At 68.0% G+C, this 57,671-nt stretch carries 47 protein-coding genes (2 of these 47 cut by a window edge); 14 read left to right on the top strand and 33 right to left on the bottom strand.

Annotated elements, in window-relative coordinates; translation table 11 throughout:
• A protein-coding gene (locus FFS49_RS11255; protein ID WP_105815617.1) for an MFS transporter crosses the window boundary here: on the bottom strand, positions 1-351 show its 5' portion. It extends 996 nt beyond the left edge of the window; 351 of the gene's 1,347 nt are visible here — the first part of the coding sequence; the start codon lies at positions 349-351; the stop codon falls past the left edge of the window.
• A gap of 298 nt (positions 352-649) precedes the next feature.
• Here FFS49_RS11255 and FFS49_RS11250 point away from each other — a divergent pair, with 298 nt between their 5' ends.
• The 5 genes from FFS49_RS11250 (at position 650) to dctA (ending at position 7,353) form a co-directional block, all read left to right on the top strand.
• Positions 650-1,687, top strand: coding sequence for a LacI family DNA-binding transcriptional regulator (locus tag FFS49_RS11250; protein WP_171026753.1), 1,038 nt, complete (start codon positions 650-652; stop codon positions 1,685-1,687).
• A gap of 197 nt (positions 1,688-1,884) precedes the next feature.
• Positions 1,885-3,666, top strand: a complete 1,782-nt coding sequence (locus FFS49_RS11245) for an IlvD/Edd family dehydratase (protein WP_105815615.1) — start codon at positions 1,885-1,887, stop codon at positions 3,664-3,666.
• A 33-nt stretch (positions 3,667-3,699) separates the two neighbouring features.
• The gene (locus FFS49_RS11240; protein ID WP_039356105.1) at positions 3,700-4,881 is read left to right on the top strand and encodes a fumarylacetoacetate hydrolase family protein; all 1,182 of its coding nucleotides are present in this window, start codon (positions 3,700-3,702) and stop codon (positions 4,879-4,881) included.
• A 173-nt stretch (positions 4,882-5,054) separates the two neighbouring features.
• Positions 5,055-5,978 carry a LysR family transcriptional regulator gene (locus tag FFS49_RS11235; RefSeq protein WP_039356228.1) on the top strand — a complete coding sequence of 308 codons (924 nt, stop codon included), beginning with the start codon at positions 5,055-5,057 and terminating at the stop codon, positions 5,976-5,978.
• 34 nt (positions 5,979-6,012) lie between these two features.
• Positions 6,013-7,353 carry a C4-dicarboxylate transporter DctA gene (gene dctA / locus FFS49_RS11230; protein ID WP_105815614.1) on the top strand — a complete coding sequence of 447 codons (1,341 nt, stop codon included), beginning with the start codon at positions 6,013-6,015 and terminating at the stop codon, positions 7,351-7,353.
• Positions 7,354-7,377: 24 nt separating this feature from the next.
• Here dctA and FFS49_RS11225 read toward each other — a convergent pair whose 3' ends face one another.
• A complete protein-coding gene (locus tag FFS49_RS11225; RefSeq protein ID WP_039356100.1) occupies positions 7,378-8,160 on the bottom strand; it encodes a substrate-binding domain-containing protein in 783 nt (260 codons plus the stop codon).
• Between the two features lie 61 nt (positions 8,161-8,221).
• Positions 8,222-9,517 (bottom strand): MFS transporter, encoded by a 1,296-nt coding sequence (locus FFS49_RS11220; protein WP_039356098.1) that lies wholly within the window; start codon positions 9,515-9,517, stop codon positions 8,222-8,224.
• 360 nt (positions 9,518-9,877) lie between these two features.
• Between FFS49_RS11220 and FFS49_RS11215 the strand changes: the two genes are divergently transcribed.
• The 3 genes from FFS49_RS11215 (at position 9,878) to FFS49_RS11205 (ending at position 15,268) form a co-directional block, all read left to right on the top strand.
• Entirely contained in the window at positions 9,878-11,398 is a 1,521-nt protein-coding gene (locus FFS49_RS11215) for a sensor domain-containing diguanylate cyclase (RefSeq protein ID WP_105815613.1), read from the top strand.
• Positions 11,399-11,538: 140 nt separating this feature from the next.
• Positions 11,539-13,125: a methyl-accepting chemotaxis protein gene (locus FFS49_RS11210; RefSeq protein WP_105815612.1), complete on the top strand. Its 1,587-nt coding sequence runs from the start codon at positions 11,539-11,541 to the stop codon at positions 13,123-13,125.
• A 181-nt stretch (positions 13,126-13,306) separates the two neighbouring features.
• Positions 13,307-15,268: a phosphatase PAP2 family protein gene (locus FFS49_RS11205; RefSeq protein WP_105815611.1), complete on the top strand. Its 1,962-nt coding sequence runs from the start codon at positions 13,307-13,309 to the stop codon at positions 15,266-15,268.
• Between the two features lie 62 nt (positions 15,269-15,330).
• Here FFS49_RS11205 and FFS49_RS11200 read toward each other — a convergent pair whose 3' ends face one another.
• The 9 genes from FFS49_RS11200 to FFS49_RS11160 all read right to left on the bottom strand — a co-directional run bounded on the left by FFS49_RS11200 (position 15,331) and on the right by FFS49_RS11160 (position 24,907).
• On the bottom strand, positions 15,331-15,597 hold the full coding sequence (locus FFS49_RS11200) for a hypothetical protein (RefSeq protein ID WP_224755701.1): 267 nt from the start codon (positions 15,595-15,597) through the stop codon (positions 15,331-15,333).
• A 67-nt stretch (positions 15,598-15,664) separates the two neighbouring features.
• Positions 15,665-17,188 (bottom strand): altronate dehydratase family protein, encoded by a 1,524-nt coding sequence (locus FFS49_RS11195; RefSeq protein WP_105815609.1) that lies wholly within the window; start codon positions 17,186-17,188, stop codon positions 15,665-15,667.
• Positions 17,185-18,366: a D-mannonate oxidoreductase gene (locus FFS49_RS11190; RefSeq protein ID WP_105815608.1), complete on the bottom strand. Its 1,182-nt coding sequence runs from the start codon at positions 18,364-18,366 to the stop codon at positions 17,185-17,187. The genes FFS49_RS11195 and FFS49_RS11190 overlap by 4 nt, the downstream gene beginning before the upstream one ends.
• Positions 18,367-18,397: 31 nt before the next feature.
• Entirely contained in the window at positions 18,398-19,408 is a 1,011-nt protein-coding gene (locus FFS49_RS11185; protein WP_105815607.1) for a zinc-binding alcohol dehydrogenase family protein, read from the bottom strand.
• 22 nt (positions 19,409-19,430) lie between these two features.
• Positions 19,431-20,306: an amidohydrolase family protein gene (locus FFS49_RS11180; protein WP_105815606.1), complete on the bottom strand. Its 876-nt coding sequence runs from the start codon at positions 20,304-20,306 to the stop codon at positions 19,431-19,433.
• A complete protein-coding gene (locus tag FFS49_RS11175) occupies positions 20,303-21,319 on the bottom strand; it encodes an aldo/keto reductase (RefSeq protein WP_105815605.1) in 1,017 nt (338 codons plus the stop codon). The genes FFS49_RS11180 and FFS49_RS11175 overlap by 4 nt, the downstream gene beginning before the upstream one ends.
• A gap of 29 nt (positions 21,320-21,348) precedes the next feature.
• Positions 21,349-22,296, bottom strand: a complete 948-nt coding sequence (locus tag FFS49_RS11170; protein WP_137909920.1) for an ABC transporter substrate-binding protein — start codon at positions 22,294-22,296, stop codon at positions 21,349-21,351.
• A gap of 42 nt (positions 22,297-22,338) precedes the next feature.
• Positions 22,339-23,370, bottom strand: a complete 1,032-nt coding sequence (locus FFS49_RS11165) for an ABC transporter permease (protein WP_105815603.1) — start codon at positions 23,368-23,370, stop codon at positions 22,339-22,341.
• Positions 23,363-24,907: a sugar ABC transporter ATP-binding protein gene (locus tag FFS49_RS11160; protein WP_105815602.1), complete on the bottom strand. Its 1,545-nt coding sequence runs from the start codon at positions 24,905-24,907 to the stop codon at positions 23,363-23,365. Before FFS49_RS11160 ends, FFS49_RS11165 begins: the two co-directional genes overlap by 8 nt.
• 233 nt (positions 24,908-25,140) lie before the next feature.
• On the opposite strand from FFS49_RS11160, the gene FFS49_RS11155 reads away from it, so the two are divergent.
• Positions 25,141-25,842, top strand: a complete 702-nt coding sequence (locus FFS49_RS11155; RefSeq protein WP_034209092.1) for a FadR/GntR family transcriptional regulator — start codon at positions 25,141-25,143, stop codon at positions 25,840-25,842.
• Between the two features lie 526 nt (positions 25,843-26,368).
• The gene (locus tag FFS49_RS11150; RefSeq protein ID WP_105815601.1) at positions 26,369-28,474 is read left to right on the top strand and encodes a TonB-dependent receptor; all 2,106 of its coding nucleotides are present in this window, start codon (positions 26,369-26,371) and stop codon (positions 28,472-28,474) included.
• A gap of 36 nt (positions 28,475-28,510) precedes the next feature.
• Here the strand turns inward: FFS49_RS11150 and FFS49_RS11145 are convergent, their stop codons facing one another.
• The 6 genes from FFS49_RS11145 to FFS49_RS11120 form a co-directional block, all read right to left on the bottom strand.
• Positions 28,511-29,764 (bottom strand): arsenic transporter, encoded by a 1,254-nt coding sequence (locus tag FFS49_RS11145; protein ID WP_105815600.1) that lies wholly within the window; start codon positions 29,762-29,764, stop codon positions 28,511-28,513.
• Positions 29,765-29,801: 37 nt separating this feature from the next.
• Entirely contained in the window at positions 29,802-31,073 is a 1,272-nt protein-coding gene (locus tag FFS49_RS11140; RefSeq protein WP_105815599.1) for an MFS transporter, read from the bottom strand.
• Between the two features lie 21 nt (positions 31,074-31,094).
• A complete protein-coding gene (locus FFS49_RS11135; protein WP_105815598.1) occupies positions 31,095-31,643 on the bottom strand; it encodes a hypothetical protein in 549 nt (182 codons plus the stop codon).
• 42 nt (positions 31,644-31,685) lie between these two features.
• Positions 31,686-32,462, bottom strand: a complete 777-nt coding sequence (locus FFS49_RS11130) for a hypothetical protein (RefSeq protein ID WP_105815597.1) — start codon at positions 32,460-32,462, stop codon at positions 31,686-31,688.
• 168 nt (positions 32,463-32,630) lie between these two features.
• Positions 32,631-34,013 (bottom strand): sigma-54 dependent transcriptional regulator, encoded by a 1,383-nt coding sequence (locus FFS49_RS11125; protein WP_105815596.1) that lies wholly within the window; start codon positions 34,011-34,013, stop codon positions 32,631-32,633.
• Positions 33,995-35,485 carry a HAMP domain-containing sensor histidine kinase gene (locus FFS49_RS11120; protein ID WP_105815595.1) on the bottom strand — a complete coding sequence of 497 codons (1,491 nt, stop codon included), beginning with the start codon at positions 35,483-35,485 and terminating at the stop codon, positions 33,995-33,997. Before FFS49_RS11120 ends, FFS49_RS11125 begins: the two co-directional genes overlap by 19 nt.
• A gap of 195 nt (positions 35,486-35,680) precedes the next feature.
• On the opposite strand from FFS49_RS11120, the gene FFS49_RS11115 reads away from it, so the two are divergent.
• On the top strand, positions 35,681-36,637 hold the full coding sequence (locus tag FFS49_RS11115; protein WP_105815594.1) for a mannuronate-specific alginate lyase: 957 nt from the start codon (positions 35,681-35,683) through the stop codon (positions 36,635-36,637).
• Positions 36,638-36,653: 16 nt separating this feature from the next.
• Here FFS49_RS11115 and FFS49_RS11110 read toward each other — a convergent pair whose 3' ends face one another.
• The 15 genes from FFS49_RS11110 to xylA form a co-directional block, all read right to left on the bottom strand.
• The gene (locus tag FFS49_RS11110) at positions 36,654-37,775 is read right to left on the bottom strand and encodes a porin (protein WP_105815593.1); all 1,122 of its coding nucleotides are present in this window, start codon (positions 37,773-37,775) and stop codon (positions 36,654-36,656) included.
• Between the two features lie 160 nt (positions 37,776-37,935).
• Positions 37,936-38,910 carry an agmatinase gene (gene speB / locus FFS49_RS11105; RefSeq protein WP_105815592.1) on the bottom strand — a complete coding sequence of 325 codons (975 nt, stop codon included), beginning with the start codon at positions 38,908-38,910 and terminating at the stop codon, positions 37,936-37,938.
• Between the two features lie 45 nt (positions 38,911-38,955).
• Positions 38,956-40,545, bottom strand: a complete 1,590-nt coding sequence (locus FFS49_RS11100; protein ID WP_105815591.1) for a gamma-glutamyltransferase family protein — start codon at positions 40,543-40,545, stop codon at positions 38,956-38,958.
• 14 nt (positions 40,546-40,559) lie between these two features.
• Complete coding sequence (locus FFS49_RS11095) at positions 40,560-41,930, bottom strand: aspartate aminotransferase family protein (protein ID WP_105815590.1); 1,371 nt, start codon at positions 41,928-41,930, stop codon at positions 40,560-40,562.
• Positions 41,931-42,009: 79 nt separating this feature from the next.
• The gene (locus FFS49_RS11090) at positions 42,010-42,774 is read right to left on the bottom strand and encodes an ATP-binding cassette domain-containing protein (protein ID WP_105815589.1); all 765 of its coding nucleotides are present in this window, start codon (positions 42,772-42,774) and stop codon (positions 42,010-42,012) included.
• A complete protein-coding gene (locus FFS49_RS11085) occupies positions 42,771-43,511 on the bottom strand; it encodes an ABC transporter permease subunit (protein WP_105815588.1) in 741 nt (246 codons plus the stop codon). The genes FFS49_RS11090 and FFS49_RS11085 overlap by 4 nt, the downstream gene beginning before the upstream one ends.
• Positions 43,508-44,206, bottom strand: coding sequence for an ABC transporter permease subunit (locus FFS49_RS11080; protein ID WP_105815587.1), 699 nt, complete (start codon positions 44,204-44,206; stop codon positions 43,508-43,510). The genes FFS49_RS11085 and FFS49_RS11080 overlap by 4 nt, the downstream gene beginning before the upstream one ends.
• Before the next feature lie 85 nt (positions 44,207-44,291).
• On the bottom strand, positions 44,292-45,077 hold the full coding sequence (locus FFS49_RS11075) for an ABC transporter substrate-binding protein (protein ID WP_039371210.1): 786 nt from the start codon (positions 45,075-45,077) through the stop codon (positions 44,292-44,294).
• A 141-nt stretch (positions 45,078-45,218) separates the two neighbouring features.
• Positions 45,219-45,896 carry a GntR family transcriptional regulator gene (locus FFS49_RS11070; protein ID WP_105815586.1) on the bottom strand — a complete coding sequence of 226 codons (678 nt, stop codon included), beginning with the start codon at positions 45,894-45,896 and terminating at the stop codon, positions 45,219-45,221.
• Between the two features lie 352 nt (positions 45,897-46,248).
• Positions 46,249-46,566: a hypothetical protein gene (locus tag FFS49_RS11065; protein WP_105815585.1), complete on the bottom strand. Its 318-nt coding sequence runs from the start codon at positions 46,564-46,566 to the stop codon at positions 46,249-46,251.
• 47 nt (positions 46,567-46,613) lie between these two features.
• Complete coding sequence (locus tag FFS49_RS11060; protein WP_105815673.1) at positions 46,614-47,825, bottom strand: sugar ABC transporter permease; 1,212 nt, start codon at positions 47,823-47,825, stop codon at positions 46,614-46,616.
• A complete protein-coding gene (gene xylG, locus FFS49_RS11055; RefSeq protein WP_105815584.1) occupies positions 47,825-49,381 on the bottom strand; it encodes a D-xylose ABC transporter ATP-binding protein in 1,557 nt (518 codons plus the stop codon). The genes FFS49_RS11060 and xylG overlap by 1 nt, the downstream gene beginning before the upstream one ends.
• Before the next feature lie 66 nt (positions 49,382-49,447).
• Positions 49,448-50,476, bottom strand: a complete 1,029-nt coding sequence (xylF, locus tag FFS49_RS11050) for a D-xylose ABC transporter substrate-binding protein (protein ID WP_105815583.1) — start codon at positions 50,474-50,476, stop codon at positions 49,448-49,450.
• A 124-nt stretch (positions 50,477-50,600) separates the two neighbouring features.
• On the bottom strand, positions 50,601-52,079 hold the full coding sequence (gene xylB, locus FFS49_RS11045; RefSeq protein ID WP_105815582.1) for a xylulokinase: 1,479 nt from the start codon (positions 52,077-52,079) through the stop codon (positions 50,601-50,603).
• Between the two features lie 4 nt (positions 52,080-52,083).
• The gene (gene xylA / locus FFS49_RS11040; RefSeq protein WP_039371233.1) at positions 52,084-53,406 is read right to left on the bottom strand and encodes a xylose isomerase; all 1,323 of its coding nucleotides are present in this window, start codon (positions 53,404-53,406) and stop codon (positions 52,084-52,086) included.
• Positions 53,407-53,671: 265 nt separating this feature from the next.
• Between xylA and FFS49_RS11035 the strand changes: the two genes are divergently transcribed.
• The 3 genes from FFS49_RS11035 to FFS49_RS11025 all read left to right on the top strand — a co-directional run.
• On the top strand, positions 53,672-54,865 hold the full coding sequence (locus FFS49_RS11035) for a DNA-binding transcriptional regulator (RefSeq protein WP_039371235.1): 1,194 nt from the start codon (positions 53,672-53,674) through the stop codon (positions 54,863-54,865).
• 27 nt (positions 54,866-54,892) lie between these two features.
• On the top strand, positions 54,893-55,981 hold the full coding sequence (locus FFS49_RS11030) for an aldose epimerase family protein (protein ID WP_105815581.1): 1,089 nt from the start codon (positions 54,893-54,895) through the stop codon (positions 55,979-55,981).
• A gap of 211 nt (positions 55,982-56,192) precedes the next feature.
• Positions 56,193-57,671, top strand: partial view of a glycoside hydrolase family 3 N-terminal domain-containing protein gene (locus FFS49_RS11025; protein ID WP_105815580.1) — the 5' portion only. The gene runs 537 nt beyond the window's last position; the window shows 1,479 of its 2,016 coding nt (coding positions 1-1,479); the start codon lies at positions 56,193-56,195; its stop codon lies off the right edge, out of view.

Raw genomic sequence — 57,671 nt, 5'->3', positions numbered from 1 at the left:
CGCGAGCGGCACGATGAACGCCATCGACGACGACACGATGCCCCACGTGATCATGATCCGCGCGATCCAGAAGCGCGCGCCGTAGCGGTGCAGCAACAGGTTGCTGGGCATCTCGAACAGGAAATAGCCCCAGAAGAAAATGCTGGCGCCGAGCGCATAGACGCCGTCGCTCAAGCTCAGGTCGTCGAGCATCTGCAGCTTCGCAAAGCCCACGTTCACGCGATCCAGGTAGGCCACGACATAACAGAGCAGCAGCAACGGCAGGATGCGCCGCATCACCTTGCGATACAGGGCGTCGTCGGATGAATCGGCCGCGGCCGGGGCGGCAGCGGCCTGCGTAATGGATGGCATCGGTCTGTCTCCTGATTGTGTAGGTCTTCTTCGTACCGGCGGGTTCTTCGACACATTGATGTTACCGATAACATTCCGTGGCAAAAAAAACGCCGACGAGGCAGCGGGGAGCAATCGGCACACTGATACCGGTAACGAATCGGAAGGTAGCACGCAGCAACATGCGCGTACAAGCGCCGGCGAACGCGTGGTTTCCCTAGTACGCGCATCGCCGCGAAGAGGCGGCGCGGCACGCATGAACGCGGATGCGGCACCGGTATGATGTAGCCTTTCCAGCTTTCGTCCGATCGCGATTCCGATGCCCAGTCCCACCGCCGTCCGGCCTGCCGGGCCGCCCCGCATGTCCGACGTAGCACGCCTCGCCGGCGTATCGAAGATGACGGTGTCGCGCGTGCTCGCCGGCCACAGCGTGGCCGCCGAGACGCGCGCGCGGGTCTGCGCGGCGATCGACCAGCTCGGCTACGTGGCGGACGCGGCCGCGGGCGCGCTGTCGTCGGGGCGTTCGGAATTCGTCGCGGTGCTGGTGCCGTCGCTGTCGAGCTCCAACTTCTCCGACACCGTGCGCGGCCTGACCGACGCGCTCGAACCCGAAGGTCTCCAGCTGCTGCTCGGCGACACCGACTACGATCTCGAACGCGAGGAACGGCTCGTGCGCTCGATGTTGCGGCACCAGCCGCGCTGCATCGCGCTGACGGGGGCGCAGCACACCGATGCGACACGCAAGGTGCTCGAACGCTCGGCGATTCCGGTGGTCGAGATGTGGGACCTGCCCACGCATCCGATCGACACCGCCGTCGGCTTCTCGAACGTGCGCGCCGCCCGGGCGATGGTGCGCCACCTGGCCGAGCGCGGCTACCGGCGCATCGGTTTTCTGGGCGGCGCGAGCGAGCTGGATCGGCGCGGCCTCGACCGGCTCAAGGGATACCAGGCGGAGATCAAGGCGCTGAAACTCGGTGAGCCGCGCATCGTGCGGCTGGGCGAATCGCCGATCACGATGGGCCATGGCGGGCCCGCGATGGCCGCGCTGCTCGAACAATGGCCGGATACCGATGCGGTGATGTGCGTGAGCGACATGTCCGCGTTCGGCGCGATCATGGAATGCCACCGGCGCGGGCTGTCCGTGCCCGCGGACATGGCCGTGGCCGGATTCGGGAATTTCGAAGTGGCCGCATGCTGCCACCCGGCCATCACGACCGTGTCGGTCGATGCGTACGGCATCGGGCGACGCACGGGCGAAGCGTTGCTGGCCGCGCTGCAGGCGCGCGACGGCGGCGAGCGCACCGAGCCGCAAAGCATCCGCATCGACTATACGATCGTCGCGCGCGAAAGCGCGTGATGCGCTGACGGTCGCGGCGGGGCGGCGCATCGGCGGGCCGCGATGCACGCAACCACGCCCCGCCCCCTGCCCTCGCGCCGCCCGTCTCGCACGACACACCCTTCCTCCGCACAAAAAACCCGTGCTAACATCCAGACGATGTTACCGGTAACTATCCGGTGCGCCAGAACGAAAAGCCCCTTCGGAGACAGCCCGCCATGTCACACACGCCTCGCCGCCTGCGCAGCCAGGAATGGTTCGACGATCCCGCGCATGCCGACATGACCGCGCTCTATGTCGAGCGCTTCATGAACTACGGATTGACGCGCGAGGAGTTGCAGTCGGGCCGCCCCGTGATCGGCATTGCGCAGACGGGCAGCGACCTCGCGCCGTGCAACCGCCACCACATCGAACTGGCCGAGCGCACGAAGGCGGGCATCCGCGATGCGGGCGGCATTCCGATGGAATTCCCCGTGCATCCGCTGGCCGAGCAAAGCCGCCGGCCGACCGCCGCGCTCGACCGCAACCTCGCGTACCTCGGGCTGGTGGAAGTGCTGCACGGCTTTCCGCTGGACGGCGTGGTGCTCACCACCGGCTGCGACAAGACCACGCCCGCCTGCCTGATGGCAGCCGCGACCGTCGACATGCCGGCGATCGTGCTGTCGGGCGGGCCGATGCTCGACGGCTGGCACGACGGCAAGCGCGTCGGCTCGGGCACGGTGATCTGGCATGCGCGCAACCTGCTCGCCGCCGGCGAGATCGACTACGAAGGCTTCATGCAGCTGACCACGGCTTCGTCGCCGTCGATCGGCCATTGCAACACGATGGGCACCGCGCTGTCGATGAACAGCCTGGCCGAGGCGCTCGGCATGTCGTTGCCGGGCTGCGCGAGCATCCCCGCCGCGTACCGCGAGCGCGGCCAGATGGCGTACGCCACCGGCAAGCGCGCGGTCGAGCTGGTGCGCGAAGACGTGCGCCCGTCGGCGATCATGACGCGCGCGGCGTTCGAGAATGCGATCGTCGTCGCGTCCGCGCTCGGCGCATCGACCAACTGCCCGCCGCACCTGATCGCGATCGCGCGCCACATGGGCGTCGAACTGGGCCTGGACGATTGGCAGCGCCTCGGCGAGGCCGTGCCGCTGCTCGTCAACTGCATGCCGGCCGGCGAGTACCTCGGCGAGAGCTTCCACCGCGCCGGCGGCGTGCCCGCGGTACTGCGCCAGCTCGATGCGGCCGGCCTGCTGCGGCGCGACTGCGCGACCGTGTCCGGCCGCGCGATCGGCGAGATCGCCGACACCGCGCCCGACGCCGACCGCGACGTGATCCGCACGCCCGACGCACCGCTCAAGCATGGCGCGGGCTTCATGGTGCTGTCGGGCAACTTCTTCGACAGCGCGATCATGAAGATGTCGGTGGTCGGTGAAGCGTTCCGCCGGACCTATCTGGCCGAGCCGGGCGCGGAGAACACGTTCGAGGCGCGCGCGATCGTGTTCGAAGGCCCCGAGGACTACCACGCGCGCATCAACGATCCCGCGCTGAACATCGACGAGCGCTGCATCCTCGTGATTCGCGGCTGCGGCACGGTCGGCTACCCGGGCAGCGCGGAAGTCGTCAACATGGCGCCGCCGGCCGAACTCGTGAAGCGCGGCGTAACCTCGCTGCCCTGCATGGGCGACGGGCGCCAGAGCGGTACGTCGGCCAGCCCGTCGATCCTGAACATGTCGCCCGAGGCGGCGGTCGGCGGCGGCCTGGCGCTGCTGCGCACGAACGACCGCATTCGCGTGGACCTGAATCGCCGCAGCGTCGACGTGCTCGTGGACGAGGATGAACTCGCGCGCCGTCGCGAGACGGCGAGCTTCACGGTGCCGCAGGCGCAGACGCCGTGGCAGGCACTCTATCGCCAGTTCGTCGGCCAGCTGTCCACCGGCGGCTGCCTCGAGCCCGCCACGCTGTACCTGAAGGTGATCGAACAACGCGGCAACCCGCGCCATTCGCACTGACCCTCCCTGCCCACGACCCTTGCCGAGCTGACCATGCGTACTCTTTCCGTTTCCGACTGCCTGCCGCACGACCTGGCGCAAGCGCTGCTGATCGGCCGTGTGTGGCGGCACGACGGCGCCCATGCGGGCCCGAGCGTCGTTGCCGTGCGCGACGGCGAAGTGATCGACATCACGCGCACCGTACCGACCACCGCGGACCTGTTCGACCGCCCCGACGCGGCCGCCATCGCCCGCACGGCGCCCGGCGAATCGCTCGGCCGCGTCGAGCCGCTGCTGCAGGCGGCGCTCGACGGCACGCGCGGCGCGACCCACCTGCTCGCGCCGTGCGACGTGCAGGCCGTCAAGGCATGCGGCGTCACCTTCGCCGTCAGCCTGATCGAGCGCGTGATCGAGGAACAGGCCGGCGGCGACCCCGTGAAAGCAGCGGACGTGCGCGCGACCATCGCGGCCACCATCGGCACCGATCTGTCGAAGATCGTGCCGGGCTCGGACGCCGCGATGCGGCTGAAGGCGGAACTCGAGCGCCGCGGCGCGTGGTCGCAATACATGGAAGTCGGCATCGGCCCCGATGCCGAGGTGTTCTCGAAGGCGCAGCCGATGTCGGCGGTGGGCTTCGGCGCGGACGTGGGGCTGCTGCCGGTATCGGTATGGAACAACCCCGAGCCGGAGATCGTCCTCGCGGTTTCCAGCGACGGCAGGCCGGTGGGCGCGACGCTCGGCAACGACGTGAACCTGCGCGACATCGAAGGCCGTTCGGCGCTGCTGCTCGGCAAATGCAAGGACAACAACGGCTCGTGCGCGATCGGCCCGTTCGTGCGGCTGTTCGATGGGGGCTTCACGCTGGACAGCGTGCGCGAGGCCAGCGTGTCGCTGCACGTCGAAGGCGCGGACGACGGCTTCGTCCTCGACGGCATCAGCCACATGCGCGAGATCAGCCGCGACCCGGCCGACCTCGTCGCGCAGACCTGCGGCGCGCATCACCAGTATCCGGACGGCTTCATGCTGTTCCTCGGCACGATGTTTTCGCCGATCCAGGACCGCGACGCGCCTGGCGGCGGATTCACGCATCACCTCGGCGACCGCGTCACGATCTCCACGCCCGCGCTCGGCGCACTCGTCAACACCGTGCGGCTGTGCACCGAGATCGCGCCTTGGACCTTCGGCGTGCGCGCGCTGTATGCCAATCTGGCCGCACGCGGCCTGCTTGCGCCGTAAGGCCCGCAGGCTCGACGCCCCCCATCGACATCGACGCGCGGCGGATCGACGGCCAGGCCGCACGCTCACGCACGCGGTTGCGATCGAGGGTGGCGCGAATGCGTGCCGCGCCGATGCGGCCGCCCGGCGAAATCATGCAAAATACGCCCCATCTGAGATGGGGAGACGCGCCCGTGGGGATCAACTTCGACTTGAACGACTTGCAGGCGTTTCGCGCGGTCGTGGAAACGGGCAGTTTCCGCAAGGCCGCGGAATCGGTCAGCATTTCCCAGCCCGCGTTGAGTCGCCGGATCGACAAGCTCGAGGAAGCGCTCGGCGTGCGCCTGTTCGAGCGCACCACGCGTCGCGTCGCGCTCACCACGGTCGGCCGCGTGTTCGCCCAGAGCGCCGAACAGCTGCTCGACGATCTCGATGCCGCCCTGCTCGGCATTCGCGACGTGTCGTCGAGCCGCCTGGGCCATGTGACCATCGCGTGCGTGCCCTCGGTCGCCTACTACTTTCTGCCGGCCATCATCGCGCGCTATCATCAGCGCTTTCCGCGCATCCGGGTCAAGCTGCTGGACGCGAGCGCGAACGAGGTGCTGGGCGCCGTCATCAGCGGCGAAGCCGATTTCGGCGTGAGCTTCATGGGCAGCCAGGAATCCGACATCGAGTTCAAGATGTTGCTCCAGGAGCGGTTCGTCGCTGCCTGCCGCCGCGACCATCCACTCGCGCGCAAGAAGCGCGTTACCTGGAACGAACTGTACGAGCACGATTACGTGTCGGTGGACAAGACTTCCGGGAACCGCCTGTTGCTCGACCAGGCGCTGGCCGCCGTGGCGCCGCGGGGGCCGAGCGTGTGCGAAGCGCGCCACGTGACGACCCTGCTCGGCTTGATCGAGGCGGGGCTCGGCGTCGCCGCGGTGCCCTCGATGGCGATGCCCGGGCACGACCACCCGATTCTCACGAGCGTGCCGCTCGTCGAGCCGGTCGTCAAACGCCGCGTGGGCATCGTCAAGCGGCGCGGACGGCCGCTCACGCCGGCCGCCGAAGCATTTCACCGGATGATCGTCGACGCGAAGCGCGACGGCATCGCGAACAGCGATGCATCGGTGTGACAACGACACAAGAGACACGAAGGAAGACCGTTCCGTGAGGTTGGCCAGGCTGCTCAAATCGCTCTACGTGCAGGTCCTGCTCGCGATGCTGCTCGGCGTGACCGTCGGTCACGTATGGCCGGACGCAGGCGCGATGTTCAAACCGCTCAGCGACGCGTTCGTCGGCCTCGTGAGGATGACCATCGCGCCGATCGTGTTCTGCACGATCGTCTCGGGCATCACGTCGCTGGCGAACGGGCAGGCAATCGGCCGCACGATCGTGCGGGCGCTCGCGCTCTTCTATCTGCTCACCGCCGTCGCGCTCGCCATCGGGCTCATCACCGCGTTCGTGTTGCAACCGGGCGCCGGCATGCACATCGACGTCCACCATCTCGATTCGCGCATCCTCGCGCCGTACGTGAGGGACGCGCAACCGAACGGGCTCGTCGCGTTCGGGCTGAGCGTGATCCCCGATACGATGCTCGGCGCGTTCGAGAAAGGCGAAGTGTTGCCGGTGCTGCTGCTGTCGCTGCTGTTCGGCTTCTCGCTGAACGCACACCCGCGGGCCGGGCGACCCGTTCTTGCACTGATCGACGGTGTCGGCCAGGTCGTCTTTCGCGTGCTCGCGATGATCATGCGGCTCGCGCCGCTCGGCGCATTCGGCGCGATGGCCTTCACGGTGGGCCGCTTCGGAATCGGCTCGATCGGCTCGCTCGCGAAGCTGATGCTGTCGTTCTACGTGGCCTGCGGGCTGTTCGTCGCACTGGTGCTCGCCCCGCTCGCGCGGCTGCACGGCTTCGCGCTGTGGCGGCTCTTGCGCTACCTGCGCGAAGAATTGCTCATCGTCCTCGCGACGTCCTCTTCGGAGCCCGTGCTGCCACGCCTGATCGTCAAGCTGGAATCGCTCGGGTGCGACAAGGGCGTCGTGGGGCTCGTGCTGCCGGCGGGTTATTCGTTCAATCTGGACGGTACCGCGATCTATCTGACGCTCGCCGCGCTGTTCATCGCGCAGGCGTGCGACGTGCCCCTTTCCGCGTCGCAGATCGCCGTGATGCTCGCCATCATGCTGCTCACGTCCAAGGGCGCGGCCGGCGTTTCCGGAAGCGGGCTGGTTGCGCTGGTCGCCACGCTTGTCGTCATGCCCGACCTGCCCGTCGCCGGTGTCGCACTGCTGGTCGGCATCGATCGCTTCATGTCCGAGGCACGTGCGCTGACGAGCGTGATCAGCAACGCGTGCGCGGTGATCTTCGTGTCGATGTGGGAAGGCGCATGCGATCGCACGCATCTTGCGCAGCGGCTTGCTGCAGGGGGGCCGGGATCCCCGAGCGGGGTCGATGCGGAACGTGCCGCCGCGGATGCCGGCGGCGACGGTGGCGGCGACGGGAAGGCGGTCTGACGCCAACCTTCCCGTCGATCAGCCTCAATGAGCGGGGACGGAATCCAGCCCGGTCGATTTCACGTCGGCCTGCACGTCGGGCGACGCGAGATAGTCGAGCAGCGCCTTCGCTTCCGCCGGATGCTGCGCGCCGACAGGGATGCCGGCTGCGAAGCGCGTGACCGACTGCAGCGATTCCGGAATCTTGCCGACGAACGTCGCGCCCTTGACCGGCAGCAGCTCGCTCACCTGCTGGAAGCCGATTTCGTAGTCGCCGTTCGCGACGACCGATGCCACCGGAATCCGCGGAATCATCTTCGCCTTCGACTTCACCTGGTCCTCGATGCCGAGCTTCCTGAACAGCTCGCGTTCGATATACACGCCGCTCGCGCTGTCCGAGTAGGCGATCGACTTCGCGTGCAGCAGCGCCTGCTTGAGACCTTCGGGGGAACCGACGTCGGGTTTCGCCGAGCCGTCGCGAACGACCACGCCGATGCGCGAATCGGCCAGCTCGACGCGCGATCCGGGGATGACCTTGCCCTGCTTGATCAGGTCGTCCAGCGCATAGCCGACCATGATGACGGCGTCGGCGGGCTCGCCGCGCGCGAGCCGGTTCGGAATCGCTTCGGGCGACTTGCCCATCGACGGGCCGAGCGCGGTAGCGAGCGTGTTACCCGTGTTGGACGCAAACCGGGGGCCGAGCAGCTTGTAGGCGGCGGTGAAGCCGCCCGAGCTCATCACGTGCAGTTCGGCGGCCTGCACGTTGGCAGCCACTGCCGTGGCAAGGACGAGCGCGGCCGCGCAAAATTTCGGGAGCAGGTTTCTCATGATCGTGGTCGTGGTCGTGAGGATTCGTAGGTGTTGGCAGGCATTCCGGATGGACCGGGCTTCAATGCGCGGGCGTCAGCGTCGCCGTGCGGCGACGATAGAGTGCGAACGTCGCAAGCAGCGCGCACACGGCGGCAAAGCTCATCCAGTAGCCCGGTGCGGCCTTGTCGCCCGTCGCGTGAATGAGCGCGGTCGAGATCGCGGGCGTGAAACCGCCGAACACGGCCGTCGCGAGGCTGTACGCGAGCGAGAAGCCCGCGACGCGCACCTGCACCGGCATCACCTCCGTGAGCGCCACGACCATTGCCCCGTTGTAGATCCCGTACATGAACGAGAGCCACAGGAGGACGAGCAGCATGTTGACGAACGACGGCGCGTGAGCAAGCAACGACAGCGCCGGGTAAGCCGTCACGACGGTGAGCACCGTCATGCCGACCAGCAACGGCCGGCGGCCGATTCTGTCGGACAGCGCACCGCCGATCGGCAGCCACACGAAGTTCGACACGCCGACGCAGAGCGTCACGAGCAGGCTGTCGGCGGTGCTCAGGTGCAGCACCGTCTTGCCGAAGGTCGGCGCGTAGACCGTGATCAGGTAGAAGCTCGTGGTGGTCATCGCGACCAGCATCATGCCGGCCACCACGACGCCCCAGTTCTGCACCAGCGTACCGAACACTTCCTTCATGCCCGGGCGATGCTTGCGCGCCTTGAACTCCTGGGTTTCCTCCAGGTTACGGCGCAGCATGAAGATGAACGGCACGATCATGCAGCCGACGAAGAACGGCACGCGCCATCCCCATGCGGCGATGGCCGACGCGCTCAGCCATTGGTTGAGCGCAAAGCCGAGGCCCGCGGCAACGACGATCGCGACCTGCTGGCTGGCGGACTGCCAGCTCGTGAAGAAGCCCTTGCGGCCGGGCGTGGCCAGCTCGGCGAGATAGACCGATACGCCGCCCAGTTCCGCGCCCGCGGAGAAGCCCTGCAGCAGCCGCCCGAGCAGCACGAGCGCGGGTGCCAGCAGGCCGATCGTCGCGTAGCCCGGCACAAACGCGATCAGGATGGTGCCGCTCGCCATGATGGACAGCGTGACGATCAGGCCCTTGCGGCGGCCGACGTCGTCGATATACGCGCCCAGCACGATGGCGCCCAGCGGCCGCATCAGGAAGCCGGCGCCGAACACGGCGAAGGTCATCATCAGCGATGCGAACTCGCTTTGCGCGGGAAAGAAAACGTTGGCGATTTGCGTGGCGTAGAAGCCGAACAGGAAGAAGTCGAACTGCTCGAGAAAATTCCCGGCGGTGACGCGGAAAACTGCGGCGGCCTTCGAACGTTCGTTCGGAAGGCTGGACGAGGGGTGCATCGGGGTGTCTCCTGAAAATCCGGAAATACGCGGGAGGGGTGGATCGATTGTCGTTTTCCGCCATGTTCGCTCGTCGCCCGGCAAACGATAAGTGCAATTTTTGGAAGGATTGATGTCGTTGGGTTATCAATCGACGTGCCGGCGGCGCATGTCGCCGCACCGCGTTCCGCGCGCGGCGAACGCCCGATGCAAGATTTTGCAGGACGAGCCAGGCGGGCTCGCACACGTTTGCGCCCTCGTGCGCGATCGCTCGCGCCCGCGGGCGGCCCTGCGGGCCTCGATTTTCTGTTAACCGTGCCGTTAACCCAGGTTTGACCCGCGCCGGCCCCACTGCCGCCGGCATCCCCTACGAGCACGAGCATGGCCGCAACCACCTCGATCGAGAAAATCGCCGACTGGGCCGGACGCAACCATCTTGTCGTCGGGGCGCTGGGCACGTTGATGTCGCTGGCGGCGCTCGGGATCAGCGCGGCGACGCTATGGATCGGGCGCAGCGAAGTGATCGACCACGCGCACGAGACGTCGCGCAACGTCGCCGCCGTCCTGGTGAGCCAGATCGCGCGCACCGTCGAAACGTCGAACAACGCGCTGGTCGCGCTCGCGTCCGATCTCGGCAAGCCCGCGGTGCGGCGCATGGATGCCGGGCTGCGGCATGATCTGCTGTTCGAGCGCACGGCCGCGCAATACGTGACCGGCATGGGCGTGACCGACCGGCACGGCCAGTTGATCGACGGATGCTGCGGCACGACCCATCGTTGGGATTTCAGCGATCGCGACTACTTCAAGGTCCATCGCGATGCCGACAACGTCGGCCTCTACGTGTCCGAGGCGTATCGCGCACGCTCGCGCGGCGGCAAGGAATCGATCGCGCTGTCGCGGCGCATCGAGCGACCGGATCATACGTTCAACGGCATCGCGGTGGTCGCCCTCGACATCGCCTATTTCGAGCAGCTCCTGTCCGGTCTCGATGTCGGGCCGAACGGGGTCAGCGCGATCCTGCGCGAGGACGGCTCGATCCTCGCGAGAAATCCGTCGTTGAACGACAACCAGATGAACCACCTGCGTCGCTCGAAAGCCTTCGACCGGATGGTGCACAGCGAATCGGGCTTCTACCCCGCTCGTTCGGTCATCGACGGCACCATGCGGCTGTATACGTACCAGCGGGTGCCGGGCACGCCGCTGATCGCCGTCGTCGCGCCGGCCGAGCGCGACGTGCTGGCGAGCATCACGCGCCTGTCGTGGACAGTCGGCGTGTCCGCCACCGTGATCAGCGCACTCTTCTGCACGGTGGTCTGGCTGCTCGCGTTTGCGCTGCGCGACAACCTGCGCAAGCAGACGCTGCTCATGGACCTCACCCGGACCGATCCGCTGACGGGCCTGTGCAACCGCCGCGCGCTCGATATCGCGCTGGGCGACGAATGGGAACGGCTGCAGCGGGGCAGCAACGGCAGCCTGTCGATCCTGTTCATCGATGCCGACCACTTCAAGCAGTACAACGACCGGCACGGCCATGCGGTGGGCGACACGGCACTGCGCTTTCTCGCCGAATGCATCCGCGCCCACACGCGGCGGCGCGGCGATCTCGCCGCGCGCTACGGCGGCGAGGAGTTCGTCGCGGTGCTGCCGGATACGGACGAAAGCGGCGCCGCGCAGGTGGCGGAGGCGATTCGCCGCGAAGTCGAACGCAACCGGCTCGACGGATTTGCGGAAACCGTTCCGGCCTTCACCGTCAGCATCGGCTGCGCGACCGGCCATCGCGCGCGCCCGCCGTCCGTGCGTGCGCTGTCGCATCAGGCGGACATGGCGCTTTATCGTGCGAAGCGCGAAGGCCGGAACCGGGTGTGTTGCGCGGAAACGGAACAACTCGCTCGCCTGGCTTGACCGGTCACGCAGCGGGTCAGCATTTTTTTCGGCGGCGGAGCATACGCAAACGATTGCCTCGGAAAATGGTCCCCAATTGTTCATGTACCAATCAGATAATAAGGAAAACTACTCGATGTCAACGAAACTGGAGTCCTCACATGAATGATCAACGATTCACGGTTCGCACGAAGCTGACCCTGGCTTTCAGTCTCCTGACGTGCATGGTTCTGCTCGTCTCCATTCTCGGCATCGTATCGCTCGGCAACGCGAACGCGGCATTCGAGAACTATGTCGACGGCATCAACGCCCGCGCGACCCTGGCGGACAAGATTCTCGCCGCGGTCGACCGGCGCGCGATCGCCGCCCGCAACCAGGTCCTGGCGAACGGGACGCGCGATGCGGACATCGAGAAGGAAGCGGCACTACGGGCGGATCGCGAAGTCGGCGCGCTGCTGGGCGAACTGACGAATGCAGTCCGCGAGGGCAGCAGCGCGACCGACAAGGCCCGCGAACTGGTTCGGCAAATCGGGGCGGTCGAGGCGCAGTACGGCCCCGTGGCGCGCGCCATCGTCGAAGCGGCGGCAAACAACCGTCGCGATCAGGCGATCACGATGATCAACGAACAGTGCCGACCGCTGCTGGCCCAGCTCGTCGCGGCCACCGATGCGTATGCGACGTTCTCGCGTACGATGGCCGCCCAACTGGTGAAGGAATCGGACGACCGTTATACGTCGCGACGACTGATGCTGATCGCGATCAGCATCGCCGCCGCCGCCGCGGCCGCGATCTCCGGCCTCTTCATCACCCGCGGCCTGCTGCGCGCGTTGGGCACGGAGCCTGCCGTGCTCAGCGAGATCGCCGGCCATATCGCCGCCGGCAACCTCGGCGCCGAATCCACGACCGGCGCCGCGCCGGCCGGCAGCGTCCTGGCTTCGATGCGCGACATGCAGGCGAACCTGATCCGCCTGATCTCGGAGGTCCGTACAGCATCGAGCAACGTCGCGACGGGCGCCGGCGAAATCGCGTCCGGCAACCAGGACCTGTCGTCCCGCACGGAACAGCAGGCCGCCTCGTTGCAGGAAACCGCGTCGAGCATGGAGCAACTGACCTCCACCGTGCGCCTGAACGCCGACAACGCGCAGCAGGCGAGCGGGCTGGCCAACAACGCATCGGAAGTCGCCCAGCGCGGCAGCACGGCGGTCGGCCTGATGGTCGACACGATGACGGACATCAGCGCCAGCTCCGCCAAAATCGCCGAGATCACCGCGATCATCGAAGGGATCGCCTTCCAGACCAACATCCTCGCGCTCAACGCGGCCGTGGAGGCCGCCCGCGCCGGCGAACAGGGCCGCGGCTTCGCCGTGGTGGCCAGCGAAGTCCGGAGTCTCGCGCAGCGCTCGTCGAGCGCCGCGAAGGAAATTCGCGAGCTGATCTCGCAATCGGTCCGGAAAGTCCAGGACGGCTCGCATATCGCCAACAACGCGGGCGAGACGATGAACCAGGTCACGCATGCGATTGCGCGCGTGACCGACATCATGGGCGAGATCGCTGCCGCGTCGAACGAGCAGAGCCGCGGCATCGAGCAGGTGAATCTGGCCATTACGCAAATGGACGAAGTCACCCAGCAGAACGCGGCGCTCGTCGAACAGGCAGCCGCCGCATCGAAGTCGCTCGAGGAACAGGGAGGCCGGCTTGCCGAGGCGGTCTCGCTGTTCCGGCTCGACACGCGGGCGGCCGGCGCATAGCCTCCCGCCGCACGCCCTCGATGGACGCATCGAATCCAGTGCCCGACATGCTCAGCATCCGGAATTAACCAGATAGTGGGAATTTTCATCGGCCACGTACGACGCGAAACAAATTCGTAACGGCCGCGTAACGATCGCTCACCACAATCCTCCATCTTCTACCATCAGGATGGAGTCTTGCATGTTTGCGTCACGAAGCCGTTTCCCGCTGCACGTTGCAGCCTTGTCGAGTGCGATCGTGCTGGCTGCCTGCGGCGGCGGCGATGATGTCGTGTCGACCGGCACGATCGCCGCGGCCGTTCCCGCGCCGCCCGCCGACCCCGGCTTCGTCGACAGCGCACCGATCCCGAGCGCGCCCGCTTTCGTCGACAACGTCGCGACCAACCAGCGCGGCGATGCGCGCTACGCGACGCTGTCGACCAACGCCGCGGTGCGCGTGTTGAGCCGCTTCCTCGATCTCTGGCAGCCGGCAACGATGCTGGTCGACGCGGGCGTGAGTGCGCCCGCGAACGGCGCATTCCCGGCCATCTCGCCGTCCACCTGCTCCGGGCTGCCGAACAGCGGCGTGTCGTGCGGCACGATCCTGAACGATGCGGTGCTGTCGGCCAACGTGCAGTACGTGATCAATGCGACGACCGCACGCACGCCGCAGCAGGCCGATGCCGCGTACTACGACGACCGGCGCGGCAAGGGTTACAGCGTGACCGACGGCATGGGCCCGCTCACCGCCGCATGGCGCACCGCGGCCCAGCAGACGACCAGCATCACCAGCGTGCCCGCCGATGCGACCACCGTGCTGTACAACGATTCCGGCAACAACGTCGGCGTCGGCAGCAGCAGCGGCAACGCCAGCTTCGGGAAGGTCGTCGACCTGCTCAACGAAATGGGCAACAACGCGTCGACCGAGCCGTCGAAGCGCTTCTTCAAATATGCGCGCCCGTACCGCTGGAGCACGAGCGTGGTGGTCGCGCCGACGCTCGTGCCGGCCGAAAGCACGACGCCCGCGACCGACGGCGGCTTCATCAGCGGCCACACGGCCGAGGCCGTGCGCGATGCGACGACGATGGCATGGCTCGTGCCGGAGCGCTTCCAGGAAATGATCAGCCGCGGCCTCGAGCTCGGCGAGAACCGGATTCTCGCCGGCATGCATTCGCCGCTCGACGTGATCGGCGGCCGCATGCTCGCGCTGGCCGTCAGCGCGGCGAACCTGACCGCGTATGCGAGCGACGCGCAGGCCGCGTACACCCAAGCCCATCAGACGCTGCAGCAACTGACGGGAACGAGCGCCACGACGTTCTCCGCATTCGCCCACTCCGGCACGACGGCCACCGACCGGTTCGCCGACTACTCGACGAACCAGGCCGCGTTCCTGCGCCGCATGACGTTCGGCTTCGGCGCGATCGAATCGACGAACGCACCGCCGGTCGTGCCGAAGGGCGCGGAGATCCTGCTGCAGACGCGCTTCCCGTACCTGAGCGCCGACCAGCGGCGTGTCGTGCTGAAGACGACCGAACTGCCGTCCGGCTATCCGGTCATGGACGATGCGGAAGGCTGGGGCCGCCTGAACCTGTTCGCGGCGGCCGACGGCTACGGCGCGTTCAACGGCAACGTGATCGTGTCGATGGATGCGTCGCAGGGCGGGCTCAATGCAGCCGACCTGTGGCGCAACGACGTCGCGGGCGCCGGCAAGCTGACGCTGCAAGGCAGCGGCACGCTGACGCTGGCGGGCAACAACAGCTACACGGGCGGCACGCAGGTGAGCGGCGGCACGCTCGCGGCCGCGTCGGCGACGGCGTTCGGCAAGGGCGACGTGTACGTCGGCTCGGGCGGCGGCGTGCAGATCGCAGCCAATGCGCCGGTGACGATCGCGACCCGCTATACGCAGCTCGACAACACGACGCTCGAACTCGACATCGACGGCAACGGCGGCGGACGCCTGCGCGTAGGCGGCCCGCTCACCGTCACGGGCGGCACGCTGCATGTGAAATTCGTGAACGGCTACACGCCGAAGGCCGGCGACACCATCGCGCTGATCGACGGCGCGGCGGCTGCCGCGAAGTTCTCGACGGTGACGGTCGACGGGTTCAAGGCAACGCCCGTTTATACCGCGACGGGCGTGTCGATCACGCTTTCGGCCGCGTAACCGGCAGCGAAGAGCGTTCCTGCAACGGCGCCGCCCGCGGGCGGCTTCGGCTTCGGGTTGGGCTACGCGAAGCGACCGGACGCTGCCATGCCGGCGCCGTCCGGGCAAGACCGCGTGCCGAAGCGCCGTTGCAGCTCGATGATCGTGGGCAGGTTGAAATCGTGGACGTCGGGCGCGGCGCCGCCCTGCCGCCGGCTGACCTCGACACAGAGTTCCAGCGCACGCGCGCGCGTCTCGGCGAGCAAGCGCAGCGCCTCGCCGAGCAAGCCCTTCTCCAGTTCCGACAGCGAGTCGTCACGATCGGTTGCGCCGATCATCGGCTCGCTCATGCTGGTTTCCATCGCGGGTTCTCCTTCGCTGTCCGATTGCGCACGCGGACGCACACCGCCTTTCCCGTCACATGACCGCGCCGCGCAGCCACGGCACGAATTCGCGTTCGCCGATGCCGTTGTCCTCGCTGCGCGATCGTCGCCCGGACGCGACGTCGAGCATCAGCCGGAACAGCCGCTCGCCCGCTTCGCCGACCGAGAGCGAACCAGCGACGATCCCGCCGCTGTCGAAATCCATGTCCGATTGCATCCGCTCGAACAGGCCGGTCGTCGTCGCGATCTTGATCGTCGGCACCGGCTTCGAGCCGAACACCGAACCGCGGCCCGTCGTGAAGCACACGAGATTCGCGCCGCCGGCGATCTGCCCGGTGGCCGACACCGGGTCGTAACCCGGCGTATCCATGAACACGAGTCCGGCTTGCCGCACCGGCTCCGCATAGTCGTAGACCGCGCGCAGCGGCGAGCGGCCGCCCTTCGACACGGCACCGAGCGATTTCTCGAGAATCGTCGTGATGCCGCCGGCGAGATTGCCGGGCGACGGGTTGTTGTTCATTTCGCCGCCGTTGTCGGCGACGTAGCGCTCCCACCACTGCAACCTGCCGAGCAGACGCTCGGCCACATCGCGCGACGCCGCCCGCGCGATCAGCAGATGCTCGGCGCCGTAGATCTCGGGCGTCTCGGACAGAATCGCGGTGCCGCCGTTGCGGACCAGCAAGTCGACGGCCGCGCCGAGCGCCGGGTTCGCGGTGATGCCCGAGTAGCCGTCGGAGCCGCCGCATTGCAGGCCGACCGTCAGCCGCGACGCCGGCACGGCGCTGCGACGCGCGCCGTCGGCCGCCTCCACCAACTCGCGTACGATCGACACGCCTTTGGCCACGGTATCGCGCACGCCGCCCTCATCCTGGATCACCAGCGTGCGTACGGTGCCGGGCGCTGCCGCGTCGAGCCGTTGCGCGAGCGCGCCGACCTGGTTGACCTCGCAGCCGAGGCCGACGAGCAGCACGCCGGCGAAATTCGGGTTGCGCGCATAGCCGACGAGCGTGCGCCGCAGCAGCTCGATGCCGTCGCCGGTCGCCGACATGCCGCAACCGCTCTGATGGGTGATCGCGACGACGCCGTCGACGTGGCCGAACGCATCGAGCGCGCCGTGCCGGTATGCATCGGCGATCGCATGACAGACGCTCGCCGAACAGTTGACGCTGGCGATCACGCCGACGAAGTTGCGGGTCCCCACGCTGCCGTCGGGCCGCACGAAGCCGTCGAAGGTATCGCGGCGATCCGTCTCGACCTCATGCGCGTCGCCAACCGGCCCGTCGTCGTGCGCATGCCGGTCGGGCATCCCGACGTTGTGCACGTGCACGTGCTCGCCCGCGGCGATGTCGCGCAGCGCAACGCCGATCGGCTGCCCGCATTTGACGATCGCGTCGCCGCGCGCGATCGGCGCGGTGGCGACCTTGTGGCCGGCCGGTATCGCGTCCGTCGGCCGCAGCGGTGCGCCGTGCACGTCGATCGGCACGTCGGGCGCCAGCGCGTCGAGTGCGACGGCGACGTTGTCGTTGCCGTGAAGGATCACGATTGCCGGTTGCGTCACGATGCCTCTCTCCCTGTCGTTGCGATGCCGGCTGCCGCAGCGCCGGCCGCCGGTTCATGGCGGGCGACGAGCTGCCGCAACCGCGGTTGTTCGGCCGGCAGCGCCAGCGAATCGGCGAGTGCGAGCAGCGGCTCGATCCGCCGCGCCACCTTGTCGCGATGGTTGACCGCGATATCGGCGATGCGATGCGCGAGAAACGGATTGAGCAAGCGCTCGCGCACGCTGTCGACGTAGCGTTCGGCCGTTTCGCGCAAGCCCAGCGCCACGAACACCGGCGCGACTTCATCGCGCCACACGGCTTCGAGACCGTCGCGCAGCCGCGCGTCGTTCATCGCGTCCAGCACCGTTTCCGCTGTGTCGCGCCCGGCCGCGAGCCACTGCTCCGCGAGCCAGCTGTGCCCGAGATTGAGGAAGAACAGCTTCAGGCGCTCGTGGCTGCGCAAATCGTCGGTGACGACGATCTGCGCGTGCCCGCACGGCAGCGTCATGCCGGCACGTCGTTCGATCGCCCATAGCGCGTAAGGCTCCGCGATCGCGCCGACCGGATGAAGCGGCTCCGACACGATGCGATCGACGAGCGAGTTGACCCACACGCAGCGGTTGCCCAGATAGTCGGCGAAAGCGTCGGGCAGCCGCCACTGGCGTGCGAGGCCCATCACGATGTCGCGCAGCGTGTCGCCGTTGTTCGTCACCAGTTCGCAAGGCAGGATGGAAACGCCGTCATCGGGCCGCACCTGCCAGCGCGCATGCAGCAGCGCGAGCAGCTTCGCCGGAAAACCATGCGGTGCGTGCTCCGGCTGGGCCGGCAGGTTTGCGGCGTCGCGCGGATCGGCGCGATAGCCTGCGTCGCCGGTGTTCGATACGATCACGCGCACCGTCTCGATCGCGGCGTCGCGTATTTCCGCCCAGTCGCGCTCGGCGTCCCACGCGCGCTGCACGGCGTGGCATTCGACGACTTCGTCGACCACGCCGCCGCGCTCGCGCCCGCGAATCCGCACCGGATAGCGGCCGGTGGCACGCAACGCGTCGATGCGCGCGCGGCTGGCCGGATTGCCGGTCGTCTGCACGATGCCGATGCCGCCGATCGCGTTGCCGTCGTCCAGCGCCTGGGAGACGAACAGGTCGACGTGCGCGAGCAGGAAACGGCTCGTGCCGAACTGCAGGATCGGCGGCGTCATCGCGTGCGCTCCGCGTGGCGGACTCGACGGATCAGCATTCGACGAGCGCCTTCACGACGGTCTGCCCCGCATCCAGCAAACGAGGCAGCGCGTCCGGCACCTCATCGAGCCGCATCCGGTGCGTGTTCAGCGCGCGATCCGGAATGCGCCCCGCACGCATCGCGTCGAGCACCGTCGCGAAATCCTCGGCCGTCGCGTTGCGGCTCGCGAGCAGCGTGGTTTCCCGCTTGTGGAATTCGGGATCCGAAAATGCGACATGCCCGCGCACGATCGAGATCAGCGTGTATTTGCCGCCGTGCGCGACGAATTCGAAACCGCGATTCATCGCATCGAGGTTGCCGGTCGCGTCGAACACCGCATCGAAATACTCGCCGTTCGTCAACGACGCGAGACGCGCCGCGTCGCCTTCCCCCACCTCCACCGCTGCATCGACCGCCAGATGCTGGCGGCAGAACGCCAGCCGGTCGGCCCGCGTGTCGAGGCACGTGACGTCGGCGCCGCGCAGCTTCGCGAAGATCATCGCGGCCATGCCGATCGGCCCGGCGCCGACGACCAGCGCGCGCTGCCCGGCGCGGACGTCCGCGCGCCGCACCGCATGCGCGCCGATCGCGAGGAATTCGAGCATCGCCGCCTGATCGAGCGAAATGCCGTCGGCCTTGTGAACGAACTGCGCGGGCACGCTCAGGTATTCGGCGAGCGCGCCGTCGCGATGCACGCCGAGCACCTTGATGTTCACGCAGCAGTTCGTGTTGCCGTGACGGCAGGCGACGCAGTGTCCGCACGACAGATACGGCATCACGTACACGGCATCGCCGGCGCCGAGCCCCGATTCGGCTTCCGCCTCGACGACGACCGCCGACAGCTCGTGGCCCATCACGCGCGGATAGTCGAGGTATGGCTGGTTGCCGGTGAAGATGTGCAGATCGGTGCCGCAGATGCCGACGCGTTGCACGCGCAACAGCACTTCGCCGCTGCCGCGCACGGGCAGCTCGCGATGCTGCACGCGCAGCACGCCGGGGGATTCGCAAATCACGCTGAGCATGTCGGTTTCCTTTCGTTCTGGTTCATTCGTCGTGGCGTGCGGTGTCTATCCGGTAGAAGCGGCGCGCGTTGCCGCCGAAAAGGCCCTCCAGCGCCGCGGCGCCGAGCATCTGCGCGCAGTCGTCCTCGCACGCGGCCAGCCATTCGCCGTAGCCGCCGCACGCCGAGGCCAGCCGCAGCACCGGCCAGTCGCTGCCCCACATCAAGCGCGTCGGCCCGAACAGCTCGGCCAGCGCATCGACATACGGCCGCGTGCGTGCGCGCACGGCATCCGGGCCGGCCGACGGCCCGGCCTCCGTCCAGAGGCCGGACAGCTTGCAATGCTGGTTCGGCAAGCTCGCGAGCCTGCGCATCGCCGTTAGCCACGGCTGCATCTCGCCGCGCTCGATGAACGGCTTCGCGCCGTGGTCGATCACGATCGGCAGATCCGGATGGCGTTGCGCGAACGCGTGCAGCGCATCGAGATGGCGCGGCATCACCAGCGCATCGAAACGCAGCCCGTACTCGAGCATCGCGGCCACCGCGCGATCCAGCCGCGGATCGTCGATCCACGCGTAGTCGGGCAGATCCTGCAGCATCGGTCGCAAGCCGCGCGCCTTCGGCGCGGATGCAAATGCCGCGATCCGCGCGGGTGCGTCGTCGGCCTTCAGGTCGACCCAGCCGACCACGGCGCCGACGCTCGGCGTTTCAGCCGCGAGATCGAGCAGAAAGCGCGTGTCGGCTTCGCTCGGCAGCGACTGCACGACGACGGTGATATCGATGCGCGCGGCGTCGAGCAGCGGCGCCAGATCGGCAGGGCCGAAATCCCGGTGAATCGCGTCGAACTCGGCCGGCGGCCAGCAGCCGGCCCGCGCGTCGATGCGCCAGTAGTGCTGATGGGCGTCGATGCGCGGGGTCATGCGTGTGCTCCCGGCACCGGCGCGTGCCCGTCGATCAACCCTTCGTCGCGCAGCGCATCCCACAGCTCGGCCGGCGCGGGGCGCTCGAACCAGGCGATGTTCTGCTTCAGCTGAGCCACGCTGCGCGCGCCGATCACGCACGACACGACGGCCGGATGACCGAACGGAAACTGCAATGCAGCGGCGGGAAGCGGCACGTCGAAGCGGTTGCACAACGCGCCGAGCCGCGCGGCCTTGTCGATCACGTCGGCGCTCGCGTCCGCATAGTTGAACTTGCCGTTGCCGGCGAGCAAACCGGAATTGAACACGCCGCCGATCACGATCGCCGTCCCTTCACGGACACACGCGTCGAGCAGCGGTTCGAGCGCCGTCTGTTCGAGCAGCGTATAGCGGCCGGCCAGCAGCACCGCATCGAGCGCCGCTTCGTTCAGCGCGTCGGCCGCGACTTCCCATTCGTTCACGCCGAGACCGAACCCGCCGATCTCGCCGCCCGAGCGCAACGCATCCAGCGCGCGAAACCCGCCGCCGCGGGTCAACTGGTCCCAGTAGTGCGCGTGACGATCGCCGTGCGTCATCGCGCCGATGTCGTGCACGTACAGCATGTCGACTCGCGCGAGCCCGAGCCGTTGCCGGCTGTCGTCGTGCGAGCGCATGATCCCGTCGTAGCTGTAGTCGTAGACCGGCCGGAACGGCAGCGGCTCCGCCCAGCCATCGTCGCCCGGCCGTACGCTCGCGTCGGCCCGCATCAGCCGCCCGACCTTCGTGCTGAGCGTGAAGGCGCGGCGCTCGCGCGGGGCGAGCCCCGCCCCCACGCGCCGCTCGGACAGCGTGTAGCCGTAATACGGTGCGGTGTCGAAATAGCGCAGGCCGGCCGCCCACGCGGCGTCGACGAGCGCGGCGGCATCGGCGGCCGACATCGGCCGATAAAGGCCGCCGAGCTGCGAGCAGCCGAGGCCGAGTGCGGACACCGCCAGCCCGCTGCGCGGCAAGGTGCGCGTATCGTTTGCGTTCATGAGGCGTAACCGGATGCGGGGAAAAGGGATCAGTACAGGACGTTCTTCGCTGCCTGCGAATCGAGGTTCTGCTTGTCGACCATCACGACGCCGGTATCGATCAGCTTCGGCGCGGGCTTGCGCTCGATCACGTCGAGCGCCGTGCGCACGCCCTGGTTCCCCATCTGCCACGAGCCCTGCACGGCGATCGCCTGCACGGTGCCGTCGCGCACGAAGCCCTGCAGGTCCTCGTTGCCGTCGAACCCGATCGCCACCACCTTGCCCGCCTTGCCCGACTGCTTCAGCGCACGGCCCATCCCGACCGCGGTCGGCTCGTTCGCGCCGAAGATGCCCTTCAGGTCCGGGTTCGCCGACAGCACGTCGGTCGTCTGGTTCAGCGCGGTCGCCATTTGCGATTGCGAGTAGTACGGGCCGACGACCTGCAGCTTCGAATGGCTCTCGATGTACTTGCGGAACCCGCCGACGCGGCTGACCTCGGACCCCGCGCCCGGCACGTACGACATGATCGCGATCTTGCCCGACTGCCCGACGCGGTCGATCAGCGCTTTCGCGCACAGCGCGCCCGCCTTCTCGTTGTCGGTCGACAGGAACGCCTGGTAGTACGGCTTGCCGGCATCCGAGATCGCCGAGTCGATCAGCACGACGGGAATGTGCGCTTCCCACGCCTTCTTGATCGCGGGCACCAGCGCATCGGGATCGGACGGCGCGAGCACGATGCCCGCCACATGCCGCGTGACCGCGTTGTCGACCATGTTGACCTGCCCGCTGATGTCGGACTCGGCCGCCGGGCCCTGGAACGTCATCGTGTAGCCCTTCGCGCCGTCGAGCGCCGCCTTCGCGCCTTTCTGCACGTTCTGCCAGTAGTTCGAATTGACCGTCTTGACGATCACCGCGATCTCGCCGCCCGCCGCATACGCACCGCTGCTGCATACCGCAAACACGCACGCCGATGCCGCCAGCAGGATGGATTTGTTCATGTCTCGCTCCGCTTCTCGTTGGTAGGGACTGCTTGCTGCCGGTCAGGGCCGGCGATTGCGCAACTGGTCGATCCACACCGTGCCGAGGATCACGACGCCGATGATGATCTGCTGGATGAAGCTCGATACGCCGTTCATGTTCAGGCCGTTGCGCAGCACGCCGATCACGAACGCGCCGATCGCCGTGCCCGAGATCGTGCCGACGCCGCCCATCAGCGACGTGCCGCCGATGACCGAACTGGCGATCGCGTCGAGCTCGTACATCACGCCTTCGTTCGGCTGCCCGGTGACGAGCCGCGACATCAGCACGCAGCCGGTCACGCCCGCGAGCGCGCCGGACAGCACGTAGGTGAACAGCTTCACGCCCTGCACGTTCACGCCCGACAGCCGCGCCGCTTCCGCGTTCGACCCGACTGCGTAGATGTGGCGGCCGAGCGACGTTCTCGACAGCAGCACCGACACCACGACGAACAGCACGACCATGATCACGACCGGATACGGAATGCCGGGAAAGGTCGTGTCGGGAAACCCGTCCGCGCCGATGCGCGAGATCCGCAGCAGCGCGCCGTTGCCGAGCGCGCCGAACGCGTCGCCGAGATCCGATACCGGCCGCGCGCCGGTGATCTGCAGCGCGATGCCGCGCGCGACGAGCATCATGCCGAGCGTCGCGATGAACGGCGGCAGGCCCATCTGCGTCACGCAGATGCCGTTGACGAGCCCGCACAGCGCGCCGACCAGGATGCCTGCCGCCATCGCGGCGGGCACCGGCACGCCGGCCTTGACCAGCAGCGCCGCGCACACGCCGGCCAGCGCGAGCACCGAGCCGACCGACAGGTCGATGCCGCCTGTGATGATCACGCAGGTGGCGGCCACGCCGAGATAGGCGATGGACGTGACCTGCAGGCCGACCGTCATCAGGTTGTCGACCGAGAAGAACGCCGCGCTCGTTATCGAGAACGCGGACACGAGCACGACGAGACTGCCCAGCGCCGCGAACTTCTGGATCAGGTCGCGCCGCCGCTGTCGCGCCGCCCGTTCGTCGGCCTGGCTTCGATCGGATGTCATTTCAAGCATGGGAACGCCCCGACGCGTAGTGCATGATCTCCTCCTGACTGGTGTGTTTCGTGTCGAGAAATGCGGTCAGTCGACCTTCGTGAAAAACGGCGATCCGGTCGGTCATGCCGAGCAGTTCGGGCAACTCCGAACTGATCAGCACGACGCCGACGCCGTCGGCGGCAAGCCGGTCCATCAGCCCGTAGATCGCGAATTTCGCGCCGACGTCGATGCCGCGCGTCGGCTCGTCGAAGAACAGGATCTTCGAGCCGCGGTACAGCCATTTGCCGATGACGACCTTCTGCTGGTTGCCGCCGGACAGGTTGCGCACGCGCTGGTGCACGGACGGCGTGCGAATCGCGAGGTCCTGCACGTAGCGGCGCGCGACGTCGAGTTCGTCGTCGAAGCGCAGGAACCCGAAGCGTGACGTGATGCCGCGCACGTTCGCGAGCGTGAGATTCGCCGCGACGGGCATCGGCAGCGCGAGCCCCTCCGTCTTGCGGTCCTCCGACAGATACGCGATGCCGTGCCGGATCGCCTCGCGCGGCGAGCGGATCGTCACGGGCCGGCCGTGCAGCGCGATCGTGCCGCCGTCGGCGCGATCGGCACCGAAGATCGCGCGGGCGATCTCGGTGCGCCCGGCGCCCATCAACCCCGCGAAACCGAGGATCTCGCCGCGGCGCAGCGCGAACGACACTGGCCCGAACACGCCGTCGCGGCGCAGGTCCCGCACGTCGAGCAGCACCTCGTCGGTCGGCACCGATTGCCGCGACGGATAGGCGTCGTCGAGCGTGCGGCCGACCATGCGAGCGACGATATCGTCGATGCTCACGTCGGCGAAATCGTCGGTCGAGATATGGCGCCCGTCGCGCAGCACCGTCACGCGATCGACGATCTGCGCCATTTCGTCGAGCCGGTGCGAGATATACAGAATCGCCACGCCGTCGGCACGCAGTTCCTCGATGATGCGAAAGAGCTGCACCGTTTCCGCTTCCGTCAGCGACGACGTGGGCTCGTCCATGATCAGCACGCGCGCGTCGTGCGACAGCGCCTTCGCGATCTCGACCATCTGCTGCTGCGCGATGGACAGCACGCCGACCTTCGTCGTCGGCGCCACGTTCAGCCCGATGCGCGCAATGCAGCGCACCGCATCCGCGTTCATGCGTTTCGTATCGACGAACGGCCCGCGCCGCGGCTCGCGCGCGAGGAACAGGTTCTCCGCCACGCTCAGGTGCGGGACGAGATTGAGTTCCTGGTGAATGATCGAGATGCCGGCCGCCTGCGCTTCGGATGCCGAACGAAACCGCACCGGCGCGCCGCGATAGTGAACGACGCCGTCGTCGGGCAGGTACTGGCCGCTGATGATCTTCATCAGCGTCGATTTGCCCGCGCCGTTTTCGCCGCACACCGCATGCACCTCGCCGCGGCGCAGGTCGAGGCGAATCCCGTCGAGCGCGAGGACGCCCGGGAAGCGCTTGCGAATTCCGTCCAGGCGCAGGATCTCCCGGTCCGCTTCGTCGTGCGCGGCCTGACCGGGCAGATTGCGAGGCATTGCCATTGCGTCTCCTTGGGGTGGATCGACCTCCGCACTATCCGGTCAGTCCAATTTGGATGAATTACAGCAATCAAACCCGCTTTGGTCAAGCCAATTTAACTATTCACATCTGATCTTACCAATGGTGAAAACCCGGACATCGGGATGAACCCGCCGCCGCACGGGGCGATGCGGCAGGCGTGATAGACTCCGCGACACGCGCTTGCGCCCAAAGCGCATTGATCCCTATCAATCGGATGAAATCCACAGAACCCAAGCGGCTTTACCAATCGGTCGCGGCCCAGATCGTCGCGTTGATTCGCCAGGGCGAATTCGCGATCGGCGAGCGGCTGCCGCCGGAGCGCGAACTGGCGCTGACGCTCGGCGTATCGCGACCGTCGCTTCGCGAGGCGCTGATCGCGCTGGAAATCGGCGGCCAGATCGAGATCCGGATGGGCTCCGGCGTGTATGTGCGCGACACGGCGGCCGACGCCGTCGGCCCGATGGCCACGCTCGGCGACAGCCCGTCGGAATTGATGCAGGCGCGCGCGGCCGTCGAAGGCAGCGTCGCCGCGCTGGCCGCCGCGCGGATGACGGCCGCGATGCTCGAGCGCCTGCGCCGCACGGTGCAGCGCATGAAGCGGCTCGCGGAGGCCGGCAAATCCCCGGTCGAAGCCGACCGGCAGTTCCACATGCTGATCGCGGAAGCCGCCGGCAACTCGGTGCTCACCCGCTTCGTCGGCGAGCTGTTCGACAGCCGCCACGACCCGATCGCGACCGCGATGCGCGGCCACGCGGAGAATCCGCAGACGTGGACCGCCGCGGTGCGCGAGCACGAGGACGTGCTGCTCGCATTGCAAGCCGGCGATCCGATTGCGGCGCAGACGGCCATTCGTGCGCATCTTCGCGCGTCGGAAGCGCGGTGGATCGAGGGTGGACTGAAAGCCGATCCGGATTGAGCGTGCGCGGGCGCTTGCACGCTCGTCGTCGCACAACGACGCACGGCGCCACCGGATGAACGGTGTCGACCTTCATCAAATCCGCTGATGCGTGATTCGGGCCCGCGCGGCAACACGCGCGGGCGTTTCGTCGCTTGACGCCGGCTGGCCGGATCGAGCAACACAAGACGCGACGAACCGGACTTTGCCGATCGCCGCGTCATGCTCCTCGCGAATACGTCGAGTATTCGCTTCGTCGCAATCCTTGCACTCGGCCCTTCTAGTGGCCAGCGCAAGCCCGTCATTAGCGTGAACGGGCCCTGGACGAAGAACGCCCCTCCCCGGACGTTGCGGAAATCGCGATTCCACGCGTTCCGCGACCGCCGTCGCACCGCCCGTCGTCACGCACCGATCCCGCTTCAAAATTACGATTGCAAATGCCTCTCATTTGCATTAAATTGCCGCGCAAATGTACTGTTTGGAACACAGATGCCGGCGCAAGGCCGCCCGCCGTGCCCGAACGCGAACGACACAAAAAGGGAGGGGTATGAGCATGAGGAACTGGGCGGCCGCACCGATGGCCATCGTCGTCGGCACGGCCGGCATGGGCGCCGCCGACGCGCAGGAGACGGCGCTGCCGACCATCGAGGTGTCCGCCCAACGCGCGACGGCGCCGTTCCGCACGCGCGAATCGACGACCGCGACGCGCAGCGAGGCGGACGTGATGGAGATTCCGTTCGCGGTCAGCAGCGTCGATACGAAGCTGATCCAGACCGTGGCCGCCACGCGCGGCGACGATCTTTACGACTGGGTCGCGGGCGTCTCGCGCCAGAACAACTTCGGCGGCCTGTGGGACAACTACGCGGTGCGCGGCTTCGCCGGCGACGGCAACACGTCCGGCACCGACTACCTGGTCAACGGCTTTTCGTGGAATCGCGGGATGAGCGTGCCGCGCGACACCGTCAACCTCGAGCGCATGGAAGTGCTCAAGGGGCCGGCGTCCGCGCTGTATGGCCGCGGCGATCCGGGCGGGATCATCAGCTATACGACGAAGCAGCCGCAGTTCGCCCGCGCGAACACCATCGGCGTGTCGGCCGGCAGCTACGGCGCACTGCGCCAGACCCTCGATTCGACCGGCCCCGTCACGAAATCGCTCGCGTACCGCTTCGTCGCGATGAACGAGAACAACGGCAGCTTCCGCGACACGGTATCGAGCAAACGCTACCTGTTCTCGCCGTCGTTCACGTGGGACATCGGCGCGGACACGACGCTCCACTACGAATTCGAGAGCGCGCGTCAGAGCGCCCCGCTCGATCGCGGCGTGCTGGCGGTCAACGGCCAGCTCGGCGTGATCCCCGCGTCGCGCTTCCTCGGCGAGCCGCGCGACGGCGACTACGACGTGCGCAACACGGGCCACCAGTTCACGCTCGAGCATCGCCTCGATTCCAGCTGGTCGATCAATGCCGGCGTCGCGCAACGCAACACCGACCTGTCGGGGCGCTCGTCCGAGGCATTCGCGTTGCAGCCGGACGGTCGCACGCTGTGGCGCCGCTACCGGCAAGTCGCGTTTCACTCGAACGACCTGCAAGGCCGCCTCGAAACCGCCGGCTCGTTCCGCACGGGCAGCATCGGCCATACGCTCGTGATGGGCGTCGATGCGTACCGCTTCAACTACGACCAGTTCGTCACGCGCTCCACGCCGAGCGCCGCGGCGCCGTATGCGATCGACATCTTCGATCCGGTCTACGGCCAGCCCGCGCCGACGCCGCGCACCGCGACCAACCTGCTCGAACGCGATGACGGACAAGGCGTCTACGCGCAGGACACGCTCGCGTTCGGGCCGCACTGGAAAATCCTGGCCGGGCTGCGCTGGGATCGCTTCCACCAGTCGATCGACAACCGCCTGAAGGGCGTGACGACGAGCCAGCTGCAGACCGCGGTGAGCCCGCGTATCGGCGTCGCGTACGAAATGAGCCCCGCGTGGTCGTTCTATGCGAACACCGCGTATTCGTTCCGGCCGAACAACGGCGCCGACGTCGGCGGCAACGCGTTCGATCCCGAGAAAGGCCACGGCTACGAAGCCGGCGCGAAATGGGCCGGCGCGCGCTCGCTCACGACCGTCTCGGCGTTCTACGTGACCAAGCGCAACGTGCTCACCGCCGATCCGGCGAATGCCGGTTTCTCGCGCGCGGCCGGCGAAGTGCGCAGCCGCGGCGTCGAATTCGAATGGAGCGGCGACCTCGGACACGGCCTGCGCGGCATCGCGAACTTCGCGTACGTCGACGCCGAGGTCACGCGCGATACCGTGCTCGCGCCCGGCTCTCGCCTCGTCGACGTACCGCGCCTGAGCGGCAGTGCGCTGCTGATGTACGAGACGACCCTGCCGTTCGCGGACAAGGCGGGCGCCGGCGCGGGCGTGATCTATGTCGGCCGCCGCGCCGGCAACACGGCCAACACGCAGGACGGTTTCGAACTGCCGGCCTACGCGACCGTCCAGCTCAACGGCTATCTTCAGGTCAACAAGCACCTGCGTGCATCCGTAGTCCTGAACAACCTGTTCAATCGCACCACCTACGTCAGCTCGTACAACAGCCTGTGGGTCACGCCGGGCGCGCCGCGCAGCCTGTTCGCGTCGCTCGCGTACTCGTTCTAGGCCGGCCGGGGCGGCTGACGCGACGCGCCTCGCACGTCAGCCGCCGACCACGAACCGCGCGCCCAGCGCGAGCAGCAACGCAGGCGGCATCACGCACGCGCCGACCGCGAGAAATTCGCGGAAACCGACCTGCAGCCCTTCGCGCCGGATCGCCGCCAGCCACAGAATCGTCGCGAGCGAGCCGGTGATTGACAGGTTCGGGCCAAGATCCACGCCGATCAGAATCGCGTCGACCACCGTTTGCGGGCTGTGCGCCGCGTGGATCGTCGAACTCGCGATCAGCCCGGCGGGCAGGTTGTTGACCGCGTTCGACACCAGCGCGACCGCGACGCCGGCCACGGCCGCGGCGACGTGCTCGCCGCTTTGCATCAGCATGTGCAGCAGGCCCGCCAGCGCGCGCACCGCGCCGGTCCGGTCGAGCGTCTCGACGACGACGAACAGCCCCGCGACGAGCGGCAACACGCTCCATGAAATCTCGCGAACGATCGGCACGCACGCCGCGCGATCGCGCATCGCCACGCACGCGACCGTGACGACGCCCGCCAGCGCGGTCGGCAACCCGAGCGGGCGATCGGCGACCGACACCGCCATCAGCGCGACGGCCGTCGCGGCGATGCCCGCGAGCGCGATGCGCCCGCCGCTCGTCAGCGGCTGCACCGGCAGCGCGGACTCGCAATGGCCGGACAGCGCACGTCGCTGCACGATCCGCAGCATCACGAACGTGCAGACGATCGACGCGACGGACGGCGCCGCGAAGTGCGCGAGCCAGACGCCGAGCGCCGGCATGTGCGCACCGTACAGCACCAGGTTCGCCGGATTCGAAATCGGCAGCACGAAACTCGCGGCATTCGCGACGAGCGCGCAGCTGTACAGCAGCGGCATCGGGTCGGCCTTCGCGCGGCGCGCGGCGGCCAGGACGGCGGGCGTCAGCACGACGGCGGTCGCGTCGTTCGACAGGAACACGGTGGTAACGACGCCGACGCCGTAGATCAGCGCGAACAACCGCCGCGGCGAGCCCTGCGCGAGATTGACGACGTGCGTCGCGACCCAGTCGAACAGTCCCTCGCGACGGGCCGCCTCGGACAGCAGCATCATGCCCGTCAGGAAGAGGTACACGTCGCCGCCTTTCGCGACGGCGTCCAGCGCCTGGGCGGCAGGCAACAGGTTCAACACGACCAGCAGCAGCGCGCCGCTCACGGCCCACGTGGCTTCGGGCCAACCGAACGGACGCGTGATGACGCCCGCGGTGGCGAGCGCGGAAATCAGCCAGGCAAGCGAAACAGGATTCATGGGCAAGTGGACGGAGGGATGGGAATCGACATCGCGTTCACGACGATGTCGCCGATAGATCGGCGGGCTTGCCGCACACGCTGCTCAGCGAGCGTGCATGACCGAGCCACAGCGCGAGCGAGCCCGTCGACACGGCGCCCAGCACGATGAACGCGGACGGATAGCCGAAGTGTTGCGCGAGCACGCCGCCCAGCACGGGGCTGAGCGCCGCGCCGATACCCTGCGCGGTCGCGACGGCGCCCTGCCCGGCATTCACGCGGCCGGAACCGTGCAGCAGGTGAACGACGAGCGCGGGCACGACCACGCTTTGCAGCCCGGCGCCGATGCCGTCGAGCACCTGCACCGGCCACACGCCCGCTTCGCTCATCCACACCGCGGCGACCAGCCCGCGCACCGGCAGCACGAGGTACGAGAACAGCAGCACGCGCCAGTAACCGTGCGAGCGAATCAGCCGGGGCGCGAGCCACGCCGCCGCGATCATCACGCACTGCGCGATGACGATCGTCTGTGCGGTGAACGCGCTCGCATTGCTGCGCTGCGTGACGACGACGCCCATCCCGTAGAGCGGCAGCATCGCGGCGTTGCCGAGATGGAACAGCGCGAGCGACGCGCCGAGCAGCACCAGCGGCCGGTTCTCGGCGAGCGTGCGCAGGCCGCCGACGTGCGACGCCGACGCCGACGCCGCGTCCGACGCATGCGGATGCGCAGCTTCCGTTCCCGGTGCGGCACCGGCAGGATCGAGACCCCGTGCGGACGCATGATCGATCGCGTGCCCGGGAATCGCCAGCGTGCTCACGATGGCGAGGACCGTAAACGCGCCGACCAGCGCGAACACCGCGTCGAATCCGACATGCCAGCCGAGCCACCCGGCGAGCGCCGCACCGGCGACGTTGCCGGCGTGGTTCGCCATCTGGTTGCGCCCGAACTGCCGGTCGAAACCCTGCCGGCGCACGATGCCGAGCGTCACGCCCGCGGCGGCCGGCGCGAGCACCGCGCCGCTGACCGCCGCCACGATCTGCGACGCCGCCACCGCCGGATAGCCGTGGACGAACATCATCGCCAGCGACGCAAGCGCCGTCACCGCGGTCGCCGCGACGATCAGCGCCCGCTTCGCGCGCACCGCATCGACGAGCGCGCCGGCCAACGGCGTCGCGGCCATCGCGGCGAGCCCGGCCAGCGTCATGACCGAGCCGATCGCATCGGCGCCCCAGCCGCGCGACAGCAGGATGACGCCGATGAACGGGCCGATGCCGGCCTGCACGTCGGCCAGGAAGAAGTTGAGCGCTTCGAGCGCGCGCGCCGGTCTCATGGTCGTGTCACCGTCGCTCGCTCATTCGACATCCGCATCGACGAGCTCGGCGATCTCGCTCACGTCGAGCGTCGTGCCGTGCGGCGTGACGACGCCGTGCCCCCACGCCTGCACATGGACACCGGGACGCAGATATTCGTGCAGCGCTTCAGCCGCATGCGGCGGCACCCGCAACGCGACGCCGCTCGTCAGCAACGCGCCGTTCACCTCGCCTTTCGGGCCATGCAGCGCGAACGCGACTTCGCCGCTCGATTCCATCGGTTGTCGATCGGGGTGCGTCGGCTTCGGCGGTGCAGCGTGCGCGGGCCCGTCGTCGACGATGTCGACGCCGTCGCGCCCGGTCAGTTGCACGGCCGCGATGATCTCCGCGCGACGCGGCTTGACGCCCCGCACGCGGATGCGGTCGCCGACCGCGACGCGGCGTACCAGTTCGCGGCCCAGATGCGGCGGCACGTGCACCTGCAGGTCGCCGTTCAGGATCAGGCCGTCGATGTCTCCGTGCGGATTGAGCAGGAACTGGGTGACGCGGCCGCGCGTTTCGGGCAGGCAGGCGGGATCGATCCAATGCATGGCAGGACTCCTTTCGATGAATTGCGGAATAGCGCCGCGCGATTAGCGCGCGACATCGTCATAGAGATTCACGACATGGCCCGGCGCGCCGAACGCGGTCGCCTGCAGCGCTTCGCCGTACGCGTTGCGCGTGCCGTAGCCGACCGCGGCCACGCGCTCGCCGGGGGCGAGCAGTGCACCGAATTGCTGGGCGGCCGGCACGGTCAGCTTGACGATCGCCCCGCTGTCGAGCATCACGCCGTCCGGCTCGCCGCGCGGCGCCCGCGTCACGCGGCGCACGACGCCGGACACGCTCAGGCGGGCGAGGTTGACGCCGCGCAGCATGGGCGGCATGGGCGCGACGGGCGCGGGCGGCTGATCGGACAGCGACGCGCCGCTGCCGTCATTGCGGACCACGCGGGCACGGATTTCATCGTCGACGCGTCGTTCGCCGGCTACCGTCACGCGGTCGCCCGTCTTCACGAGCGCCGTCAGTTGCGAACCGAGATGCGGCGGCAGGCGGACGAGCGTGCCGTCGGTGAGCACGAAGCCGTCGACGGTGCCTTCCGGATTGATCGTCAGGCGCGACAGCGTGCCGGACACCAGCGCATTCGATGCGGTGTCGTTTCCGGGTACGGCAGGCACAAGCGCGCGGGGCCGAGGAGGAGCAGGCGGCGGCATGGCGCCGGCCGGGTCGTCCGCGCGCGGCGCCGGCGGCACCTGCGCCAGGCTGACCGTTGCGACGGCAACGAGCGCGGCCGCGCAGAGCATGCGAGACGAGCGGCGCACGGCGGCACGGCACGGCGGCCGCGATCGAACGACAGGCAGGTACGACTTCATGACGGGCTCCGGCGACGGGTTGCGATGCCTCGATATCCGCAATACCCGTGCCAACCCGCGACGCCCCGCGTGGCCATGCGCCGAACGACGACGCGCGCGAAACCTGTCGGATTTCCCGACACGTCGCTTCACCGGATGTCGGCATTCCCGACAGTCGAAGCGGTGCGGCTAGCCGTCGCGCTCGATCCCGAGACTCGCCATGCGCGCATAGAGCGACTGGCGGCCGATGCCGAGCTGCCTCGCGGCTTCCGCGCGGTTGCCGTTCGCACGCTCGAGCGCGTGCAGGATCGCCGCGCGTTCGACCGTCGCCAGCGCATCGGGCAGCGGCATGTCGAGCAGGTGCGCCGGCACCGCATCGGCGCCCGATTCGCGCGCGGGCACGGCGGCCAGGCCGAGATCGGCCGCGCTGACGGCCGGCCCGGGGGCGAGCGCGGCCGCCCGCTCCATCACGTTGCGCAGTTCGCGCACGTTGCCCGGCCAGCGGTGATCGAGCAGCGCGCGCTGCGCGTCGTTCGTCAGATGCAGCGCGCGCATGCCTGCCGCGTTGCGCAGGAAATGCGCGGCGAGCGGAAGGATGTCGGCCACACGCTCCGCGAGCGGCGGCAGGTGCAGCGGAATGACATTCAGCCGATAGAAGAGATCTTCGCGGAACGTGCCGTTCGCGACGGCCGCAGCGAGGTCGCGGTGCGTCGCGGCCACGACGCGAATGTCAATTGCCGTGGCGCGATCCGCGCCGAGCGGCGTCACCTGGCGCTCCTGCAGCGCGCGCAGCAGCTTCGCCTGCATCGCGGCGGGCATGTCGCCGATCTCGTCGAGAAAGAGCGTGCCGCCGTCGGCCTCGACCAGGCGCCCCGCGCGATCGGCATGCGCGCCCGTGAACGCGCCGCGACGATGCCCGAACAACTCGCTTTCGAGCAGATCGGCCGGAATGGCCGCGCAGTTCACGGCGACGAACGGCCCCGCATGCCGGGCCGATGCCGCATGCAGCACGCGGGCGGCCACCTCCTTGCCCGTGCCCGTCTCGCCGGTCAGGAGCACGGTCGCGTCGCTCATCGCGGCGCGGCCGACCTGCTTTTGCACGTCGCGCATCGCGGCGCTCACGCCCAGCAGTCGCGGCCGGTCCGCCGACGGTTCGCCCGCGAAACCGCCGTCGGGCGGCGCGGTCGCGAGCGCGGGTGGCTGATTCGCCGACACGACGCGTTCGAGCAGTTGCGCGATGTCGCGACGCCCGATCGGCTTCGTCAGGTGATCGAATGCACCGAGCCGCATCGCTTCGATCGTGTTGTCGCTGGTCGCATGGGCCGTCAGCATGACGACCGGAATCGCGGCCAGCGCGGGATCGTCGCGCAGTTGCGCGAGCACGGCCAGCCCGTCCAGATCCGGCAGGCGGAAATCCAGGAAGATGCATTCGACGCCACCGCCGTCGCGCAGCGTGCTAAGTGCGGCGTGGCCGGTTGCGGCCTCGACGGCCCGATGACCGAGATCGGCGAGCGTTTCGGCGAGGCCGTCGCGAAAGGCCGCGTCGTCGTCGACTATGAGGATGTTTGCCATGGAATTTCAATCACGAATGCGGCGGCCCCGTCGAGGCGCGCGTGCCCGCCGTGCGCCGCCGCCACTTCGCGGACGACGGCAAGACCGAGGCCCGTGCCGTCCGCGCGGCCCGTCACGAACGGTTCGAAAATCCGCTCGCGCTGCGCGGCCGGCACGCCGGGGCCGCTATCCGACACGGTGAGGCACAGCCAGTCGCGCCCGGCGAACGCGCGCCGCTCGGCGGCGAGCGTGACCGCGCCGCCGTCGCCCGCGTGGTGCAGCGCGTTGAGCAGCAGATTGTCGAGCGCGCGCCGCATCTGGTCGGGATCGAACGCGGGGAAATCCGACGGCCACGCAAGCCGTTCGCCCTGCCCCGCGAGCGACAGCGTCAGGTCGATCGCTTGCCGCTGTGCCAGCTCGCGGTGCGCGTCGACCACCTGCGCGAGCCACGCGTCGACGTCGACCCGTGTCGCATGCGGGCGCACCGGCTGCGTCAGCGCGAGCAGGCTCGACAATTGCGCATCGATGCGCTCGATCTGCGCGAGGATCACGCGCAGCGCGTCCTGCTGCCGCCGGCCATCGCCGGCCAGCGCGTTTTCTGCCTTCAGCCGCATCGCGCCCATCGGATTGCGAATCTCGTGCGCGACCTGCGCGGCAAGCTTCCCGAGCATGCCGAAGCGTTCGGCCTGCGCGAGGCGCGTGCGCAGTTCGTCGGCCTGCTGTTGCAGCAGGTCCGCGCGCCGCGCCCGCTCGTTGAACGCATCGATGACGCGGTCGAGATCGGGCTCGCCGACGTACGGCAGGTGATGCTCGCGTCCATCGGGCCCCAGCCCGCTCTCGATCCGCGCGAGATTGCGCTTCCATCGGCGCAGCGCCACGGCCAGCGCGGCCGCGATCGCCAGAATCACGGCGAGTACGGCCGCGAGGCCCGTGGCCAGCAGTTCGCCGTGCCGGCCCAGCGGCGGGCGCGCACGCGTCAGCATCCACACGTACAGCCCCGAGCCGCCGCGTACCGGGCAGGCCGCCGCGACCACGGCATCCTGCGCGCCTTCGACGACGTTCGCCGTCGCGGCATGCGTCGCGGCCGCGGCGCGCAGCGTGCGGAGGATCAGCGGCGTTTCCGCTTCCGGAACGTCGCGTTTGACGCCGCTGCCCTGGTAGGTGGGAAAGGAATACGCGAGAAAGCCGCTTGCCGCCGGGGCGGCGCCGGGCATCCAGAACCCGCCTTCCATGTCGGGCGCACGGGAGAGCACGATGTCGAGGATCGCGTGCATCAGCTCCGGGGCGGGCCCGGCGCCTGGCGACGCGGAAGACGCGCTGTAGCGCGACGCGACCGCCTCGCATGCCGATGCGCCGGCGGCCTTCGCGCCGGCTACCTGCTGGCTCTCGGCGGAACTCGCCGTGACCCAGACGACCGCGACCAGCGTCGCGCACAGCGCCGCGACGAGTGCCCAGAGCATGACAAGTTGGGTGGAAAACGACGGACGCTTCATCGGATCGGGCTGGCGGGTGAGGACGACAGAATAACGTATTGCATGTCATGCGAAGCCGCCGCGATCGCCATGCGTCGCACGGGCGGCCCGCCGGGCCGGCGGCACCGGCTCACCCCGGAAAGCCGGGCGAAAGCCTCGGGCGCTAGACTGCCTTCGGTCCAGCGTCCAACCGAAACATCACCGTCGAGCCCCCCCATGCGCGCCCGTTCCGTTCGAATCTTGTTCGCTGTCCTGTTCGCCGTCGGTACGCTCGTCGGCACGGCCTCCGCCAGCCACGCATGCGAAGTGCCGGCTCCCGTGCGGACGATCGACCCGCCCGGCTACTACGACGACCCCACCGGTTATGCGCGCGACGTGAAGCCGATGCGCGACTTCGTCGCGAAGCTGAACACGGCGGCGGATCACGGCGACTGGTCGTGCGCGTTGACGCTGCTCGACAGCTGGGCGCAATCGGATGCGTTGATGGGCGCGATCTCCGGTTATCAGGGCTACTACGAGCGCTCGTGGGCCGGCACCGATTTCGCGATGGTGATCCTGCGCATGCCGCGCGGGTTGCGCGACGCGAACCGCGGGACATTCAACGCGATCGACCCGTGGCTCGAACGTATCGCGATCGCGACCCGCAACGCGGAAGCGATCAACCACCTGCACAACAATCTCGTGTACTGGGCCGGGCTCGACCTGATCGCGATCGGCACCGTCACCGACAATGCCAGCCTGATCGACTCCGGCTTGCTGCGGGTGCGCGAAGGCATTCGCGACATCCGCCCGGACGGCTCGCTCGAGCGCGAGGTCAAGCGCGGCGACCGCGCACTGCACTACCACACGTTCGCGCTGCTGCCGCTCGTGTTCGCGGCCGAACTCGTTCAGCGGCGCAACATCGATCTCTACCGAGAAAACGACGGTGCGATCGGCCGCCTCGCGAACCTCGTGATCGACGCGGTGGAAGACCCCGCGAGTTTCACGAAGATCACGCCGGTCAAGCAGGACCTGTTTCCGTGGACGTTCCGCGACGAACTGAGCTGGGTCGAGCCGTACTACGCGCGCTTTCACGATCGCCGCCTGCCGGCGATCATCGCGCCGCGCCGCCCGTTCAGCGAATGGCGGCTCGGCGGCGACGTGACGGCGGCGTGGGGCGCGCCGCTGCCATGACGCGCGGCGCATTCGATCAGAAGCGGTGGCGAATGCCGACGATCGCAAGCTCCTGGGTCGCCTTGCCGCCGTCGACGTAGGCGTCCGCAATCACCGCCTGCGCGGGGCCCGCGCCGTTGCTGCCCGACGCGTGCCCGTAGCTCACCGTCGCGTAGAGATCGGTGCGCTTGCTGAGCGCGTAGTCGGCCGCGAGCGTGACCTGCTGGTACGTGGCCGACGAATCGCCGTGCGATTTCAGGTAGTTGTAACCCGTCTCGAACAGCAGCGCGGGCGAAGCCTGCCACGCGACGAACACCGAGCCGTTGTTGTAGCGCTCGGCCGTCCCGAACGTCGAATTCCCGTCGCGCAGGTATTCGGCATAACTGTAGTGGCCACCCACCGTGAATGCGCCGAGCACGTAGCTCACGCCGGCGCGCGCGATATTCACCGCGCTGGCCGTCGCGTAAGCGTTGTTGACCGGCGACAGGAAGATCGTATCGGCACTGCTTGCGCCGCGCGTCGACAGCACCGCGTTCCCGTTGTCCAGATGCGCGTAGCCGGCCGCGACGGTCAACGGCCCGGCCGTGTACGACATCGCCGCGTTGTACGCCTGCCCCGAGCCGACCGAGCCGGCCACGCCGCCGAACCCGTACATCGCGGCCACCTGCAGGCCGCCCCACGACGGGCTCACCCATTTGACCGCATTGCTGTTGCGAACCGAGCCGTCGGCATTGTCGACGTCGCCGGGCGCCGTGAAGTACTCGAGGAAATTGTTGCCCTGCACCGTCAACACCAGATCCTGCAACGTATCCTGCTGACGGCCGGCCGTCACCGTGCCGAATCCGCCCGCCAGCCCGACGAACGCCTTGCGCCCGAACAGCAGACCGCCGCTCATCTTGCCGCTGTTCACGTTGAAACCGTTCTGCAGGTTGAACAGCGCGCTCAGGCCGCCGCCGAGATCCTCGGTGCCTTTCAGCCCCCACTGGCTGACGGACATCTGCCCCGACTGCAGCTTGACCTGGTTGCTCGCGCCGCCGGTGTTGTGCGTGTACTGAATCGATTCGTCGATGACGCCGTAAAGCGTGACCGAGCTTTGCGCGAATGCGTTGCCGCATATGCCGGCCGCGCATGCGAGGGTGGTCGATGCGATCCATTTCATTGCCTTTCTCTCCTGTCGTTGCGGGGTTGATCCATCTGATTGACGTGCTCCAGACATCATTCGTCATTTGATTTGGATAACGAATTGATGAAGTCGATACCGGTCGCTGCGTTTCGGCGGAACGCGACGGCGACACGTAGCGCCGGCGCGCCCCGAGGCTCTACCTGTGCCGTGCCGCGCGAGCGCGATGCCTGAACAGGCAGATCAGCTCGCTCGCCACGTGCGCGGCGACCAGCGCGGTAATGTCCGCATGATCGTAGGCGGGTGCGACCTCGACCACGTCCGCGCCGACCAGGTCGACCGACGTGAGCCCGCGGATGATCGACAGCGCCTGCGCGCTCGACAGGCCGCCCGGCACGGGCGTGCCGGTGCCGGGCGCGAACGCCGGATCGAGCCCGTCGACGTCGAAGGTGAAATAAGTCGGCCGCGCGCCGACGATCTCGACGATGCGCGCGATGGTCGCGTTCACGCCGTGCTCATGCACCCAACCCGCATCGAGCACCGACACGCCCATGAAATCGTCGTTCCATGTCCGGATGCCGACCTGCACCGAGTGGGCGGGATCGATCAGCCCGTCCTTGATCGCCTTGTAGAACATCGATCCGTGATTGAGGCTGTCCGGCTGATCGTCGGGCCAGGTATCGCAGTGCGCATCGAAATGGATCAATGAAAGCGGCCTGCCGTACTTTTCCGCATGGGCCACGAGTAGCGGGTAGCTGATGTAGTGATCGCCGCCGAGCGACAGCATCCGTGCACCGGCATCGAGAATCGTGCGCGCATGCGTGACGATCGCCTCCTTGACGGTAGACGGATTGTGCACGTCGAGCCAGCAGTCGCCGTAGTCGATCACCGCATAGTCGTCGAACGGATTGATCCCCCATGGATACGGCAGCAGCACGCCGAGCTGGCTGCTCGCCGCACGGATCGCGCGCGGGCCGAGCCGTGCGCCCGGACGGTTGGTCGTCGCGATATCGAGCGGCACACCGGTCACCGCGAGATCGACGCCGGCCAGCTCCTTCGTATACAGGCGCCGCATGAACGACACCACGCCCGCATAGGTGTTCTCCTTCGACGAACCATAGGGCGATTCGCGACGGATCGCGCCGTCTCCGCGTACGACCGACTGCTTCTGCATGATGCGTCACCCCTGTTTCGTGTGCCGATAACGCGCACGCCGGTATCAGATGCCCAGCGCGCAGCCGTCCTTGCGATGGTCGGACGCGCCGATCAGCGTGCCGGCCTCCCAGTCGATCCGGATCGCCTGCGCGCCGCCGATCGCCCAGCTCGGCGCGACGACGTTGAAGCCGCGACGCGCGAGCGCTTCGCGCACTCCCGCGGGCATCGTGCATTCGACCTCGACCTGATCGGTGCCCGGCCGCGGAAAGATGCGCGGCAGGTCGATCGCCGTTTGCAGGTCCAGGCCGTAGTCGAGCACCTTCGACAGGAAGTGCGCATGCCCCATCGCCTGATAGTGGCCGCCCATCACGCCGAACGTGATCTGCACCTTGCCGTCGCGGGTCACCATGCCGGGAATGATCGTGTGCATCGGCCTCGCGTGCGGCGCGATCGCGTTCGGGTGGCCGGCTTCGAGCGTGAAACTCTGGCCGCGGTTGTGCAGCATCACGCCCGTTTGAGCGGACATGATGCCGCTGCCGAACGGATGAAACAGCGAATTGATGAAGCTCGCGCAGTTGCGATCCTTGTCGACCACGCAGATGTAGACCGTGTCCTTGTGCTCCACCGTCGCCGCGACCGGCGCGCCGAGCGCGTGAAGCGCCGCGATGCGCGTACGCAGCGATTCGACGGATGCCTCCGACAACAGCGTGTCGACGTCCATCGGCCGCCGGCGCGGATCCGCCAGCAGCACGTCGCGCAGCGCATACGCGACCCGTGCGGCATCGATCTCACGGTGCAGGCGCTCGGCGCCGAGCGGATCGTCGTTCGCGTCGAAGCCTTCGAGCAGCTTCAGCATCAGCAGCGCGATGACGCCCTGCCCGTTCGGCGGACACTCGTGCACGTCGTAGCCGCGAAAGCGCGCGGTGATCGGCGTCACGTATTCGCCATGGAACGCCGCGAAATCGTCCATCGTATGCAGGCCGCCCATGCTGCGCAGGCGCGCCACGATGTCCTCCGCGACCCCGCCTTCGTAGAACACGCGCGGGCCCCCTTGCGCGATCGCCTCGAGCGTGCGTGCGAGCAGCGGCTGCCGATGCACGCTGCCTGCCCGCGGCGCGTGGCCGGCCACCAGCATCTGCGCGCGGCTCGTGGCGTCCAGCGACAGCAGTTGCGCCTGATGTGCCCAGTCCGCCGCCGCGCGCGGTGCGACCGCATAGCCGTCACGCGCGAACCGGATTGCCGGCGCGAGCAATGCGGAGAGCGGCAGCGAGCCGTGATCGCGCGCGAGCGTCGCCCATGCGTCGACCGCGCCGGGCACCGTCACCGCGTGCGGCGAGTGGCGCTCGATCGACGTGACACCGAGCGCGCTCAGCCGCTCGACGCTGGCGGCGGCCGGCGCCCAGCCCGACCCGTTGAAGCCGACGATGTCGTCGCCGCCGCCGCGCGAATAGAGCGCAAAGCAGTCGCCGCCGATGCCGGTCGAACCCGGCTCGACGACGCATTGCACCGCGCACGCGGCAATCGCGGCGTCCATCGCGTTGCCGCCCGCTTCCAGGATCCGGACGGCAGCCAGCGTCGACGCGGGATGCGACGTCGCGGCCATCGCGCCGGTCGACATCACGAGCGAGCGGCCCGGTTGTTCGAAATTCCTCATGGCGCTCTCCCGATTCAGCGGACTGCCAGCGACCGGCGCCACGCGAGCGTGTCGTCGAGCGCGCGTTTCGACGCATCGAACAACTGGTCGATTTCGTCGTGCGTGATGATCAGCGGCGGGCAGAAATTGAATGCATCGCCGAGTGCGCGCGTGATCACGCCATACGCGAGCGCCCGCTCGCCGGCATGCGCGGCCACGCCTTCGGACGGCGGGAACGGCGTTTTCGTCGCCTTGTCGGCGACCAGCTCGACCGCCGCGAGCAGCCCGGCCCCGCGCGCTTCGCCCACGAGCGGATGGTCGGCGAGATCGGCCACGCGCTGCTGGAAGTGCGGGATCACGCTGCGCACGTGGTCGAGCACGCCGTCTTCGTCGTAGATGCGCAGCGTCTCGAGCGCGACGGCCGCGCAAACCGGATGGCCGCTGTACGTGAAGCCGTGGCCGAACGTGCCGATCTTCTCGCTTTCGGCCACGAGAGCGCGATAGATCGCATCGTTGACCATCAGCGCCGAGATCGGCAGGTAGCCGGCCGACAGCTGCTTGGCGACGACGATCATGTCGGGCTGCATGCCGAAGGTTTCCGAGCCGAACATGTTGCCGGTGCGACCGAACCCGCAGATGACCTCGTCGGCCACGAGCAGGATGTCGTACCGCTTCAGCACGCGCTGGATCTTCTCCATATAGGTGGCCGGCGGGACGATCACGCCGCCCGACGCCATGATCGGCTCGGCAAAGAACGCGGCGATCGTGTCGGGCCCTTCGCGCAGGATCAGTTGCTCCAGCGACTCGGCGCAGCGTGTCGCGAACTGCGCCTCCGACTCGCCCGGCAGCGCATGACGGTAGTAGTGCGGGCAATCCGTATGCAGGATGCGATCGATCGGCAGGTCGAAGTCGCGATGGTTGTTCGGCAGGCCGGTCAGGCTCGCGGACGCGATCGTCACGCCGTGGTACGCCCGCGTGCGTGCGATGATCTTTTTCTTCAGCGGCCGCCCGAGCGCGTTGTTGTAATACCAGATCAGCTTCATCGCGGTATCGTTGGCTTCGGAACCCGAGTTCGCGAAGAACACCTTCGACATCGGCACGGGCGCCATCGCGATCAGTTTCTCGGCCAGCAGGATAGACGGTTCGGACGACTTATGACCGAACGCGTGATAAAACGGCAGTTTGCGCATTTGCCGGTCCGCCGCGTCGGCCAGCCGCGATTCGCTGAAGCCCAGCGACGCGCAGAACAGGCCGCTCAGCGCTTCGATATAGCGGTTGCCTTCCGTGTCGTACACGTAGACGCCCTCGCCGCGCTCGATCACCATCGGCCCGACATCGCGATGGCGGCTCAGGTTCGTGTACGGATGAAGGACGTGATCGATGTCGTTCTGCTTCAGAGTGTGCATGAGTACCTTCCTGGTTTCGTCTCTTCCATGGTCGTGTCCTGCGTGTACGGCACCGGCCTGAACAGGCCGCCGGTTCCCGCTATTTGAGCCCGCCGGACAGGAACTTCTGCAATCGCCCGCTTTTCGGCGTCTTCAATATGTCGCGCGGATGGCCTTCCTCCTCGACCACGCCTTGATGCAGGAACATCACGTGGTTCGACACTTCGCGCGCGAAGCCCATCTCGTGCGTGACGACGATCATCGTGCGGCCTTCGCGCGCGAGATCGCGCATCACCTTGAGCACGTCGCCGACCAGCTCCGGATCGAGCGCCGACGTCGGCTCGTCGAACAGCAGCGCGTCGGGCTCCATCGCGAGCGCGCGGGCGATCGCGACACGCTGCTGCTGACCGCCGGACAGGTGCGCCGGATACGCATCGGCGAAACGCGTCATGCCCACCTGCTCGAGATAGCGCGCCGCCCGCTCGCGCGCCTCCGCGCGGCCGAGCTTCAGTACGTGCAGCGGCGCCTCGACGACGTTCTGCAGCACCGACATGTGCGCCCACAGATTGAAATGCTGGAACACCATCGCGAGCCGCGTGCGCATCCGGCGCAACTGGACGGGATCCGAGATCCTGATCCGGCCGCTGCGGTCGACCGACGTCTTGACCTCGCCGCCGCCGAGAGAGACGCGGCCCGACGAAGGCGATTCCAGGAAATTGATGCATCGAAGCAGCGTGCTCTTGCCGGACCCCGACGAACCGATCACGCTGATCACGTCGCCCGGGTTGGCGGCCAGCGAGACGCCTTTCAGCACCTCGTTGTCGCCGTAGCGCTTGTGAAGATTCTCGACGGACAGTGCATTCATGTGGCGTGGCTCCGCGATTGGGCGAGCGGGGAAAGCGGCAGCGGCCGCAAGTGAACGAGCAGCCGGCGCTCGGTTGCGCGGATCAGCAGCGCGACGAGCCCGGTCAACGCGAAATAGACGGTGCCGACCGAAATGAACGCCTCGAACGGCGCGTAATAGTTCGCGTAGAAATCGCGCGCCGCGCCCGTCAGGTCGATCAGCGTGATCGCGCTGACGAGCGACGTGCCGTGCAGCATCAGGATGATTTCGTTGCTGTACGCGGGCAGGAACCGGCGCAGTGCCGACGGCAACACGATGCGGCGCCAGGCGGTCGCACGCGACATCCCGTACGCCTGCGCCGCTTCGATTTCGCCGTATGCGGTCGCGCGGATCGCGCCGGCCAGGATTTCGACGGTGTACGCGCAGGTGTTCGCCGTCAGCGCGATCATCGCGCAGCCGAACGGATCGCGCAGCAGCAACAGCAACGGATTACCGCGCTGCCACGCGTCCTGCACCCACTGGAACTGGCCGAAGCCGTAATACACGATCATCAGTTGCGCGAGCAACGGCGTGCCGCGCATGAACCACGTATAGACCGCCACCGGGCCGTGCACGAAGCGGTTCGGCGACACGCGCAGCACGGCGAGCGGAATCGCGAGCAGCAGCCCGAGAGCAAGCGACCCCACGGTCAGCTGCACCGTCACCCACAGCCCGCCCGTGTACGCACCGAGCAGCGACATCCATTGTTCATGGCTCATCCGTGCAGCCTCCCCTCGCGCATGCCGCGGTTCAGGCGCACGCGGGCCCGCGCCGCGCACGCCGTCGATCCCGACGTCACCAGCAGATACACCGCGCAGGCCGCGAGATAGAACGTCATCGGCGCCTGGGTCGTGCGGCCGGCCTGGTCGGAGATGAACATCACGTCGTGCAGGCCGATCAGCGACGCGATCGCCGTGGTCTTGAGCAGCACCAGCCAGTTGTTCAGGGCGGCGGGCAACGCGAGCCGCGCCATCTGCGGCAACAGGATGCGGCGAAACGCGAGCCAGCCCGAGAATCCGTATGCGCGCGCCGCCTCCATCTGGCCGCGTGGCACACCGAGGATCGCGCCACGGAACGTCTCCGTGTAGTACGCGCCGAATATGAAACCGATCGTCAGCACCGCGGTGGCGAACGCGTCGACGTCGGGCGCACGCAGGCCGTACACGGCCGACAGACGGTTCAGCACGATCTGGCCGCCATAGAACACCAGCAACATCATCACGAACTCCGGCACGCCGCGAATCAGCGTGGTATACGCGGTGGCGGCGGACACCAGCACGCGCGAGCCCGACAGCTTGGCCATCGCGCCCGCCATGCCGATGCACACGGCGAGCGCGACGGACAGCACGGCGAGCACGATCGTCACCTGGGCGCCGCGCAACAGGGCCGGCAGGTATTGCTGTAATGCGGACATGACGCTCCTTTCCCGCGCTGTCGGGGTTCGTTCCGGCCGCACCGACGCATCCCTGCGCGCCGGCGCGATGCCGATCGCCCGACGATCAGTAGATGTCGAAATCGAAGTACTTCTTCTCGATGGACTGATACACGCCGTTCGCGCGAATGGCCGTGATCGCCTGGTTCAGCTGCTGCCGGAGATCGTCGTCGGTCTTGCGCACCGGAATGCCGTAGCCCTCGCCCAGCAGCGTCTTCTGCTCGGGCGTCGTACCGACGATCGGCGTGCCGACGAACTTGAAGTTCGCGCCTTCCGGTTTCGTCAGGAACGCGGAATACGCGGCGGTCGCGTCCTGCAACGCGGCATCGATGCGGCCCGAGCGCAGATCGAGATAGACCTCGTCCTGGGTCGGATAGCGCACCAGCTGCACGCCGTTCTGCACCCAGTACGCGCTCGCGTACTTGTCGGCCAGCGTGCCGCGCTGGACGCCGACGCGCTTGCCCTTGAGTTCCGCCGGCGTCGCGTCCTTGATCGGGCTGTTTTTCGCGACGACCAGCCGGCGCGGCGTGTTGTAGTACTTGTCGGTGAACGCGACCTTCTGCTTGCGCTCGGCGGTGATCGCGACCGACGCGACGATCGCGTCGACCTTGTCGGCCATCAGCGCGGGCAGCAGGCCGTCCCAGCCGATCTGCACCAGCGTGCAATTGGCGTGCATCTGGGCGCACAGTGCATGGATGACGTCGATGTCGAAGCCCACCGGCGTGCCGTCGGGCTGCATCGACGAAAACGGCGGGTACGCGCCTTCATAGCCGATCCGGATGTCCTTCCACTCTTTCGCCTGGGCCTGCGCGGCCGCCAGCAGGACGGCGACGAGCAGCAGGAATCTCATCATGGGTCGTTTCATATCGACACTCCGTAACGTGTTTCGTGGGAAATGATTGCGTGATCGTGTTGCAGGTTGTTTGTCCGACAATTCGTTCGGATGACTTATCGACAGGCACGAGGCGACAGTCATCGCCTCGTCCTGTTTCCGTCAGTGCCCGCCCGTCATCCAGTCGCGCAAGGCCGGGACGGTCGCTTCGATGTGCTCACGCACCGCGGCCTCGAGCGCGGCAGGATCGCCGCCCCGGATCGCGTCGATCAGCCCCATGTGGTCGTCGCGCGACGTCTTCGGCTTGTAGGCCAGTTCGAGCCACAGACGCATGTGCGGCTCCACCACCGTGTGCAGCCCGGCAATCTGCGTGATCAGGCGCTGGCGGCCGCACAGCCGGCACAGATATTCGTGAAAGCTGCGGTGCGCGGTGACCCATTGCTGGCCGTCGGCTTCCGCGCGCTCCATCGCATCGATCAGGCGCGTCAATTCGTCGACATGCTGCGGCGTGATGTTCGGCAGCGCCATGCGTGCCGCCAGCCCTTCGAGTACGCCGCGCATGCCGAACACCACCTCCATCTCGTCGACGTCGAGCCCCCGCACGATCGCGCCGCGATTCGGGCGGATCGCGACCAGCCCTTCGCTGGCGAGCCGACGGAACGCCTCCCTCACCGGCATGCGGCTCGTATTGATCTCGGCGGCGATGTCCTCGGGAATCAGGCGATCGCCGGCCTTGTACGTTCCCATCCGGATGCGGTAGAGCACGTGTGCGTAGGCCTCTTCCTCGGCCGTGGCGGGAAATTGCGGATGCAGCGGCGGCGTACGTGTGTCCATGTTCATGCAATGACCTCTTTCGCGGAACGTCGGCATCGCCGCGCAATGCCCGCACGCGCAGGCGCGTGGCAGGCTCGCGAACTTCCGTTCGATCCCGAATGAAAGGCTGGTGTAATAGTGGATATTTGTATCTACGGCTGCACTATACGACGCCAGAAATAATGTCGAATATGGGTTAACCCTTGGGATCGGCGAGGCACTGACGCGCCCTCACCCGCCAACAAAAAACGCCCGACGCCGGGAATCCGGCGTCGGGCGTATCACCTCATTTGCAGCGTGCACCGCGCATGCCGCATTGAACGCACGGCATGCGTGGTGCTAGTTGTGCCTGCGGCCCGCGCGTCGGCCGCCTGGCCTGTCAGCGCGCGTCCGCGGGCACGGCAGCGCGCTTCGACACGCCGTCCCGCTCGATCCGCTCGACGATACGAGCGAGCCGAATGATGTCGGTCAGCGCGAAATCGGCCGCATCGGGCCGGGGCCGGCCGCACTGGTCGGCCATGCGCATCGCGAACGCGAGCGCTTCGGAACGCTCGCGCAGCAGCGCGCGCAGCGCATCCGCGATCACCTGCCGGTCGCGCGGGTCATCCAGGCCCAGCACGGGCCCGGCATCCGGCATCGCGAACGGCCCGGCCGGCCGCACGGCAACATCCGGCACGCGCATCGTGTTTCGTTCCATGGTCTTCCTCTTTATCGACTCGCGACCGACCGGCGCCGACCGGCACGTCAGCGCCGGTTCGACCGCGACACCACGTCGATCCACACCGCCAGCACCAGCACGGCGCCCTTGACGATCATCTGCCAGTACGCGTCGACGTCGAGCATCGACATCCCGTTGTCGAGGCTGGCCATCACGAGCGCGCCGATCAGCGCGCCGTAGACGGTGCCCGACCCGCCGCGCATCGACGTGCCGCCGATGAAGCACGCGGCGATCGCGTCGAGCTCGCCCATCGTGCCGGCGGACGGCGACCCGGCCGCGAGCCGCGCCGTGTTGACGAGGCCGGCAAACGCGCACATCAGCCCCATCAGCGCGAAGATCGCGAGCTTCACGCGATCGGTATCGACGCCCGACAGCCGCGTCGCCTCCAGGTTCGACCCCACCGCATAGATGCGCCGGCCGAATACCGTCTGCGTCGCGATCCACGAGAACACGCCGAGCAGCACGAGCAGCAGCAGCACGGGCACCGGGATACCGCCGTAACGGTCGAGCGTCGCGACGAACGCGAACAGCACGGCGCCCGCGCCGACGATCTTCGCGACGTCCTGCCACAACGGCGCGACCGTGAGCCGGTAGCGCCGCCGCGTGCCGCGCTGCCGCACCACCAGCAGCGTCGCGACCACGAACAGCAGCACCGCGAGGCCATCGCCGGCGATGCGCGGCAGATAGCCCTGCCCGATGAACACGAAGCCGTCCGACACGGGCGCGATCGTCGAGCCGCCCGTCACGCCGAGCAGGATGCCGCGAAACGCGAGCATCCCGCCGAGCCCGACGATGAACGACGGCACGCGCCGATAGGTCGACCACCAGCCGTTGAAGAGCCCGATCAGCACGCCGAGCGCGAGCACGACCGGCACCGTCGCCGCGACCGGCCAGTGGCGGTTGACGTCGAGGATCGCGGCGACGCCGCCGAGCAGCCCGAGCAGCGAGCCGACCGACAGGTCGATCTCGCCCGCGATGATGACGAACACCATCCCGCACGCGAGCATGCCGGTGATCGACATCTGCCGCAGCAGGTTCGATACGTTGCGCGGCGTGACGAACGCGCCGTCGGTCAGCACCGAGAAGAACGCCCAGATCGCGACGACCGCGAACAGCAGCGCAAGCAGCTTGTAGCGCGTGAAGATATGACGCAACGCCAGCCGCGGCGCACGCCCGTCGGGACGACGCGCATCGGTATCCGGCGTCGCCGGGGTCGAGGAAGAAAGTTCGGAATTCATCATGCACTCGCTGCGGTGGGTTCGGCGGGCAGCCGCGCGGGCTTCAGCGCGGCGCCGAGAATCTGTTCCTGCGTGAGGCCTTGGTTGACGAAATCGCCGCGCAACTCGCCTTCGCCGATCACCAGCACGCGATCGGCCAGACCGAGCACCTCCGGCAGCTCCGACGACACGACGATCAGCGCGACACCGCGCTTCGCAAGCGCGAAGATCAGCCGGTAGATCTCCACCTTCGCGCCCACGTCGACGCCGCGGGTCGGTTCGTCGAGGATCAGCACCTGCGGCTCGGTCAGCAGCATCTTCGCGAGCACCGCCTTCTGCTGATTGCCGCCCGACAGGCTCGCGATCGACAGGAACGGATGCGCGGCGCGCACCGACAACCGCTGCATCTCGGTGCGGATCGCATCGAGCTCGGCGGCCGCGTCGATCCGCCCGCGCGCCGCGAAGCGCCGCAGCACCGCCAGCGTGATGTTGTGGCCCACGCCGAGCTGCGGCACGATGCCGTGGCGCTTGCGGTCCTCCGGCACCATCGCGATGCCGGCGCGGATCGCGTCGGCCGGCGAGCGGATCGACAGCGGCCGGCCGTTCATCGTCACGCTCGCCGTGCACGCGCCCGGATACGCGCCGAAGATCGCCTGCATCAGCTCGGTGCGGCCCGCGCCGACGAGCCCGGCGACGCCGAGAATCTCGCCGCGCCGCACGCTGAACGACACGTCGTCGACCCGCTTGCGGCGCGCGTTCGTCACGTCGCGACAGGTCACGTTGCGCGCTTCCAGCACGACCTCGCCGATCTCATGAGGCTCCCGCGGATACAGGTCGCGGATCTCGCGGCCGACCATCATCGCGATGATCCGGTCGGTGGTCAGCGCGGCCATCGGCTCGGTCGCGACATGACGGCCGTCGCGGATCACGGTGACCGTGTCGCAGACGGCCGCGACCTCGTCGAGCTTGTGCGAGATGTACACGCACGCCACGCCGCGCCGCTTCAGGTCGCGCACGATGTCGAGCAGGATGCGCGTTTCGGCGGCGCTCAGCGACGACGACGGTTCGTCGAGGATCAGCAGCTTCGCGTCCTTGTTCAACGCCTTCGCGATCTCGATCAACTGCTGGTGGCCGCCGCCGTAGTTCATGACCGGCTGCGCGACGTTGATCGAGTCGATCCGCAACTCGCGCAGCAGCTCCTCGGCGCGCCGGACCATCGCGGAGAAGTTCATGCGCCCGCCCGGCAGCGTGATCTCGTTGCCGAGGAAGATGTTCTCGGCCACCGACAGTTCGGGCACGAGCATCAGCTCCTGGTGGATGATCACGATGCCCGCCCGCTCCGTGTCGCGCACGCCGGATGCCTCGAGCGGCGCGCCTTCCCAGCGGATTTCACCGTCCCACGTGCCGTGCGGATAGACGCCCGACAGCACCTTCATCAGCGTCGATTTGCCCGCGCCGTTCTCGCCGCACAGCCCGACGCATTCGCCGGGCCGCACGGTGAGGTCGATACCGTCGAGCGCTTTCACGCCGTCGAATGCCTTGACGATGCCGCGCATCGTCAGCAAGGGTTCCGTCATTCGTTCGTTGCCTCGCAGTAAGCGCGGCCGCCGTCGCGGCGGCCGCGCGTCGCGTCCGTCGTCCGCTTACTGGCTCGCCAGCTGCGCCTGGGTATAGAAGCCGTCCTTCACGACGACGTCGACGTTACGCTTGGTCAGCAGCGTCGGCTGCAGCAGCACCGTGTCGACCTTCTTCCGGCCGTTGTCGTACTGCGCGTTGAACGCGGGCTTCGTGCCCTTCGCGAGATCGACGGCAAGCTTCGCGGCTTCGCTCGCGATCAGCTTCAGCGGCTTGTAGACGGTCATCGTCTGCGTGCCGGCAATCACGCGCTTGACCGCCGCGAGATCCGCGTCCTGCCCGGATACCGGCACCTTGCCGGCCAGATGCTGCGCGGCGAGCGCCTGGATCGCGCCGCCGGCGGTGCCGTCGTTCGACGCGACGATCGCATCGATCTTGTTGTTGTTCGCGGTCAGCGCATCCTCGACGATCCGCAGCGCGGTCGACGCGCTCCACTCGGGCACCCACTGCTGGCCGACGACCTTGATGTCGCCGCGATCGATCGCGGGCTTCAGCACCTTCAGTTGTCCTTCGCGCAGCATCTTCGCGTTGTTGTCGGTCGGCGCGCCGCCGAGCAGGAAGTAGTTGCCCTTCGGCTTCGCATCGAACACACCCTGCGCCTGCAGCTCGCCGACCTTCTCGTTGTCGAACGAGATGTAAGCGTCGACGTCCGCGTCGAGGATCAGCCGGTCGTATGACACGACCTTGATGCCGGCCTTCTTCGCTTCGGCGACGACGTTGCCGAGCGTCTTCGAATTGAACGGCACGATCACGATCACGTCCACGCCGCGCGAGATCAGGTTCTCGATCTGCGAAATCTGCCGCTCCTCGCTCGCATCGGCCGACTGCACCGACACCTTCGCGCCGAGCTTCGTCGCGGCCGCGACGAAATAGTCGCGATCGCGCGACCAGCGCTCGACGCGCAGGTCGTCGATGCAGAAGCCGATCTCGGGTTTGTCCTTGCTCGCATGCGCGAGCGGTGCGCCCAGCGCGAACAGCGCCAGCGCAGCGGCGCCGGCAAGCGAACTCAATACGGTACGACGCGTCACGGATCTCATGTCTCCAGCTCCTTTTATTTGGACAACTTCACGAACGCCGGGCCGACGCCGAAATGCGCCGCCCGCATCGAGTCACTGCGAAAGACAGGATCGCGCGGCGCGAATCGCGCCGGCGATCCGCCCGTCAAACACCTGTTGCAAACACCGGTGCGAGCGCACCGTAAAGCGCGCGAAACGTCGGCCGGCGCACGTCGCGATACCACGCGTGGCGCTCGGGATCGGGCTCGCGCACCGCGACGACGGGCGGCTGCGGGCACACGTCGCCGAGCCGCGCATGCGGTTCGACCGCCAGATGCGCGAGGCGCGCGGCGCCGAGCGCCGGCCCCACTTCGCCGCCCGCGCGCAGCGTCAGCGCGCGGCCGCTCAGGTCGGCGAGCATCTGCGTCCAGTACGCGCTGCGCGAGCCGCCGCCGATTACCGTGATGCCGTCGGGTGCGAGCCCGGCCGCATGCAGCGCGTCGATGCCGTCGAGCAGCGCGAAGCCGACGCCTTCGAGCGTCGCGTTCGCGAGATCGGCGCGTTGCGTGTCGGGCGTGAGCCCGTAGAACACGCCCTTCGCGTTCACGTCGTTGTGCGGCGTGCGCTCGCCGCTCAGGTACGGCAGGAACCACGGGCGGCTCGCGCGTGCATGCGTCTGCGCATCGTCGAGCAGCGCCGCCACGCCGTCGTAACCGGCCAGTTGCGCGGTGAAGTCGATACAGCCGGCCGCGTTCAGCATCACCGACATCAGGTGCCACGTATCCGGCAGTGCATGACAGAAGCTGTGCACCGCCGATTCGGGATTCGCACGAAACCCGTCCGACACCGCGAAATACACGCCCGACGTGCCGAGCGACAGCAACGCATCGCCGGGCCGCACGATGCCGACGCCCACCGCGCCGGCCGCGTTGTCGCCGCCGCCGGCCACCACCGGGATCTCGCGCAGGCCGAGCGCCCGTGCGACGGCCGGCAGCAGCGTGCCGGTAACGCGGTTGCCTTCGAACACGGCCGGCATCTGCTCGCGCGACAGGCCGCACGCGGCGAGCAGCGTGTCGTCGTAATCGCGCTTCGCGACGTCGAGCCACAGCGTGCCGGCGGCATCCGACGGATCGGTCGCGAATGCGCCGGTCAGCCGGTAACGCAGGTAGTCCTTCGGCAGCAGCACATGGGCGATGCGCGCGAACACGTCGGGCTCGTGACGACGCACCCACAGCAGCTTCGGTGCGGTGAAGCCCGGCATCGCGATGTTGCCGGCCACCGCGCGCAGCGCGGGCGCGAGCCGTTCGAGTTCGTCGCACTCGGCGTCGGCCCGGCCGTCGTTCCACAGAATCGCGGGGCGCAACACGTCGCCGTGCGCATCGAGCAGCGTCGCGCCGTGCATCTGGCCGGTCAACCCGAGTGCGTCGATGTCGCGCGGATCGATACCGCCCGAGCGCGCGTCCGACACGAGGGCGGCGAGCGCGCCGCAGGCGGCGTCCCACCAGTCGCGCGGCGCCTGCTCGGACCAGCGCGGCTGCGGCCGGCTCACCGTGAGCGGGCGGCTCGCGCTCGCGCGCACCGCCCCGTCGCGGTCGAGCAGCACCGCCTTCACGCCCGACGTGCCGAGATCGAGTCCGATGTACATGGCGTCAGCGCAGCCCGTAGATCGCCTGGTTCACGATGTTCTCCAGCCGCTCCTGCGCGCCGCTCACGTGCCGCGGGTTCACGCCGCGCGCGAGCGCATCGGCCGCGAGCGACTCCAGCGTATAGCCGCCCGACAGGATCTGGCGGCCGAATGCGTCGTCCCACTGCGCATAGCGTTGCCGGCGCAGCGCGTCGAGCCGGTCGTTCTCGACCAGCACCGCCGCGCGTTCGAGCGCGAGCGCAAGCACGTCGATCGCGCCGACGTGGCCGTAGAACAGGTCTTCCGGATCGATGCTCTGGCGGCGCACCTTCGCGTCGAAGTTCATCCCGCCGGTCGTGAAGCCGCCGTGGCGCAGGATCTCGTAGAACGCGAGCGTCAGCTCCTCGACGCTGTTCGGGAACTGGTCGGTGTCCCAGCCGTTCTGCGGATCGCCGCGGTTCGCGTCGACGCTGCCGAACACGCCGAGCGCGAACGCATTCGCGATCTCGTGATGGAACGAATGGCCGGCGAGCGTCGCGTGATTCGCCTCGATGTTCACGCGGATCTCGTTCTGCAATCCGTACTGCACGAGGAAGCCATGCACGGTCGCGACGTCGTAGTCGTACTGATGCTTGGTCGGCTCCTGCGGCTTCGGCTCGATCAGCAGCGCGCCCTTGAAGCCGATCCGGTGCTTGTGCTCGACGACCATCGACAGGAAGCGGGCGAACTGGTCGCGCTCGCGCTTCAGGTCGGTATTGAGCAGCGTCTCGTAGCCTTCGCGGCCGCCCCACAGCACGTAGTTCTCGCCGCCGAGCCGGTGGGTCGCGTCGAGCGCATGACACACCTGGGTCGCGGCCCACGCGAACACGTCGGGGTTCGGGTTCGTCGCGGCGCCGGCCGCGAAGCGCGGGTGCGAGAACAGGTTCGCTGTGCCCCACAGGAGCCGCACGCCGCTCGCCTGCTGACGCTCGCCGAGATAGTCGACCATCCGCGCGAAATTGGCCGCGTATTCGCGCAGGCTGTCGCCTTCCGGCGCGACGTCGGTGTCATGAAACGTATAGAACGGCGTGCCGAGCTTCGTGAAGAATTCGAATGCGGCATCGGCCTTCATCCGCGCGCGTTCGAGCGCGTCGCCCGGCTGCTGCCACGGCCGCTGGAATGCGGCCTGCCCGAAGATGTCGTGGCCCGGCCAGACGAACGTGTGCCAATAGCAGACGGCGATCCGCAGATGCTCGGCAAGCGTCTTGCCGAGCACGCGCTTCTCGGGGTCGTAATGGTGATACGCAAGCGGGTTGTCCGACTGCGGGCCTTCGTAGCGAATCGCGGGAATGTGTTCGAAATACGACATGGCGTCTCCGTGCAGGTTCTTGTTGCAGCGCAACGCGCGTCGTGGTGGCGCACGCGGCCGAATTCGGTAGGCTGGATCGTGCCCGCGCCCCTGCCGGGCGGCAATTGCGAAATTGCGCAGCACGCTTAATGTTTCTTGCCAGCCGCTGCGCGCGGCGCACGTTCCGCCCTACAATCGCCGAACACCAGACATCGCGCGCCGCCGACCCGGGCGCGCCCCGGAGACAACGGCACGCGCCCCCCGACGCGCGTGCCCCGAGATCGAGATGACACGCGTCCCTTCCGCCCAGACACCGCATCGCATCGCGCTGCTGTTCAACGCGAACAAGGTCTACGACCGCGAGATCATCAGCGGCATCGGCCAGTACCTGCACACGACGCGCGTCGTGTGGGACCTGTTCCTCGAAGACGACTTCCGCTGCCGGCTCACCGGCATCGAGCGCTTCGACGGCGACGGCATCATCGCGGACTTCGACGATCCGGCCGTCGCCGACGCGCTCGCCGGCTCGCCGCTGCCGATCGTCGCGGTCGGCTCGTCGTACGAAGATCCGGCCCAGTATCCCGACGATGTCCCATATATTGCGACGGACAACCCGAAGCTGGTGTCGCTCGCGTACACGCACCTGATCGGGGCGGGACTCGCGCATTTCGCGATGTACAGCCTGCCGATCGCGCAGGAGAACCGCTGGGCGCAGCAGCGCGAGCTCGCGTTCGACCGGCTCGCGCGCGCGGACGGGCTCGATGCGCCGATCTACCGCGGGCTGTCGACGAGCGCATCGGGCTGGAATCACGCGATCGAACAGCTGATCGACTGGCTGCATGCACTGCCGAAGCCCGTCGGCGTCATCGCCGTGACCGATGCGCGTGCGCGGCACCTGCTGCAGGCGTGCCTGATCGCCGGGATCGCGGTGCCGGAACAGGTGGCGATCATCGGCATCGACAACGATCCGCTCACGCGCACGCTGACGCGCATTCCGCTGTCGTCGGTGATCCAGGGCACCGAGGAAATGGGCCGTACCGCCGCGCACCTGCTGCACCGGATGCTGCGCGGCGCGCGCTTTCCCGGGCAGCGCATTCTCGTGCCGCCGGTCGGCATCAACGTACTCGAATCGACGCGCCACCAGCCGCTGGCGAGCCCGCACGTGATGCGTGCGCGGCATTTCATTCGCCAGTACGCGTGCCAGGGGATCAAGACCGAACAGGTTGCCGACTACGTCGGCGTGTCGCGTTCGCTGCTCGAGGAGCACTTCCGGCGCGAACTGCAGCGCACCGTGCACCAGGAGATCCTGCGTCACAAGCTCGAAGCCGCGCAGGCGCTGCTCGCCGGCCGGCAGGCATCGAGCGCGGAAGTCGCGATCCGTTGCGGGTTCACGTCGCTTCAATACATGTACGCGGTGTTCCGGCGCGAACTCGGCTGCACGCCGCGTGAATACCAGGAACGTGCGGCCGCCACGAACTGACGCCCGCCGCCCATTCGACATCCACTCATGCACATCGATACCGAATCCTCCCATCTGACACCCGGCGCGCCACGCGTGCTTGCCGAGCCGTGGGGCGCACTGCCCGACGGCGAGCCCGTGCGGCGCTATACGCTGCGCAACGCGCACGGGATGCGCGTCGTCGTCAGCGACCTCGGCGCGACCGTCGTGTCGTGGCTCGCGCCCGACCGCACGGGGCGCTTTGCCGATATCGTGCTCGCGCACGACACGCCGGCCGAGTACCTCGAATCCGGTGCCTACCTCGGCGCGACGATCGGCCGCTGGGCGAACCGGATCGCCGGTGCGCGCTTCGAGCTCGACGGCATCGGCTACCCGCTCGACCGCAACGAGAACGGCAACCTGCTGCACGGCGGGGCGAACGGCTTTCATCGCGCGCGCTGGGACGTGATCGACGATTGCGGCGGGCTGACGCTTCGACTCGCTTCGCCGGAAGGCGACGGGGGTTTTCCGGGCAACGTGACCGTGCAGGTTCGCTACACGCTCGACGACGACGGCACGCTGACGATCGACTATTCCGGGTGGACCGATGCGCCGACGCCGCTGAACCTGACGAATCACAGCTACTTCAACCTGAACGGGCGCCCGGGCAGCGACGTGCGCGGCCATCTGCTGCAGATCGACGCCGACGCATTCCTCGAAGTGGACGATGCGCTGATCCCGACCGGCACGGCCGACGTGACGGGTACCGCGTTCGATTTCCGGCACAGCGCGCCGCTCGGCGCGCGCCTCGACTGGCCGCACGCGCAACTGGCCCGCGCGCGCGGCTTCGATCATTGCTTCGTGCTGGGCGACGGCGCGCACGAGGCCCGGCCCGTCGCACGCGTCTACGATCCGGAAAGCGGCCGCGAGCTGATTGTGTCGACCGATCAGCGGGGCCTGCAACTCTATACGGGCAACTATCTCGATGGCCTGCGCGTGAGCGGCGGCACACGTTGCACGCAACACGCGGCGCTGTGCCTGGAGGCGGGCGGCTTTCCTGACCAGGTGAACATGCCCGGCCTGAGCGGCGACGTGATCCTTTATCCGGACGCCGTCTATCGACAGACCACCCGGTATCGGGTGGCCGTTCATGCGTAGCGTGCGCGGGCGGACGAGCGGCAAGCCGGCTCCCGAAGCCGCTGGACCGCGTTGAAAATCCGCCCGCTCGCATGGCCCGACACATCGCGCCCCATCGGGGCAAAAACTGCACCCGGCGGCAAAACGTCCCCTGAAACAGCTCGGTAAAGTGGCCGGCGGCCCTGCGTCATGCATCACGGCCGCGCCAAAAATCCGATTCAGGAGACAAGCAATGCAACGCATCACGAGATCAGCCATTCGCCGATCGGCACGGGCCGCATCCGGCACCGCGCTCACGCTGGGGCTGTTTGCCTGCGGCGGCGTCGACTCCTCTGCCCCGCCTGTCACGCAGCAGGACTTCGGCTACACCACGTTGAACCTGATCACCCGGGACGGCCTGAAGTTCAAGGACATGGACAAGAGCGGTCAGCTCGAACCGTACGAAGACTGGCGGCTGAGTGCCGAAGTGCGTGCGCGCGACCTGGTCGGCCGCCTCACGCTGGCCGAGAAAGCCGGCCTGATGATGCACGGCACCGCGCCGGTGCTGAACGACACGACCGGTGCGGGCACCGGCTCCGCGTACGACCTGGCGGCGCTCAAGACGCTCATCAATCAGCGGGGCGTCAACACCTATATCACGCGCATGAGTGCCGATGCGCACACCATGGCCGACCAGGCGAACCAGATCCAGACGCTGGCGGAGCAGTCGCGGCTCGGCATCCCGGTGTCGATCAGCTCCGATCCGCGCAATCATTTCCAGTACACGCTTGGCGCAAGCGCGGGCAGCAGCGGCTTCTCGCAGTGGCCGGAAACGCTCGGCTTCGCCGCGATCGGCGATACGGCGCTCACGCGAAAATTCGGCGACATCGCGCGCCAGGAGTATCGCGCCGTCGGCATCACCGTGGCGCTTTCACCGCAAGCCGATCTGGCGACCGAACCGCGCTGGGCACGCATCAACGGCACCTTCGGCGAAGACGCCGATCTCGCCCGCACGCAGGTCCAGGCCTATATCGAAGGCTTCCAGGGCGGCAGCAACGGCATCCAGGCCAATAGCGTCATCGCGGTCGTCAAGCACTGGGCCGGATATGGCGCGCAGAAACTCGGGTTCGACAGCCACAATTACTACGGCCGCTATGCGACCTATCCGGGCAACAATTTCGCCTATCACCTGAAGCCGTTCGAAGGCGCCTTCGCCGCCAACGTCGGCTCGGTCATGCCGACCTATTCCGAGCCGGACATGACGGTGACGGTCGACGGCATCACGCTGGAGCCGGTTGGCGGCGCCTACGACAAGGCGTTGCTGACCGACCTGCTGCGCGGGAAATACGGCTTCAACGGCGTGATCGTGTCCGACTGGCTGATCGCCGACGACTGCGACGCGAACTGCATCAACGGTGTGTCATCGGGCGCGCCGTCGTTCGTCGGGCTGGGCATGCCCTGGGGGATGGAGGGCGCGACCCGCGTGCAGCGCTTCACGCGCGCGGTCGACGCCGGCATCGACCAGTTCGGCGGAGACGACGATCCGAGCGACCTCATCGACGCCGTCAATCGCGGGCAGTTGTCGGAAGCGCGCCTGTCGGAGTCGGCCTATCGCGTGCTGCTGCAGAAATTCCAGCAAGGCCTGTTCGACCATCCATATGTCGATGCGGACGCGGCCGGGAAGATCGTCGGAAACGCCGACTTCCAGGCCCAGGCGCTCGATGCGCAGCGC

This window comes from Burkholderia sp. 4NA327C6 (assembly GCF_005502655.1).
Classification (GTDB): domain Bacteria; phylum Pseudomonadota; class Gammaproteobacteria; order Burkholderiales; family Burkholderiaceae; genus Burkholderia; species Burkholderia contaminans.
Note: the sequence above shows the minus strand (reverse complement) of the source record. Positions and strands in the feature narration are given on the sequence as shown.

Bases quoted from the DNA above. Each gene is read 5' to 3' on its own strand.
- FFS49_RS11250 (WP_171026753.1), top strand. From the start codon at position 650: ATGCCCAGTCCCACCGCCGTCCGGCCTGCCGGGCCGCCCCGCATGTCC.
- FFS49_RS11245 (WP_105815615.1), top strand. From the start codon at position 1,885: ATGTCACACACGCCTCGCCGCCTGCGCAGCCAGGAATGGTTCGACGAT.
- FFS49_RS11240 (WP_039356105.1), top strand. From the start codon at position 3,700: ATGCGTACTCTTTCCGTTTCCGACTGCCTGCCGCACGACCTGGCGCAA.
- FFS49_RS11225 (WP_039356100.1), bottom strand. From the start codon at position 8,160: ATGAGAAACCTGCTCCCGAAATTTTGCGCGGCCGCGCTCGTCCTTGCC.
- FFS49_RS11220 (WP_039356098.1), bottom strand. From the start codon at position 9,517: ATGCACCCCTCGTCCAGCCTTCCGAACGAACGTTCGAAGGCCGCCGCA.
- FFS49_RS11215 (WP_105815613.1), top strand. From the start codon at position 9,878: ATGGCCGCAACCACCTCGATCGAGAAAATCGCCGACTGGGCCGGACGC.
- FFS49_RS11210 (WP_105815612.1), top strand. From the start codon at position 11,539: ATGAATGATCAACGATTCACGGTTCGCACGAAGCTGACCCTGGCTTTC.
- FFS49_RS11205 (WP_105815611.1), top strand. From the start codon at position 13,307: ATGTTTGCGTCACGAAGCCGTTTCCCGCTGCACGTTGCAGCCTTGTCG.
- FFS49_RS11200 (WP_224755701.1), bottom strand. From the start codon at position 15,597: ATGAGCGAGCCGATGATCGGCGCAACCGATCGTGACGACTCGCTGTCG.
- FFS49_RS11190 (WP_105815608.1), bottom strand. From the start codon at position 18,366: ATGACGCCGCCGATCCTGCAGTTCGGCACGAGCCGTTTCCTGCTCGCG.
- FFS49_RS11185 (WP_105815607.1), bottom strand. From the start codon at position 19,408: ATGCTCAGCGTGATTTGCGAATCCCCCGGCGTGCTGCGCGTGCAGCAT.
- FFS49_RS11180 (WP_105815606.1), bottom strand. From the start codon at position 20,306: ATGACCCCGCGCATCGACGCCCATCAGCACTACTGGCGCATCGACGCG.
- FFS49_RS11175 (WP_105815605.1), bottom strand. From the start codon at position 21,319: ATGAACGCAAACGATACGCGCACCTTGCCGCGCAGCGGGCTGGCGGTG.
- FFS49_RS11170 (WP_137909920.1), bottom strand. From the start codon at position 22,296: ATGAACAAATCCATCCTGCTGGCGGCATCGGCGTGCGTGTTTGCGGTA.
- FFS49_RS11165 (WP_105815603.1), bottom strand. From the start codon at position 23,370: ATGCTTGAAATGACATCCGATCGAAGCCAGGCCGACGAACGGGCGGCG.
- FFS49_RS11160 (WP_105815602.1), bottom strand. From the start codon at position 24,907: ATGGCAATGCCTCGCAATCTGCCCGGTCAGGCCGCGCACGACGAAGCG.
- FFS49_RS11155 (WP_034209092.1), top strand. From the start codon at position 25,141: ATGAAATCCACAGAACCCAAGCGGCTTTACCAATCGGTCGCGGCCCAG.
- FFS49_RS11150 (WP_105815601.1), top strand. From the start codon at position 26,369: ATGAGCATGAGGAACTGGGCGGCCGCACCGATGGCCATCGTCGTCGGC.
- FFS49_RS11145 (WP_105815600.1), bottom strand. From the start codon at position 29,764: ATGAATCCTGTTTCGCTTGCCTGGCTGATTTCCGCGCTCGCCACCGCG.
- FFS49_RS11140 (WP_105815599.1), bottom strand. From the start codon at position 31,073: ATGAGACCGGCGCGCGCGCTCGAAGCGCTCAACTTCTTCCTGGCCGAC.
- FFS49_RS11135 (WP_105815598.1), bottom strand. From the start codon at position 31,643: ATGCATTGGATCGATCCCGCCTGCCTGCCCGAAACGCGCGGCCGCGTC.
- FFS49_RS11130 (WP_105815597.1), bottom strand. From the start codon at position 32,462: ATGAAGTCGTACCTGCCTGTCGTTCGATCGCGGCCGCCGTGCCGTGCC.
- FFS49_RS11125 (WP_105815596.1), bottom strand. From the start codon at position 34,013: ATGGCAAACATCCTCATAGTCGACGACGACGCGGCCTTTCGCGACGGC.
- FFS49_RS11120 (WP_105815595.1), bottom strand. From the start codon at position 35,485: ATGAAGCGTCCGTCGTTTTCCACCCAACTTGTCATGCTCTGGGCACTC.
- FFS49_RS11115 (WP_105815594.1), top strand. From the start codon at position 35,681: ATGCGCGCCCGTTCCGTTCGAATCTTGTTCGCTGTCCTGTTCGCCGTC.
- FFS49_RS11110 (WP_105815593.1), bottom strand. From the start codon at position 37,775: ATGAAATGGATCGCATCGACCACCCTCGCATGCGCGGCCGGCATATGC.
- speB (WP_105815592.1), bottom strand. From the start codon at position 38,910: ATGCAGAAGCAGTCGGTCGTACGCGGAGACGGCGCGATCCGTCGCGAA.
- FFS49_RS11100 (WP_105815591.1), bottom strand. From the start codon at position 40,545: ATGAGGAATTTCGAACAACCGGGCCGCTCGCTCGTGATGTCGACCGGC.
- FFS49_RS11095 (WP_105815590.1), bottom strand. From the start codon at position 41,930: ATGCACACTCTGAAGCAGAACGACATCGATCACGTCCTTCATCCGTAC.
- FFS49_RS11090 (WP_105815589.1), bottom strand. From the start codon at position 42,774: ATGAATGCACTGTCCGTCGAGAATCTTCACAAGCGCTACGGCGACAAC.
- FFS49_RS11085 (WP_105815588.1), bottom strand. From the start codon at position 43,511: ATGAGCCATGAACAATGGATGTCGCTGCTCGGTGCGTACACGGGCGGG.
- FFS49_RS11080 (WP_105815587.1), bottom strand. From the start codon at position 44,206: ATGTCCGCATTACAGCAATACCTGCCGGCCCTGTTGCGCGGCGCCCAG.
- FFS49_RS11075 (WP_039371210.1), bottom strand. From the start codon at position 45,077: ATGATGAGATTCCTGCTGCTCGTCGCCGTCCTGCTGGCGGCCGCGCAG.
- FFS49_RS11070 (WP_105815586.1), bottom strand. From the start codon at position 45,896: ATGAACATGGACACACGTACGCCGCCGCTGCATCCGCAATTTCCCGCC.
- FFS49_RS11065 (WP_105815585.1), bottom strand. From the start codon at position 46,566: ATGGAACGAAACACGATGCGCGTGCCGGATGTTGCCGTGCGGCCGGCC.
- FFS49_RS11060 (WP_105815673.1), bottom strand. From the start codon at position 47,825: ATGAATTCCGAACTTTCTTCCTCGACCCCGGCGACGCCGGATACCGAT.
- xylG (WP_105815584.1), bottom strand. From the start codon at position 49,381: ATGACGGAACCCTTGCTGACGATGCGCGGCATCGTCAAGGCATTCGAC.
- xylF (WP_105815583.1), bottom strand. From the start codon at position 50,476: ATGAGATCCGTGACGCGTCGTACCGTATTGAGTTCGCTTGCCGGCGCC.
- xylB (WP_105815582.1), bottom strand. From the start codon at position 52,079: ATGTACATCGGACTCGATCTCGGCACGTCGGGCGTGAAGGCGGTGCTG.
- xylA (WP_039371233.1), bottom strand. From the start codon at position 53,406: ATGTCGTATTTCGAACACATTCCCGCGATTCGCTACGAAGGCCCGCAG.
- FFS49_RS11035 (WP_039371235.1), top strand. From the start codon at position 53,672: ATGACACGCGTCCCTTCCGCCCAGACACCGCATCGCATCGCGCTGCTG.
- FFS49_RS11030 (WP_105815581.1), top strand. From the start codon at position 54,893: ATGCACATCGATACCGAATCCTCCCATCTGACACCCGGCGCGCCACGC.